The 40935-nt window shown below is 74.2% G+C and carries 35 protein-coding genes; 19 read left to right on the forward strand and 16 right to left on the reverse strand.

Annotated features, from left to right (window positions below):
• Positions 1-106: 106 nt before the first annotated feature.
• Positions 107-358, reverse strand: coding sequence for a bacterial transcriptional activator domain-containing protein (locus tag VGP36_21965; protein HEV7657374.1), 252 nt, complete (start codon positions 356-358; stop codon positions 107-109).
• On the opposite strand from VGP36_21965, the gene VGP36_21970 reads away from it, so the two are divergent.
• Positions 341-1174, forward strand: a complete 834-nt coding sequence (locus VGP36_21970) for an FAD-dependent monooxygenase (protein HEV7657375.1) — start codon at positions 341-343, stop codon at positions 1172-1174. The two genes, VGP36_21965 and VGP36_21970, sit on opposite strands and share 18 nt — an antisense overlap.
• A 7-nt stretch (positions 1175-1181) precedes the next feature.
• On the opposite strand, the gene VGP36_21975 is transcribed toward VGP36_21970, so the two are convergent.
• Both VGP36_21975 and msrA read right to left on the reverse strand, forming a co-directional pair.
• Positions 1182-1442: a hypothetical protein gene (locus VGP36_21975; GenBank protein HEV7657376.1), complete on the reverse strand. Its 261-nt coding sequence runs from the start codon at positions 1440-1442 to the stop codon at positions 1182-1184.
• On the reverse strand, positions 1442-2119 hold the full coding sequence (gene msrA / locus VGP36_21980) for a peptide-methionine (S)-S-oxide reductase MsrA (GenBank protein HEV7657377.1): 678 nt from the start codon (positions 2117-2119) through the stop codon (positions 1442-1444). The genes VGP36_21975 and msrA overlap by 1 nt, the downstream gene beginning before the upstream one ends.
• 86 nt (positions 2120-2205) lie before the next feature.
• On the opposite strand from msrA, the gene VGP36_21985 reads away from it, so the two are divergent.
• The gene (locus tag VGP36_21985) at positions 2206-3264 is read left to right on the forward strand and encodes a YihY/virulence factor BrkB family protein (protein HEV7657378.1); all 1059 of its coding nucleotides are present in this window, start codon (positions 2206-2208) and stop codon (positions 3262-3264) included.
• A 55-nt stretch (positions 3265-3319) separates the two neighbouring features.
• On the opposite strand, the gene aceA is transcribed toward VGP36_21985, so the two are convergent.
• Both aceA and VGP36_21995 read right to left on the reverse strand, forming a co-directional pair.
• Positions 3320-4615 (reverse strand): isocitrate lyase, encoded by a 1296-nt coding sequence (gene aceA, locus VGP36_21990; GenBank protein HEV7657379.1) that lies wholly within the window; start codon positions 4613-4615, stop codon positions 3320-3322.
• 36 nt (positions 4616-4651) lie between these two features.
• The gene (locus tag VGP36_21995) at positions 4652-4831 is read right to left on the reverse strand and encodes a hypothetical protein (GenBank protein HEV7657380.1); all 180 of its coding nucleotides are present in this window, start codon (positions 4829-4831) and stop codon (positions 4652-4654) included.
• Positions 4832-4951: 120 nt separating this feature from the next.
• Here VGP36_21995 and VGP36_22000 point away from each other — a divergent pair, with 120 nt between their 5' ends.
• On the forward strand, positions 4952-6418 hold the full coding sequence (locus tag VGP36_22000; GenBank protein HEV7657381.1) for a helix-turn-helix domain-containing protein: 1467 nt from the start codon (positions 4952-4954) through the stop codon (positions 6416-6418).
• Between the two features lie 94 nt (positions 6419-6512).
• On the forward strand, positions 6513-8663 hold the full coding sequence (locus VGP36_22005) for a SpoIIE family protein phosphatase (protein ID HEV7657382.1): 2151 nt from the start codon (positions 6513-6515) through the stop codon (positions 8661-8663).
• 68 nt (positions 8664-8731) lie between these two features.
• On the opposite strand, the gene VGP36_22010 is transcribed toward VGP36_22005, so the two are convergent.
• Positions 8732-9955, reverse strand: a complete 1224-nt coding sequence (locus VGP36_22010) for a hypothetical protein (GenBank protein HEV7657383.1) — start codon at positions 9953-9955, stop codon at positions 8732-8734.
• 91 nt (positions 9956-10046) lie between these two features.
• On the reverse strand, positions 10047-11801 hold the full coding sequence (locus VGP36_22015; protein HEV7657384.1) for a gamma-glutamyltransferase: 1755 nt from the start codon (positions 11799-11801) through the stop codon (positions 10047-10049).
• 40 nt (positions 11802-11841) lie between these two features.
• Here VGP36_22015 and VGP36_22020 point away from each other — a divergent pair, with 40 nt between their 5' ends.
• From VGP36_22020 to VGP36_22035, 4 genes are all read left to right on the forward strand, one after another.
• Complete coding sequence (locus tag VGP36_22020) at positions 11842-12684, forward strand: ribokinase (protein ID HEV7657385.1); 843 nt, start codon at positions 11842-11844, stop codon at positions 12682-12684.
• Positions 12681-13628 carry a nucleoside hydrolase gene (locus VGP36_22025; GenBank protein ID HEV7657386.1) on the forward strand — a complete coding sequence of 316 codons (948 nt, stop codon included), beginning with the start codon at positions 12681-12683 and terminating at the stop codon, positions 13626-13628. Before VGP36_22020 ends, VGP36_22025 begins: the two co-directional genes overlap by 4 nt.
• A gap of 117 nt (positions 13629-13745) precedes the next feature.
• Positions 13746-14984 carry an MFS transporter gene (locus VGP36_22030; protein HEV7657387.1) on the forward strand — a complete coding sequence of 413 codons (1239 nt, stop codon included), beginning with the start codon at positions 13746-13748 and terminating at the stop codon, positions 14982-14984.
• A 709-nt stretch (positions 14985-15693) separates the two neighbouring features.
• A complete protein-coding gene (locus tag VGP36_22035) occupies positions 15694-18153 on the forward strand; it encodes a bifunctional diguanylate cyclase/phosphodiesterase (GenBank protein ID HEV7657388.1) in 2460 nt (819 codons plus the stop codon).
• 12 nt (positions 18154-18165) lie between these two features.
• Here the strand turns inward: VGP36_22035 and VGP36_22040 are convergent, their stop codons facing one another.
• From VGP36_22040 to VGP36_22065, 6 genes are all read right to left on the reverse strand, one after another.
• Positions 18166-19368: a sigma-70 family RNA polymerase sigma factor gene (locus VGP36_22040; GenBank protein ID HEV7657389.1), complete on the reverse strand. Its 1203-nt coding sequence runs from the start codon at positions 19366-19368 to the stop codon at positions 18166-18168.
• Between the two features lies 1 nt (position 19369).
• Positions 19370-19720, reverse strand: a complete 351-nt coding sequence (locus VGP36_22045; protein HEV7657390.1) for a YciI family protein — start codon at positions 19718-19720, stop codon at positions 19370-19372.
• A 95-nt stretch (positions 19721-19815) separates the two neighbouring features.
• Entirely contained in the window at positions 19816-21414 is a 1599-nt protein-coding gene (locus VGP36_22050) for an acyl-CoA dehydrogenase family protein (protein HEV7657391.1), read from the reverse strand.
• 236 nt (positions 21415-21650) lie between these two features.
• Positions 21651-22751: a hypothetical protein gene (locus VGP36_22055; GenBank protein ID HEV7657392.1), complete on the reverse strand. Its 1101-nt coding sequence runs from the start codon at positions 22749-22751 to the stop codon at positions 21651-21653.
• A gap of 4 nt (positions 22752-22755) precedes the next feature.
• Entirely contained in the window at positions 22756-23880 is a 1125-nt protein-coding gene (gene solA / locus VGP36_22060) for an N-methyl-L-tryptophan oxidase (GenBank protein ID HEV7657393.1), read from the reverse strand.
• The gene (locus VGP36_22065; GenBank protein ID HEV7657394.1) at positions 23877-24617 is read right to left on the reverse strand and encodes a phosphatase PAP2 family protein; all 741 of its coding nucleotides are present in this window, start codon (positions 24615-24617) and stop codon (positions 23877-23879) included. The genes solA and VGP36_22065 overlap by 4 nt, the downstream gene beginning before the upstream one ends.
• Before the next feature lie 40 nt (positions 24618-24657).
• Between VGP36_22065 and VGP36_22070 the strand changes: the two genes are divergently transcribed.
• Positions 24658-26295: an alpha-amylase family protein gene (locus VGP36_22070; GenBank protein HEV7657395.1), complete on the forward strand. Its 1638-nt coding sequence runs from the start codon at positions 24658-24660 to the stop codon at positions 26293-26295.
• Positions 26292-27062, forward strand: coding sequence for a thioesterase family protein (locus VGP36_22075; GenBank protein ID HEV7657396.1), 771 nt, complete (start codon positions 26292-26294; stop codon positions 27060-27062). Before VGP36_22070 ends, VGP36_22075 begins: the two co-directional genes overlap by 4 nt.
• Here the strand turns inward: VGP36_22075 and VGP36_22080 are convergent.
• On the reverse strand, positions 27059-28021 hold the full coding sequence (locus VGP36_22080) for an RDD family protein (protein HEV7657397.1): 963 nt from the start codon (positions 28019-28021) through the stop codon (positions 27059-27061). The genes VGP36_22075 and VGP36_22080 overlap by 4 nt on opposite strands.
• A gap of 96 nt (positions 28022-28117) precedes the next feature.
• On the opposite strand from VGP36_22080, the gene VGP36_22085 reads away from it, so the two are divergent.
• The 4 genes from VGP36_22085 to VGP36_22100 are packed head-to-tail and all read left to right on the forward strand — an operon-like array spanning position 28118 to position 33271.
• Complete coding sequence (locus VGP36_22085; protein ID HEV7657398.1) at positions 28118-29563, forward strand: AlkA N-terminal domain-containing protein; 1446 nt, start codon at positions 28118-28120, stop codon at positions 29561-29563.
• Positions 29563-30057, forward strand: coding sequence for a methylated-DNA--[protein]-cysteine S-methyltransferase (locus tag VGP36_22090; protein ID HEV7657399.1), 495 nt, complete (start codon positions 29563-29565; stop codon positions 30055-30057). Before VGP36_22085 ends, VGP36_22090 begins: the two co-directional genes overlap by 1 nt.
• Positions 30058-30117: 60 nt before the next feature.
• Positions 30118-31698 carry a GGDEF domain-containing protein gene (locus VGP36_22095; protein ID HEV7657400.1) on the forward strand — a complete coding sequence of 527 codons (1581 nt, stop codon included), beginning with the start codon at positions 30118-30120 and terminating at the stop codon, positions 31696-31698.
• 25 nt (positions 31699-31723) lie between these two features.
• Positions 31724-33271 carry a GGDEF domain-containing protein gene (locus VGP36_22100; protein HEV7657401.1) on the forward strand — a complete coding sequence of 516 codons (1548 nt, stop codon included), beginning with the start codon at positions 31724-31726 and terminating at the stop codon, positions 33269-33271.
• 84 nt (positions 33272-33355) lie between these two features.
• Here the strand turns inward: VGP36_22100 and VGP36_22105 are convergent, their stop codons facing one another.
• On the reverse strand, positions 33356-34651 hold the full coding sequence (locus VGP36_22105; GenBank protein HEV7657402.1) for an MFS transporter: 1296 nt from the start codon (positions 34649-34651) through the stop codon (positions 33356-33358).
• 53 nt (positions 34652-34704) lie between these two features.
• On the opposite strand from VGP36_22105, the gene VGP36_22110 reads away from it, so the two are divergent.
• From VGP36_22110 to VGP36_22130, 5 genes are all read left to right on the forward strand, one after another.
• Positions 34705-35130 carry a helix-turn-helix domain-containing protein gene (locus tag VGP36_22110; GenBank protein HEV7657403.1) on the forward strand — a complete coding sequence of 142 codons (426 nt, stop codon included), beginning with the start codon at positions 34705-34707 and terminating at the stop codon, positions 35128-35130.
• A 71-nt stretch (positions 35131-35201) separates the two neighbouring features.
• Positions 35202-36755 (forward strand): glucoamylase family protein, encoded by a 1554-nt coding sequence (locus VGP36_22115; protein ID HEV7657404.1) that lies wholly within the window; start codon positions 35202-35204, stop codon positions 36753-36755.
• 114 nt (positions 36756-36869) lie between these two features.
• Positions 36870-38069 carry an MFS transporter gene (locus tag VGP36_22120; protein HEV7657405.1) on the forward strand — a complete coding sequence of 400 codons (1200 nt, stop codon included), beginning with the start codon at positions 36870-36872 and terminating at the stop codon, positions 38067-38069.
• 4 nt (positions 38070-38073) lie between these two features.
• Complete coding sequence (locus VGP36_22125; GenBank protein HEV7657406.1) at positions 38074-39150, forward strand: epoxide hydrolase; 1077 nt, start codon at positions 38074-38076, stop codon at positions 39148-39150.
• Between the two features lie 49 nt (positions 39151-39199).
• Positions 39200-40285, forward strand: coding sequence for an epoxide hydrolase (locus tag VGP36_22130; GenBank protein ID HEV7657407.1), 1086 nt, complete (start codon positions 39200-39202; stop codon positions 40283-40285).
• Here the strand turns inward: VGP36_22130 and VGP36_22135 are convergent.
• A partial coding sequence (locus VGP36_22135) for an NAD(P)/FAD-dependent oxidoreductase (GenBank protein ID HEV7657408.1) occupies positions 40259-40935 on the reverse strand: 677 nt, incomplete at its 5' end. The genes VGP36_22130 and VGP36_22135 overlap by 27 nt on opposite strands.

The raw sequence follows: 40935 nt of genomic DNA on the forward strand, positions 1-40935 counted from the left end.
AGCGGCACCGGCCACCAGCCGGTGCCGCTTCTGTTTCTCTCGTACCGGGGCCGGCCGCAGTCAGTCGGCCGTGGACCCCGGGGTGCTCACACGGCGGGGGTAGCGGTCAGTGGAGGAGGTGGGTGTGGAGGTCTTGGCTGAGGGGGCCGGGGAGGACGCCGAGCTCGTCGCGGAGGATCGCGCGCAGCCGTTCGTACGTGCAGAGGGCCGCGGCGACGTCGCCCTGGTCGGCCTGGGCCCGCATGAGCAGCCGGTAGCCGGTCTCGCCGACCGGGACCAGCTCGATCAGCCGGCGGGCGGCCCGCTCGAGCGGCAGCGGATCCTGGACCATCGGGGACGGGTGCTCACCGACGTCCACCTGCCCGCCTTCTGGGACTCCTGCGGCCCGTGCGCCGGCCTTCCCCGGGCGGCGCTGCACCAGGCGCTCGGCGCCGGCGTCCCGGTCGGGTACGGGCTCGCGCCGACCGCGATCGAGTGCGGTCCGGAGACCGTCGAGGTCCGGCTGTCCGACGGCAGCCGGCGCGAGGCCGACCTGGTCGTCGGCGCCGACGGCATCCGCTCGGGCGTCCGCGGGCTGCTCGGCGACACCCGCCCGCCGCGCCGGCTCGGCCGGCAGAGCTGGCGGTTCCTCGTCGAGCTGCCCGGGGTGGACGCCTGGACCGCGCTGCTCGGAGCGGGCACCTCGTTCCTGCTCGTGCCAGTCGGCGCCGGCCGGGTCTACTGCTACGCCGACACCGGCTCCCCCGGCGAGCTCCGAGAACTGTTCCGCGGGTTCGCCGATCCCGTGCCGGCCGCGCTCGACCTCCTCGGCGACCCGCGGGAGGCGTACATGAGCCCGCTTGAGGAGGTGGTCCCGCCGGTGCCGGTGGCCGATCGGGTGGTGCTGGTCGGCGACGCCGCCCACGCCACCTCACCGAGCCTGGCCCAGGGAGCGGCGATGGCGGCCGAGGACGCGCTCGTGCTGGCCGAGGAGCTGCGGGCACACCCGGCCGTGCCGGCCGCGGTGGCCGCGTTCACCGCCCGGCGCGCGCCGCGGACGGCCTGGGTACGCCGCCGCGCCCACCATCGCGACCGCACCCGCGGCCTCCCGGCGGCGGTGCGGAACACGACCCTGCGGCTGGCCGGGGAACGCCTCTACCGCGCCGACTACCGGCTCCTGCTCGCCGACCCGTGACCGGCCGTCAGCCGAGGCGGCCCACGTAGAGCGGGTCGGTGGGGATGCCGGGCGGGAACGTGCGGGTGACCGGGTCGAGGTGCGGGTCGGTGAGGTGGCCGTCGAAGGCGGCGACGCGGACGCCCCGGGCCGCCAGCCAGCGCGCGCCGTCGCGGTCCGGGCCGTGCAGCGAGTGCTGCTTCCAGACGTAGAGCGGCGGCGTCGAGGCATCGACGAGGGCGTCGATCCCGCCCCGATCCCCGTCCTCGTACGGCCGGAGGCGCAGCATCAGGCGCCCGTGGGCTCCTGGTGCCCGGAGCCGAACAGGCCGACCGGGCAGGAGACGCCGGTGCCGTTGTCCGGGCAGTACCCGTACGGGTTCTTCACCAGGTACTGCTGGTGATAGCCCTCGGCGTAGTAGAACGGCCCGGCCGGCTCGAGGTCCGTGGTGATCGCGCCGTAGCCGGCGTCGGACAGCCGCTTCTGGAACGCGTCCCGGGACGCCTCGGCCGCGGCCTGCTGCTCCGGGGTGGCGTAGTAGACCGCCGAGCGGTACTGGGTGCCGACGTCGTTGCCCTGCCGCATCCCCTGGGTCGGGTCGTGCGACTCCCAGAAGACCTGCAGCAGCCGGTCGTAGCTGACCTTCGACGGGTCGAAGACCACGAGCACGGCCTCGGTGTGCCCGGTCATCCCCGAGCACACCTCCTCGTACGTCGGGTAGGGCGTGCTCCCGCCGGTGTAGCCGACCGCGGTCGACCAGACGCCGGGCACCTGCCAGTACGCCTTCTCCTCGCCCCAGAAGCACCCGAGGGCGAAGATGGCGGTCGCCAGCCCCTCGGGGAAGGGCGGCACGATGCGGTTGCCGGTGACCACATGGGTCTCCGGCACCTCGAAGGGGTACTCAGAGCGGCCCGCGAGCGCCTGCTCGGGCGTGGGCAGCTGGGTCTTGGTCCGGGAAAACAGCACGTACCAATCGTACGCCGTACGCGCATGGGATGCCCCTTACCGGGCAGGACGGCAGGGACCGTCAGCCCCACCCCCCGGAGACCTCGATGCCCCTCTTCTCCCGCCACAAGGACGACACGCAGGAGCGCGACCCGAAGGACTACTCCGGCGGTCCCGGACACAAGGACTACTCGGACGCGCCGGACGCGCGGCGGCTCGCCCCGGACGACCCGCGCAAGCCCGGTTCACCGACGGACCTCGGCAAGCGGAGCTGGTTCGGGGTGGCCAGGCGGGCCTTCTCCGAGTTCAAGGACGACAACGTCACCGACTGGTCGGCCGCGCTGACGTACTACGCGGTGCTGTCGATCTTTCCCGGCGTGATCGTCTTCGTCTCGCTGCTGAGCCTGTTCGGACAGGGCGACGACACCGTGAACAAGCTGCTCGACGTGGTGAAGAACATCGGCATCCCGTCGAGCGCGCTCGACAGCATCAGGGGCCCGATCACCGATGTGGTGAAGCTGCAGAGCGGCAAGGCCGGGTTCGCGCTGATCGCCGGTGTGCTCGGCGCGCTCTGGTCGGCCTCCGGCTACATCGGCGCCTTCATCCGCGCCTCGAACGCGATCTACGAGGTCGAGGAGGGCCGCAAGTTCTACATCCTGCGGCCGCTGCAGATCCTCATCACGATCGTCGCCACGCTGCTGCTCACGCTCATCACGCTGGCGCTGGTCGCCAGCGGCAGCGTGGCACAGGCGGTCGGGGACGCGATCGGGCTGAGCAGCACGGTGGTGACGATCTGGAACATCGCCAAGTGGCCGGTCATCGTGATCCTGATCAGCCTGATGATCGCCGGTCTCTACAACGTCGCCCCGAACGTGAAGCAGCCGAAGTTCAGGTGGTTCACGCTGGGCGGCTTCCTGGCCCTGGTGCTCTGGGTGATCGCGTCGGTCGGCTTCGGCTTCTACGTCTCGCACTTCGGCTCTTACAACAAGACGTACGGGTCACTGGGTGCGGTCATCTCGTTCCTGGTCTGGATGTGGATCACGAACAACGTGCTGCTGTTCGGGGCCGAGGTGAACGCCGAGCTGGAGCGCGGCCGCGAGCTGCAGGCCGGCCAGCCGGCCCAGGAGGACATCCAGCTGCCGCACCGGAGGCCGCCCAAGAACTGAGCCAATCCCCAAAGTCCCAGTCCAGGACGGCGCTCCGGTGCGCGCCCCCGCTGGCTCAGTGCGCCGGGGCGAACTGAGCGGTCTCGGTCGAGCCGGCCAGGGCGGTGGTGGACGACTCCGGGTCCACCACCGTGGAGACCAGGTCGAACCAGCCGGTGCCGACCTCGCGCTGGTGCCGGGTGGCGGTGTAGCCCGCGCCCTCGGCCGCGAGCTCCCGCTCCTGCAGCTCCACGTACGCCGGCATCCCGTCCGCCGCGTAGCCCGAGGCCAGGTCGAACATCGAGTGGTTCAGCGCGTGGAAGCCGGCCAGCGTGATGAACTGGAACGCGTACCCCATCGCGCCGAGCTCGCGCTGGAACCGGGCGATGTCGGAGTCGTCGAGGTGCCGCTTCCAGTTGAACGACGGCGAGCAGTTGTACGCCAGCAGCTGGTCCGGGTACTGCGCGTGGATCGCCTCGGCGAACTCCTTGGCCTGGCCGAGGTCGGGCGTGCCGGTCTCGCACCAGAGCAGGTCCGCGTACGGCGCGAAGGCCAGCCCGCGCATGATCGCCGCGTCCTGCCCCTCCCGGACCCGGTAGTAGCCCTCCGCGGTCCGCTCGCCGGTCAGGAACGGCTGGTCCCGCTCGTCCACGTCGCTGGTGACCAGCGTCGCGGCCAGCGCGTCGGTCCGGGCCACCACGACGCTCGGCACGCCGGCCACGTCGGCGGCCAGCCGGGCCGCGGTCAGCGTCCGGATGTGCTGCTTGACCGGGATGAGCACCTTGCCGCCGAGGTGGCCGCACTTCTTCTCGCTGGCGAGCTGGTCCTCCCAGTGCACGCCGGCCGCACCGGCCGCGATCATCGCGCTCATCAGCTCGTACGCGTTGAGCGGGCCGCCGAAGCCGGCCTCGGCGTCGGCCACGATCGGGGCCAGCCAGTAGCGCTCGTCCTTGCCCTCGCTGTGCTCGATCCGGTCGGCCCGCAGCAGCGCGTTGTTGATCCGGCGGACCACCTTCGGCACCGAGTCGACCGGGTAGAGCGACTGGTCCGGGTACGTCTGCCCGGCGCTGTTCGCGTCGGCCGCGACCTGCCAGCCGGAGAGATAGATCGCCTCCAGGCCGGCCTTCACGCTCTGCACGGCCTGGCCGCCGGTCAGCGCGCCGAGCGCCGGCACGTAGTCGCGCTCGTGCAGCAGCGTCCAGAGCCGCTCGGCGCCGAGCCGGGCCAGCGTGTGCTCCTCCTGGATCGTGCCGCGCAGCCGCAGGACGTCGGCCCCGCCGTACGGCCGGACGACCCCGCTCCAGCGCGGCTCGGTCCGCCAGGCCTGCTCAAGATCATCGGCGGTTTCTTGGTCGTCCCGCCGGTTGGCCAGCGCAGCAATTTCCTTGATCGACACTTTTCCTCCTCCTCAGACCGTCGCCAGAACCCGCAGGACCGGGCTCCCGCAGCCGTCGCAGGCCGGGCTCTCGAACGCCTGCCACTCGCACCCGTCGCCGTGGCAGCCGTGCGTGTCGCAGGCCCGGCAGGCGTACTGGTAGGAGTTGCAGGGGGTTCCGTCGAACAGCTCGCCGGGGCACTGACGTCCCATGACCGTCTCCTCAGTAGCGTGTCGGTCGATGCACCGAGTGTTGCCAGTCGGCAACCCCAGTCCTAGGGTCAGCACGTTGAAAGAAGTAATGAAATTTCCGATTTGGAAAGAAGGCCGCCGATGTCGGTCACACCGGAGGATCCGGCCGCGGTCAACCCCCGCGTCGTGGGCCAGCGGGTCAAGCACGAGCGCCAGGAGCGCGGGCTGACCCTGGCCCGGCTGGCCGAGGCGGCCGGCAGCTCCGCCCCGCACCTGTCCCAGGTCGAGAACGGGCACCGGGAGCCGACGTTGCGGCTGCTCGGTGGGCTGGCCACCGCCCTCGGCGTCCCGGTCGAGCACCTGCTGCGGCCCGAGTCGCCGAACCCGCGGGCCGCGCTGGAGCTGGCCCTGGAGCGGGCCCAGGCCGACCCGCTCTACGCCGCGCTGAACCTGCCGCCGCTGAAGGCCAACGCCCGGCTGCCCACCGCCGCGCTGGAACACCTCGTCGGCCTCTACGAGGAGCTGCGCCGCAGGTCCGAGCGGGTCGTCGCCACCCCGGAGGAGGCCCGCGCGGCCAACCGGGAGCTGCGCGAGGACATGCGGGCCCGGGACAACTACTTCGAGCACATCGAGACGGTGGCGACCGGGACGCTGGACGCCGTCGGTTACTCCGGCACCGGGGCGCTGACCCAGCGCGTGCTGCTCGACGTGGCCGCGCACTGCGACTTCAGCCTGCGCTACGTCAAGGACCTGCCGCCCTCGACCCGGTCGGTCGCCGACCTCCGCAACCGCCGCATCTACCTCGGCCAGGGCAGCTGGACCGGCGGCCACGACACCCGCAGCGTGCTGCTGCAGGCGCTGGGCCACTTCCTGCTCGGGCACGGCGAGCCGACCGGCTTCGCCGAGCACCTGCGCCAGCGGACCGAGGCCAACTACTTCGCCGCCGCCGTGCTCATGCCGGAGCGGGCGCTGGTGCCACTGCTGCAGCAGGCCAAGGCGGACCGGGCGCTGTCGGTGGAGGACGCCCGGGACGTGTTCGGGGTGTCGGACGAGATGGCCGCGCACCGCTTCACCAACCTGGCCACCCGGCACCTGGACCTGCCGGTGCACTTCGTCCGCAGCGACGAGTCGGGCCGGATCTACAAGGCGTACGAGAACGACGGGGTGGTGTTCCCGGCCGACCTGGACGGGGCGATCGAGGGGCAGACCGCCTGCCGGTTCTGGGCCGCGCGGCGGGTGTTCTCGGTCGAGCACTACCCGGGCTACCAGCAGTACACGGACACGCCGCAGGGGACGTACTTCTGCTGGAGCCAGCAGGTGGTGCAGCCGGGCGGGTCGTTCGCGGTCACGGTCGGGGTTCCGTACCTGCAGTCGCGCTGGTTCCGCGGCCGGGACACCCCGGCCCGGACCGAGTCGCGCTGCCCGGATCCCTCCTGTTGCGCGGATCCGCCGGCGCCACTGGCCCGGCGCTGGTCCCGGATGGCCTGGCCGTCGGCCCGGGCCCAGTCGCACGTGCTCGCGGCCGTACCGCCGGGTGCGTTCGGCGGCGTCGACCTGACCGAGGTGTACGCGTTCCTGGATCGTCACTCGGACGGCGACGTTCCGTGACTCGGGGGAGTGGGCGTCGCTCCCGCCGAGGCACTAATCTCGATGGACGCCGGAGAAAGCCGGCGCCGAGGTCGCGGACACGAAAGGGGTGCCCGTGGGGGACACCGCTGTGACGGGGACGGCCGGGCCCGCCCTGGTCGAGCTGCTGCCGCGGGTACTGCACGACTCTCCCGCCGGGATGCTGCTGGTCGACCTGACCCGCGGCGAGGTCACGTACGCGAACCGTCAGGCGATGCTCATGTCGCCGGACCTGCCGCTGCCCGTGCCGATCAACGACTGGGCGCGGGCCGCGGGGTTGCACGACCCCGACGGCGTGCCGCTGGCGGAGACCGGCAACCCGCTGTCCCGCATCGCCGCGGGCGAGCCGGTCGCGGGCGAGTCGGTCACCGCTGCCCGCGACTCCGGCATCGTCCGGGCCCGGGAGCCGCTCTGGGTGACCGGGTTCCCGCTGCCCGGGGCCCCAGGGCTGTCCGACCGCGCGCTGGTCGTGTTCTTCCGGCTGGCCGACGCCGACGCCGACGCCGGCGGCCGACAGGTCGAGGACGTGCTGTCCGGCCTGCGGGACCGGGCCGTGCTGGCCACCGACGTCTCGTTCGCGATCAGCGACCCGGCGCTGCCGGACAACCCGCTGGTCTGGGTCAACCCGGCATTCACCCGGATCACCGGCTACACGTTCGAGGAGTCGACCGGGCGCAACTGCCGGTTCCTGCAGGGCGCAGCGACCGACAAGGCCGTCGTCGCGGCCATGCGGGACGCGCTGGAGGGCCAGCAGTCGGTCACGGTCACCGTGCTCAACTACCGCAAGGACGGCACCACGTTCTGGAACGAGGTGTCGATGTCCCCGGTGTTCGACGGCACCGGGACGCTGACCAACTTCGTCGGCGTGCAGGCCGACGTGACCGCACGGGTGCAGGCCGAGGCCGAGCGGGAGGCCGCGTACCGGGCGGCGGAGCGGGCCCAGTCCCGGCTGGCCGTGCTGGCCGGGGTGAGCGCGACGCTGTCGACCACGCTGGACGTCGACGAGGCGCTGCGCCGGCTGGCCGACGACCTGGTGCCGGCGGTGGCCGACTGGTGCGCGATCGACCTGCTCGGGCCACAGGGTGATGTCCGCCGGGTCGCGGCCGCCCACCGGGACCCCGGCCGGGTCGCCGCCGTCCGGGCGATGCAGGCGACCGCCGGACGCGGCGACACCGCCATCCCGCGGGTGCTGGCCACTGGGCAGCCGCAGCTGTTCAACGACATCGACGCCGACCAGCTCAGCCGGCTGGCCGGCTCCCCGGAGCGGCTGGTCCACACGCTCGCGGCCGGCGTCACGTCCGCGGTGACGGTGCCGCTGCGGGCGCGCAGCCGGGTGCTCGGCGCGCTCACGCTGACGATCGCCGACGGCACCCGGGCGTACGACGAGGACGACGTGCAACTGGCCGCCGACATCGGCCGCCGGGCCGGGCTGGCCGTCGACAACGCCCAGCTCTTCAGCCGGGAGCACGAGGTCGCGGTCGCGCTGCAGCGCGCCATGTTGCCGCGGCTGCCCGAGGTGCCCGGGCTGGAGATCTCGGCCCACTACTTCGCCGGCTCGGAGCGCGCCGACGTCGGCGGCGACTGGTACGACGTGCTGCCGCTCCCGGACGGCTCGGTCGGGGTCGCGGTCGGCGACGTGATGGGGCACGACCTCATCGCCGCCGCCGCGATGGGCCAGCTGCGGTCGGTGCTGCGGTCCTACGCCTGGGAGGGGCACCGGCCCTCGGAGGTGCTGGAGCGGCTCGACCGGCTGGTCCAGGGCCTGGGCATGGCCCAGCTCGCGACCTGCGTCTACGGCCGGCTGCTGCCGGTCGAGGACGGCGCCCTGCTGCGGTACGCCAACGCCGGCCACCTGCCCCCGGTCGTGCAGCGCCCCAACGGCGAGGTCGAGGTGCTCAACGACGGCAAGTCGGTGCTGATCGGGGCGCCCGGCGGGGCCGGCGAGACCGGCCGCCCGGACGGCAGCGCGCTGATCCCGCGCGGGTCGACGCTCATCCTCTACACCGACGGGCTGGTCGAGGACCGGGAGACCGACATCGACGCCGGGGTGGACCGGCTCTGCGCGCTGGTCGCCGGGCACGATCCGGCGCTCGGCGTCGCCAGGCTCTGCGACCGGCTGCTGGACGAGCTGCTGACCGGACCGCGGACGGACGACGCCGCGGTCGTCGCGGTCCGCATCTCCGACGACTGGGGCCGTCCCACCCGCGAATGGCACGGCGTCCACTGAGCCGCGCCCGACCCACGCCTTCACGGCGTCGGCCGAGGCCGCGCTGAGCCGCATCGGCCGAGCCCAGGTCAGGTGAGCGCGGCGGCCAGGCCGGCGGTGCCGTAGAAGCCGGTCAGGCCGCCCGGCAGCAGGGTGAGCCGGGGCCGGCCCGGCGTCCAGGCCGCGACCCGGCCCGAGCCGCTGCCGTCGGTCGGCGTCACCAGCATCAGCTGCCCGCCCGGGGCCCAGACCGGCAGCGCCGTGCTGGCCGCGCCGGTGGTGAGGCCCGGGACGGTCCGCCAGCGGTCCGCCCGGACCAGGTCGATCACCACGACGTACCCGTCCCGCTGGGCGGAGGCGCTGGGGTCCTCGGGGAGCATCCCGGCGTACCCGATCGCGAGCTGGTGGCCGTCGGCGGAGAACGCGGCCACCGCGGGATTGCCCGGGTTCTCCGGCAGGAACCGGGACGCGCCGCTCGCCAGCTGCGTGAGGGTCAGCGCGCAGTCCGAGCCGCAGCCGGCCGGCTCGAACACGACCTGCCGGTCGTCCGCGCCGAGCACCGCGTACGTCCGGCCGATGACCCGGTAGACCGCGCCGGTCTGCGCGTTCTCCAGCCGGGCCACGCCGCCGAGGTCGCCCTGGTAGGCCCGGACCAGCAGCCCGTACGGGGTGTCGCGGACGAGCTCGAGCTGGCGCGGCACGATGCGGCGCCAGCGGACGGCTCCGGCCGTACTGAAGTTCGTCAGCGTGCACGGTCCGGTCCCACCGGCGCCGTCGCAGTCCTCGGCGAGCACGGTGCCGTCGCGCATCGGGACCAGGTCGAGCACCGAGCCGAGCTGGGCCGCGGTCCCGCCCCGCCCGAGCACGACCGCCCGGGCCCGCAGCCGTTCGGCGTTGTGCAGCACGGCCGCGGTGACTCCTCCGGCGTGCACGAGCTCGGCCACGTCGCCGCGGACGGTCGGCACCGGCAGCGGGGTCAGCGACCCGGTGCGGGCGTCCAGCACGGCCGGATGCCGGCCGCCGACCAGCAGCCGCAGCCCGGCCGGACCGGCGCCGGGGTCGCCGTCGAGCCGGTAGCGGGCGTCCGGCGCGGGCGGGCCGGTCCGGATCGGGTTCGGCGCCGGGCGGACCTCGACCGACAACGGCGTCGCGGCCGGCGGCCGGACGGCGCCGCCCCCGCCCGTGTGCACGGCCAGGTACGCGGCCCCGGCGGCGACCAGGCCAGCGGCCAGCAGGGTGGTCCAGCGGCGGCGGCGCGGCGGGCCGTCGCCCTGGTACTCCGGTTCGTACCCGGAGCTGAGCACGTCGGCCACACAGCCAGTGTCCGTGCGTACGCCGCCCGAAGCCAGAGCCCCGTTCGGGGCCGGCCCGGGCCCGGTCCGCCGCGCCCGACGGCCGGGGGCGCTAGCGGCCCGCGGCGTAGCCCTGCATCCCGCGGGGGTTGGCGGCGGCCGACAGGATGCCGGTGGCCGGGTCGCGGCTGACCGCGGACAACCGGCCCAGCGACCAGCCGTCCAGCACGGTGACCCGGTGCCCGCGCCGCTCCAGGTCGGCGATCACGTCCGGCCCGACCCGGTCCTCGATCACGACCTCGCCCGGGACCGCCAGCCGCGGCGCGAACGAGGACGGCATCGAGGTGATGTGCCAGGCCGGCGCGTCGATCGCGGCCTGCAGGTCGAGCCCGCCCGCGTAGTGCGCGAGCAGGAAGCACAGCTGCCACTGGTCCTGCTGGTCCCCGCCGGGCGTACCGCAGGCCAGCACCGGCTCGCCGTCCCGCAGCACCAGCGTCGGCGACAGCGTGGTCCGCGGCCGTCGCGACGGCCGCAGCGTGGACGGCAGCCCGTCGGTCAACCAGGTCATCTGGGCCCGGGTGCCGAGGCAGAAACCGAGCTCCGGGATCGTCGGCGCGCTCTGCAGCCAGCCCCCGGACGGCGTCGCCGAGACCATCGTGCCCCAGCGGTCGACGACGTCGACGTGGCAGGTGTCGCCGCGGGTCGGCTCCCCCAGCGTGGGCTCGCCGACTCCGGCGCCGGAGGGATCGTCGAGGAAGGTCCGGTACGGCGGCATGACCGGCGTCCGCCCCCCGGGCGAGCCCGGCCGCAGCTCCCACACGGCCTCGTCGCCGATCAGCGCCCGCCGCGCCGCGGTGTACGCCGGCGAGAGCAGGTCGGCCAGCGGCACATCCGGGTCGTCGCCGTAGAAGGCCTCCCGGTCGGCGAACGCGAGCTTGGCCCCCTCGACCACCCGGTGGATGAGCTCGGCGCTGCCGGGCGCGGGCAGCTCGCCGTCGCCGAGCAGGGCGAGCTGCTGCAGCAGCACCGGACCCTGGCTCCAGGCCGCCGGCTTGGCCACGGTCAGCCCGCGCCAGTCCAGCGTGACCGCCGGCTCCCAGGTCGCCCGCCAGCCGGCCAGGTCGGCCCCGGTGAGCAGCCCGCCGTGCGGCGTGCCGGAGTCGTCCATCCACTCCCGGGGCGAGAACCGGTCGATCGCCTCGGCCACGAACCCCTCGTACCAGGCCGTGCGGACGGCCTCCAGCTGGGCGTCCCGGTTCGGCCCGGCCGCCTCGGCCTCGTCCAGCAACCGCTGGTACGTGGTGGCCAGCGCGGGCTGGCGCAGCAGCTCCCCCGGCCCGGGCGCGGGCAGCCAGCGCTCGGCCGAGGTCGGCCAGTGCTGCTCGAACATCGGCGCCGAGTACGCGATGGTGCCGGCCACCCGCGGGTGCACCGGGTGCCCGTCGGCCGCGTACCCGATCGCGTAGGACAGGACGTCGCGCAGCGGCAGCCGGCCGTGCTCCCGCAGCAGCTCGATCCAGCCGCCGAACGCCCCCGGGACGGTCGCGGCCAGCGGGCCGGTGCCGGGCACGATCGTCAGCCCGAGCTCGTCCCGAAGTTTCCCCACCGTGGCGGCGGCCGGCAGCGTGCCCTGGGCGCAGAGCACCCGCGCATTCGGGTCCCGGGCCTTGCCGACCAACAGCGGCAGGTCGCCGCCCGGCCCGTTCAGATGCGGCTCCACCACGTGCAGCGCGAAGCCCGCGGCCGCGGCCGCGTCGGCGGCCGTCCCGCCCGCTTCGAGCACTGCCATGCCGGCCGCGGTGGCCAACCAGTGCGTCGTCGCAACCATCCCGTACGTCCCGGACAACACCGGCCGAGTCGTGAACACGGGGTCGATCCTGTCAAACTCTCTGGCAGGGTGTCGCGGCATGCGGGTGGTCGTGGTCGGCAGCGTGAACCTGGACCTGGTCGCCCGGGTCTCCCGACTGCCGGCCGGAGGCGACACGGTTGCGGCTTCCGGCTACACCCGGGTGCCCGGCGGCAAGGGCGCGAACCAGGCCCTCGCGGCCCGCCGGCTGGGCGCTGACGTCACACTTCTCGCCGCGGTCGGGTCCGACGACGCGGCCGCGGAGGCACTCGCCCTGCTGGCCGAGGACGGCGTGGACCTCTCGGCCGTACGGACGGTGGCCGGACCGACCGGAGTGGCGCTCATCACGGTCGACGACGAGGGCGAGAACACCATCGTGGTGGTCCCGGGGGCGAACGCCCGGCTCACGGTCGAGGCGGCCGAGCTGGCCGGCGCGGACGCGGTGCTCTGCCAGCTGGAGGTGCCGATGGACACGATCGTGGCGGCCGCCGAGGCCGCCCCGGCGGGCGCGCTGTTCTGCCTGAACACCGCGCCGCCCGCGCCGGTGCCGGACCCGGTGCTGGAGCGGGCCGACCTGGTGGTGGCCAACCGGGCGGAGTTCGCCGCCGTACCGGGCCTGGACCGGGCCGCGCTGGTCGCGGTGACGGCCGGCGCCGAGGGCGCCGTGCTGCGGGCCGGCGGCCGCGAGATCGCCCGGGCGCCGTCACCGGCGGTGACGGCGGTCGACGGCACCGGCGCGGGCGACGCGTTCGCCGGCGGCCTGGTGGTAGGCCTGCTGTCCGGGCTGGACCGGGCGGCGGCGCTGCGCCGGGCCTGCCTGGTCGGCGCGGCCGCGGCCAGCCGGCCCGGAGCCCAGCCGTCCCTGCCCCGACCTGCCGACCTCGACGCCCTGGAGGCCCGGTGACCGGACCCATCCCGATCCTCATCGACTGCGATCCCGGCATCGACGACGCGGTCGCGCTGCTGCTCGCCTGCGCCAGCCCGGAGCTGCGGCTGCTCGGCGTCAGCACGGTCGCCGGCAACGTCGGCCTGGAGCACACCACCCGCAACGCCGGCCGGATCCTCGCGCTGGCCGGCCGGACCGACGTGCCGGTCGCGGCCGGGGCCGGCCGGCCGCTGGTGCGCACGTCCCCGGGGCGGGCCGAGCACGTGCACGGCGAGGACGGCGTACACCGGGCGGAGCTGCCCGATCCCGCGGCCGAGCCGGATCCGCGGCCGGCGGTCGACCTGCTCGCCGACGCCATCGGCGGCTCGTCCGAGCCGGTCACGCTGGTGGCGATCGGCCCGCTGACCAACGTCGCGCTGCTCTACGCGGTGCATCCCGAGGTCGCGGCGACGCTCGACCGGGTGGTGATCATGGGCGGCTCGGCCACGTACGGAAACACCACCGAGGCGGCCGAGTTCAACGTCTGGTCCGACCCCGAGGCCGCGTACCGGGTGCTCACCGACCCGGGGCTGGCCCGGCCGGTGCCGACCACGATGGTCGGGCTGGACCTGACCCTGACCGTGCCGTTCGAGGAGACCGACCTGGCCGCGCTGGCGGCCGGCGGTGCCCCGGGCCGGGCGGCCGCGGCGATGCTGCGACCGGAGGCCGAGCGGCAGCGGCAGGAGACCGGGGTGGCCGCGCTGCCGGTGCACGACGCGGTCGCCGTGGCCGCCGTGCTGCGGCCGGACCTGATCGACACCCGGCCGGCCACGATCACCGTCGACTGCTCGGACGGACCCCGCCGCGGAGCCACCGTCGTCGCGCCCGGACCGGACGACGCCTGGGCCCGGGTGGCGGTCGGCGCAGCCGCGCGGGCGGTCATTGACACGATCGTGACCCGTGTGGCCGACTACGGTTCGTGAGACTTGCGGGCCGTTCGGGTGAAACCGCTCTGCCCCAACGTGAAGACATCCCCTAGGCTCTTCGCTCAGATGACGATCTGCATCAGACTGGGCGGGGAGCCTCCAGGAGGTCGAGCGGTGACGGTCGAAGAGAGCAAGCGCGGGTTACCGGCTGGGCCGGCGACCTATCGTGCGCTGTTCTCCGAGGGCCAGTTCCGCTCCCTCTGGCTGGCCTCTGCGATCTCGCTGACCGGCGACCAGCTGGCCCGCGTCGCGATCGCCTCGCTGGTCTACGACCGGACCCATTCGGCCCTGGTCACCGCGCTCGTCTACGCGGTCACCTACCTCCCCTGGCTGATCGGCGGTCCGCTGCTCGGCGGCCTGGCCGACCGCTACCCCCGCCGCACGGTCATGCTGATCTGCCAGCTGACCAGCGCCGTGCTGGTGGCGCTCATGGCGGTGCCGGGGATGCCCCTGGTGGCCTTGGCGTCGCTGCTGTTCGTCGTGATCCTGGTCGAGTCGCCGTTCCTGTCGGCCCGGGCGTCGCTGCTCGTCGACATCCTTCCCGACGACCGGTACGTGCTGGCCTCGGCGATCAACCAGCTCACCATCCAGGGCACCCAGGTGCTCGGCTTCGCCGTGGGCGGCGCGCTGGTCCTGCTCGTCGGCGCGCCCGACGCGCTGCTCGTGGACGCGGTGTCGTTCCTGCTCGCCGGCGCGTTCGTCCGCTTCGGGGTCCGTCCCCGGCGTGCGGTCGCCGTCGCCGGGCAGCTCGGCGGCAGCTGGGAGCGGATGAAGGTCGGGGCCAAGGTGGTCTTCGGCGATCCGCGGCTGCGCGGGCTGGTCCTGCTGGGCTGGCTGGCCACCTTCTGGGTGGTCCCGGAGGGCCTCGCCGCGCCGTACGCGGACGGCAACTCCACCTCGATCGGGCTGCTCCTCGCGGCCCAGCCCGCCGGCTCCGTGGTCGGCGGGATCGTGCTGAGCCGGCTGGTCCGGCCCACCACCCGGCTCGAGCTGATGGGTTGGCTGGCGATCCTGAGCTCGGCGCCGCTGCTGTTCTTCCTCGCGACCCCGTCCATCCCGGTCGCGGTCGTCCTTCTCGTGGTCTCAGGCGTCGGGACCACGTACAACCTGCCGGCCAACGCGGCGTTCATGCAGGCTCTGCCGGCGGAGCGACGCGGCCAGGCGTTCGGGCTGGTGTCCGCCGGCCTGGTTGCCGGACAGGGCATCAGCATCGCCGTGGCCGGCGCGGTCGCCGAGGCGACCTCGCCCAGCCTGGTCATCTGCGTCGCCGGCGGGCTCGGCCTCGTCGCGGCACTCGCGCTCAGCGGCGCGGGCCGGCGGTTCCTCTCGACGCCGTCGCCTGCGGTGGGCTGACTCGGACCGCCTCAGCTAGCGGTGTTTTGCTGAGGCTTAAAAACAGTTGCGCCCGACGGCGGTGTACCGCCGAACGGGCGTAAACCTACGCTCAAACACAACCGTACGGGGCGGCGTAGTCCCTGTACGCCTCCCTGCCCTCTCGTGCCCCGACAAAAGGGGGGTGTTCTGCATGCGCTTCGACAGCAACGGATGGGGCTGAGCCGTCCGCGCACCCGCGCACGCCCACATGACCCCGTGAGGAGGCGGCCATGAGCAACGGCTGGGGCTGAACCGCACTGACCCGAACCGCACCGCCGAGGAAGGAGACCGGCATGAGCAACGGCTGGGGCTGAACCACCCGAACGATCCGGATCGGCACAAGGAGGTGGCCTCGTGAGCAACGGCTGGGGCTGAACGGTGACGCACTTATGTACCACACCAGACTATCGAGAGGAACCGCTCGTGAGCAACGGCTGGGGCTGACCCCCCGGGTCCCCGGACCCGACCCGACTCGAGACGTCCCCCCGTCCCGTGTACGCAGAGGAGGCGATCACGCATGCGCGACAGCAACGGTTGGGGCTGATCCGCCCCGAGATGCATGCGGTGGGTGACGGGTCGTACCAATTGGAACGGCCCGTGTCCCCCGACCGGTGCATATACAGACAAGACATGCGGGCTTAAGAGTCAGCGCCGCTACGATTGTCGTACATGCCGTAGGGAGCGATCTGTGCCAGCCACCCCCGCTCGACCGCAACCCGGACTGCCGCTGTCCGTTCGGGTGCTGACGGGCGCGCTGGCCGTGGTTGCGGCCGTCTTCCTGGCGGCGAGCCTGCGGGTGGGCCTGATCGGGACGCAACCGGCCTGGTGGCGGTTCATCGCCTGCGCCGGCCTGTTCGTGCTCGCCGGCGTCGCGTCCTTCTCGATGCGGGTCGGCAGCCACCGGGTGCTGTTCTGGTGGACCGAGGTCGCGGTCGTGCTCAGCCTGGTGATGCTGCCGGTCGGCTGGGTGGTGCCCGCTACCGCGTTCGGCGCCCTGGCCAAGGCCTTCCGGTTCCGGCACCAGCCGGTGAAGGCCCTTTTCAACTTCTCCTTGGACGTCGCCGCGGTCGGCCTGACCGTCCTGCTGCTGGGTCTGTTCCGGGATCGTCCGCTGAACATCGCCAGCGCCGCCGACCTGACCGCGGTCGTGATCGTCACGGTCGCGTACAGCCAGCTCACCGAGGTGTTCACGGCGCTGGTCGTCGGGCTCTCGCAGAGCCGGTCGCCGTTCGCGGTCTACCGCAGCGCGCTCGGCATCAACCTGGTCAGCCAGGCCGGCAACGTCGCGGCCGCGATCGTCGCGGTCATGCTGGTGCGCTTCGACCCGCGGGTGCTGGTCGTGCTGCCGCCGCTGGCCTTCTGCCTCCAGCAGGCGTACGAGGCCAGGCTGCGCGGGCGCGAGGAGCGGGAGTCCTGGCAGGGCCTGCTGGACGCGACCCGGTCGCTGTCGGACCTGGACGAGCGGGTCGTGCTGGTCCGGGCCGCGGCGGAGGCCACCCGGCTGTTCAGCGCCGACCGGGCCGAGATCGAGCTGGCCGACGGCCGGCTGGTGCGCGGCGACACGCAGGGCGTCAGCTACGACGGGCCGGCCGCGGAGGCCGGCGCCGACGAGGCCCCGGTGGCCACCGTCGAGCGGCCGATCGGCGCGCAGACGCCGCCGCTGGGGGTCCTGCGGCTGTGCTTCACCGCCCCGATCTCGCTCAGCGACCGGGAGCAGGCGATGCTCGGCGCGGTCGCGGCCGAGCTGCACTCCGCGCTGGTCAACGCCGGGCGGCACGCGACCGCGCGGCACGAGGCCACCCACGACCCGCTCACCGACCTGCTCAACCGGGCCGGCCTGCTGGTCGAGGGCCGGACCCGGCTGGCCGCCGCGGCGGCGGCCGAGGTCGACGCGGCGGTCCTGCTCATCGACATCAGCGGCTTCCGGGAGATCATCGACACCCTCGGCCACGCCGCCGGTGACGCCGTGCTGCAGCACACCGCCCGCCGGCTCGAGGCCGCGGTGCTGCCGGGCGAGCTGGTGGCCCGGCTGGAGGGCGACGAGTTCGTCGTGCTGCTGCCGAAGCTCACCGACCCGACCCAGGCCTCGCACCGGGCCGACACGCTGCTCGGGGCGGTCGCCAGCCCGGCCACCATCGGCGGGGCCGGGCTGACGCTGACCGGGGTCGCCGGGATCGCGTACGCGCCCGGTGGCAGCGGCAACCTCGAGGAGCTGCTGCGGCAGGCCGGCGTCGCGCTGCACGCGGTGCACAGCGCGGTGGGCCGGATCGACTTCTACGCGCCCGAGCGGGACGTACGCAGCGTGAGCCGGCTCGTGCTGGCCAGCGAGCTGCGCATCGCGCTGCAGGACATGGACCAGATCGAGCTGCTCTACCAGCCGATCATCGACCTCAACACCGGTGAGGCGCTCTCGGCCGAGGCGCTGGTCCGCTGGCACCACCCGGCCCGCGGGCCGCTCGCGCCGGAGGACTTCCTGCCAGTGGTCGAGCACGCCGGGCTGCTGCCGGATCTGACCCGCCGGGTGCTGGACATCGCGCTCGGCAGCGCCGCGGACTGGACCCGGCAGGGCAGCGACGCCCCGGTCGCGATCAACGTCTCGCCGCGGACGCTGCTGGACCGCGACTTCCCGGGCGAGGTCGCGGCCGCGCTGTCCCGGCACCGGGTCGCGGCCGGCCGGCTCACGCTGGAGATCACCGAGACCTCGGTGGTCAGCCACCTGGCCGTGGTCGACCGGGTCCTGGACGAGCTGCGCGACCTCGGGGTCCGGCTCTCGCTGGACGACTTCGGCACCGGCTGGAGCTCACTGTCGCACCTGGCCCGGCTGCCCGTGCACGAGGTGAAGATCGCGGCCACGTTCACCGAGCGGCTGCTCTCCTCGCCGCAGGCGGCGGCGGTGGTGCGGGGGACGCTGGAGATCGCCCGGGCGCTGGACCTGCGGGTCGTGGCCGAAGGCGTGACCGGCGCGATCCAGCGGGGCATGCTGATCTCGCTCGGCTGCCACGCCGGGCAGGGCGACCACTTCTTCCCGCCGCTGCCGGCCGACCGGATCGGCCCGGCGCTGTGGAGCTCGACGGTCCGGGCGGCGGCGTCGTCCGAGGGCGCCGACATCATCCCGCTCTCCCAGCGCCGCCTGAACCGCGAGTACTAGACCCGGATCCCGCTAGGACAGGCGGGCGGCCTGCAGGGCGAGGTAGTGCTGCTCCGGGATGCTGGTGGCGCGCTTGGCCGCCCGGCGGTAGGCGGCGATCGCGGCGGCCCGGTCCCCCGACATCTCCAGCAGGTGGGCCCGGACGGCCTCCAGCCGGTGCCCGCGGGTCATCCGGTCGTCCTCGTCCAGCGTGCCGAGCTCGGCCAGCCCGGCCAGCGGCCCGTGCACCATCGCGACCGCGACGGCCCGGTTGAGCGTCAGGACCGGGCCGGGCGAGACCCGCCGCAGCACGTCGTACAGGGCCAGGATCTGGGGCCAGTCGGTGTCGGCCGCCGTCCCGGCCTCGTCGTGCACGGCCGCGATCGCCGCCTGCAGCTGGTACGGCCCGATCGGGCCGCGGCCCAGCGTCCGGCTGATCACCGCGACCCCCTCCGCGATCAGCCCGGCGTCCCAGCGGGAGCGGTCCTGCTCGGCCAGCGGCACCAGCAGCCCGTCGGCGTCGGTCCGGGCCGGCCGCCGGGCCTCGGTCAGCAGCATGAGCGCCAGCAGCCCGGACACCTCGCCATCGGCCGGGACCAGCGTGTGCACGAGCCGGGTCAGCCGGACGGCCTCGGCGGTGAGGTCGGCCCGGTGGGCCTGGTCGCCGGCGGTGATGGCGTACCCCTCGTTGAAGACGAGGTAGAGCGCGTGCAGCACGACCCGCAGCCGGTCCGGGACCTCGGCCGGCGGCGGCAGCGCGAACCGGGAGCCCTGGATGGACTTCTTGGCCCGGCTGATCCGCTGGGCCATGGTCGGCTCCGGCACCAGGAACGCCGCCGCGATCTCGGCCGTGGACAGCCCGCCGACCGCCCGCAGCGTCAGGGCGAGCTGGGCCGGCACCGGCAGCCGCGGGTGGCAGCAGAGGAACAGCAGGGTCAGCGTGTCGTCGGCGTCCTCGGTCGGGCCGGGCTCGACCTCCAGCGCGGCGACCGTCTCCTCCCGCCGCTGCCGGGCGCCCGCGCTGCGCCACTCGTCGACCAGCCGCCGGGACGCGACCGTCACCAGCCAGGACCGCGGGCTCTGCGGCAGGCCGTCCACCGGCCACTGGGTCGCGGCCGCGAGCAGCGCCTCCTGTACGGCGTCCTCGCAGGCGTCGAACCGGTCGTACCTGCGGACCAGGATGCCGAGGACCTGCGGCGCCAGCTCACGCAGCAGGTCCTCGGTGCCCGGCGTCATCTCACGCCACGTCCGGCACGACGCCGACCGGCCGGACCTCGACCACCCTGCTGTACGCGACGATCCGCCCGGCGATCTCCAGGATCCGGGCCTCGTCGGCCACGTCCAGGACCCAGAAACCGATCAGCGACTCCTTCGCCTCGGCGTACGGCCCGTCGGTCGTGACCGCGACGCCGTCGGTGAGCCGGACGATCTTGGCCTTGTCGCCGTCCTGCAGGCCCTCGTTGAACACCATCTCGCCGGCCTCGACGAGCTCCTTGTCCAGGTCCCGCATGAAGGCGATCATCTCGGTGATCCACTCCGGCGACTGCGTCTCCATCATCTCGCCGGCGCTGCCGAACATCATGATCATGTATTTCACGGGGTCGTCTCCCTGCTCGTTCCGGCCTGCGGTCATGAGTGGGTCGGAGCCGCACCGGCCCGCTCGACAGGAGCCGGGGAAGTTTCTCAGCGAACCGGCGCCGCCCGGTCGACCACCGCGCCGGGATCCGGGACGCCGAGGCCGAAGACCGGGCCGGGACCGTCGCCGAGCCGGGTGCCGCAGAAGGCGTCCGCGACCGGGGCGGGGGCGTACCGGACCAGCAGGGAGGCCTGCAGGGCCAGCGCGATCCGGGTCGCCACCAGCCGGGCGGCGGCCTCGTCCGGGCGGCCGGCCAGGTCGGCCCGCAGCTGCTTGGCCGCCGCGTCCAGCCGGGCGTCGCCGCCCGCGGCCGCGTCGACCTCGGCCAGCACGGCCTCGACCGCGGCCGGCTCCCGGGCCAGCGCCCGCAGCACGTCCAGCGCGATGACGTTGCCGGCGCCCTCCCAGATCGAGTTCAGCGGGGACTCCCGGAACAGGCGCGGCAGGCCGGACTCCTCGACGTACCCGTTGCCGCCGAGGCACTCCAGCGCCTCAGCGGCCACCATCGGCGCCCGCTTGCAGACCCAGAACTTGGCCACCGCGGTCGCGAGCCGGCTGAAGTCGTCCTCGCCCGCGTCCACCGCCGCGGCCAGCCGCAGGCCCAGCACGGTCGCCGCCTCCGACTCCAGCGCCAGGTCGGCCAGCACGGACGCCATCAGCGGTTTGTCCCGCAGTACCCCGCCGAACGCCGACCGGTACGTCGTGTGGTGCACGGCCTGCGCCACCGCCGCCCGCATCAGGGCAGCGCTGCCGAGCACGCAGTCCAGCCGGGTCACCCGGACCATCTCCAGGATCGTGCGCAGCCCCTGCCCGGGCGCGCCCACCGCCCAGCCCACCGTGTCCTCGAACTCGACCTCCGAGGACGCGTTGGACCGGTTGCCGAGCTTGTCCTTCAGCCGCTGCAGCCGGAACACGTTCCGCTCGCCGTCCGGCAGCACCCGCGGCACCAGGAAGCAGGTCAGCCCGGCCCCCCCGACCTGGGCCAGCACCAGGAACAGGTCCGACATCGGGGCCGAGCAGAACCACTTGTGGCCGGTCAGCCGCCAGCTCCCGTCCGCACGCGGAACAGCCAGCGTCCGGTTGGCCCGCACGTCCGAGCCGCCCTGCTTCTCCGTCATCCCCATCCCGGCCAGCAGCCCGGGCTTGCCCGCCCGCAGCCCCGGCTCGTACGCCCGGGCGGTCAGGCCGGGCTCGTACGTCGCGGCCAGGACGGGCTCGTGCCGCAGCGCCGGCAGCACCGCGTACGACATGGAGACCGGGCAGCCGTGCCCGGCCTCGACCTGGGACCAGACGTAGAAGCCGGCCGCCCGGGTGGTGTGCGGGGTCGATGCGGCCTCGGCCCAGGGCGCCCCGGCCAGCCCGTGCCCGACGGCCTCGGTGAGCAGGCGGTGGTACGAGGGGTGGAAGTCGACCTCGTCGACGCGGTGGCCGTACCGGTCGTGGGTGCGCAGGACCGGCGGGGACGCGTTGGCCTCGGTGCCCCAGCGCTGGGCCTCGGGCGTGCCGGCCAGCCGGCCCAGCTCCCGCAGGCCCGCGGTCTCCGCGCCGAGCCGGCGGACGGTCTCGGTCAGGGCCAGGTCGCCGCCGTAGACGTCGTGGTCGACCAGCGGCGGCGGCTGGTTGGTCACCTCGTGGGTGCTCGCCATGCTCCAGTCATACCGGAGACCCGCCCACCGAGGGCGCCCGGTCAGCGCCGGCCGCTCAGCCGCCCGCCGGTCAGCGCCCGCCGGTCAGGCCGACGGGTCCGGCGGTCAGGGCCGGCGGTCAGGGCCGGCGGTCACGGCCGGCGGTCACGGCCGGCGGTCACGGCCGGCGGTCACGGCCGGCGGTCACGGCCGGCGGTCACGGCCGGCGGTCACGGCCGGCGGTCACGGCAGGGCGGTCACGGCAGGGCGGTGACCGTGGCGAAGGCCTCGTCGCCGGGCGGGTCGGCCGGCAGCACCCGGACGACCTGGCCCGGGTCGTCCGGTGACCACGTCCCGACCAGCCCGCGGTCGTTGGACCAGACCCCGAGCACCAGCGTCGGCCCGAACCAGCTCACGTCGGCCGACCGCTCGGCCACCGACGCGACGCCGGGGACCGGGGTGACCGCCCGGCTGCGCAGGTCCAGCACCTCGGCGAAGCCGGGCACCACCCGCAGCCGGCCGTCGCGGTACTGCCCGGGCACGCCCAGCGCCAGCCAGTGCCCGTCGGGCGAGAACGCCCCGGTCAGCGGGTTGCCGCTGTCCTTGGGGGTCGCGTAGTCGACCGACCGGCCGTCCACGTACCGGGTCACGGTGACCGGGCATTCGCGGACGCAGCTGACGGAGACGGTCGCGATCGAGTCCGGTCCGCTGGCGACCACGATCGCGCCGACCGCGAGCCGGCGGCGGCTCGCGCCCGTACGCGGGTCGAGCACCCGCAGCTCCGCCACCTGCCGGTCACCGACCTGGCTGACCACGAGCCCGGCGGTGGTGTCCCGCAGCGGGGTCAGCGTCCCGCCGGCGGTCCAGGACAGCCGCGCGGCTCCGGCGGCCGAGCGGAGCGTGACCTTGGTGCTGCCCGGACCGCGGGCGGCCACGTACAGGTCGGTGCCGCGGACGACCGGGACGACCTCGACCTCCGACCCGAGCGGGACCGCGCCGCCGGTCGGGGTGAGCAGCATCGTCCGCTCCCGGCTGGTCCGGGGCGTGGTCACCGTGGCGACCGTGCCGGCCGGCACCGCCTGCAGCGCGGCCCGCTCGCCCGCGTCCAGCCGCAGCCCGGGCACCGGGGCCGAGTGCCCGATCGAAGTGTCGATGATCTGCGGGAAGCGCCCGCTCACCAGCACCCGCAGGCCGTCCGGGCCGCGGGCCTGCTCGCCGTCCAGCCGGGGCAGCCCGGGCGGGGTGCTCGGCGCCGCGGCCGGCGGCGTCGGCCGCTGCACCGGGTCCCGGTGGGTGACGACGTAGCCGAAGAGCACGACGGCGGCGACCCCCAGCGCCAGGACCGACCACCGCTGCATGACATCAGTGTGACCGGAACCGTCGCGGGTCGAACAGGGCGATCGGATGCCGAGTACGCCCGTCCCGGACCAGGTCGGCCAGGATCTCTCCCACCACCGGGACGAACTTGAACCCGTGCCCGGAGAACCCGCAGGCGACGGCGACGTTCGGGAACTCCGGGTGCCGCCCGACCACGAAATGGTGGTCCGGCGTGGTCGTGTAGAGGCAGACCGTCGCGGCGACCGACGGCCCGGTCAGGCCGGGGAAGACCTGCGCGGCCCGCGTCCGCAGCTCCTCGATCTCCGCCGGCCGTACGGTCCGGTCGACGGTGTCCGGGTCGGTCGGCCCGCCGGCCCGGAAGAACGAGATCTTCACCCCGCCGGCCGGGCCGTCGATGGCGGGGAAGCCGTAGACCTGGTCCTCGTCGTCGCCGCAGATGAAGACCGGGTTCCGCTCGTACGGCCCGATCGGGCCGGTCGGGGCGACCCAGTGCATGACCTGCCGCTCCACCACCATCGGCACGTCCAGTCCGGCCAGCGCGGGCGCCCAGGCGCCGGGGGTGAGCACCAGCGCGTCGGCCTCGTACCGGCCGGCGGGGGTGGTGACGACCGCGGGCGGGCCGGCCGACCAGGACAGCACCGGCTCGCCGAAGCGCAGCTCGGCCCCGGCCCGGGCGGCCAGCTCCAGCTGGGCCGCGACGGTGGCCTCGGGACGGGCGTAGCCGGCGCGTTCCTCGTACAGGCCGAGCTCGCCCGGGGCCAGCCGGAAGGCCGGGAAGCGGAGCGCGACGTCGAAGCCGTCGAGCACCTCGTGCGGCAGGTCCCACTGCTCGGCCGCGAGCCGGGAGCCGCCGAAGGTGGGACCGTCCGGGCTTCCGACGTACAGGCCACCGGTGGGGACGAACACATCGGAGCCGCTGTCCGCCATGAGCCGGAACCATTGGTCCCACGCCCTTATCAGCAGTGGTACGTAGGCGGGATCCTCCAGGTATGACTGCCGATAGATCCGGGACCCGCCGTGGCTGGAGCCGAGCGCGTGCGCGGGGCCGAACTGCTCCAGGCCCAGGACACGGGAGCCGCGCCGGGCCAGCTCCAGCGCGGTCGCGCTGCCCATGCCGCCGAGGCCGGCGACGATGACGTCCCAGCTCATCCGCTCGACGGCTCCGGCACGTCCTCGCCCAGCTCCGGCTCGGCCTCGGCCGGCGGGGACGGCGGCAGGCCGACGTCGCGGCGCCAGGCCTCGAAGGCGGCCGCGGTGACCGCCACCCAGGTCAGCCCGAGGATCTCCCCGGCCACCACGTCGGAGAGGAAGTGCACGCCGAGGCCGATCCGGGCGAAGCCGACCGCGAGCGGGACCACGATCGCGACCACCACCGCGACCACCCGCCAGGACCGCCGCAGCAGCGGCATGACCAGCAACAGCAGCACCAGGCTGCCGACGGTCGAGGTCAGCGCGTGCCCGGACGGGAACGACCGGCCCGGCGCGGTCGCGACCGCGTCCACCAGGTCCGGCCGCGTCCGGTCGACGACGATCTTGAGCAGCAGGCCGAGCAGGGCCGCGCCCCAGATCGTGACCAGGGTCCAGGCCGCCAGCCGGAACCGCCGCTGCCACAGCAGCAGCCCGGCGATTACGGTCGTCACCACCCGGAACACGATCGGGTCGAAGACGTCGCTGATCCCCTTGAGCGTGGTGACCAGCCAGCCGTGCCGCAGCGCCACCGCGTGCAGATGCCCGGCCACCGAGGTGTCCAGGCTGATCAGCGGGCTCCAGTGCGCCCGGACCAGCAGGGCCAGCAGCAGGAACGGCACGCCCAGCCCGAGGGCGGCCGCCAGACCGAGCGTCAACCGGACGGCCAGCCGCCGATCCGCCCTTCTCAACACCGTCACGGGTTTTCCGTACCCATCCAGGGCGGGTAGAGACCCGACCATGCCGGAACGGTGGTATCAGCAGGCGGTCGTCTACTGCCTCGACGTCGAGACATTCCAGGACTCCAACGGCGACGGGGTGGGTGACCTGCGCGGGATGACCAGCCGGCTGGACTACCTGGCCCGCCTCGGGGTCACCACGCTGTGGCTCAACCCGATCCACCCCACGCCGGGTCGGGACGACGGCTACGACGTGTCCGACTACTACGGCGTGGACCCGCGGCTGGGCTCGCTCGGCGACTTCGTCGAGCTCGTGCACCAGTGCGAGAACCGGGGCATCCGGCTGATCATCGACCTGGTCGTCAACCACACCTCGGACCAGCACCCCTGGTTCCAGTCCGCCCGCACGAGCGCGGACTCCCAGTACCGGGACTGGTACGTGTGGTCTCAGACCGAGCCGCCCAACGCGGGCGACGGGGTCGTCTTCCCCGGCTACCAGCGCGGCATCTGGTCCTACGACAAGGTCGCCAAGCTCTGGTATCACCACCGCTTCTACGACTTCCAGCCCGACCTCAACTGGAACAACCCCGAGGTCCGGGAGGAGATCGGCCGGGTCGTCTCGTTCTGGCTGCAGCTCGGGGTCAGCGGCTTCCGGATGGACGGCGCGCCGTTCGTCATCGAGGAGGTCCACCCGGACACCGCGGACCGGACCATGCACTACGAGTGGCTCAACGACCTGCGCGACCACATCGCCTGGCGACGCGGCGACGCGGTCGTGCTGGCCGAGGCGAACGTGCCCCGCGAGCAGATCCTCGAGTTCTTCGGCCCGCGCGGCGACCGGCTGCCGATGATGTTCAACTTCGCCGAGAACCAGCAGATCTTCCTGGCGCTGGCCCGGGAGACCGCGGTGCCGGTGCAGACGGCGATCCAGTCCTCGCCGGCGATCCCGCCCTCGACCAGCTGGGCCACGTTCCTGCGCAACCACGACGAGATCGACCTGTCCGGGCTGCGGGAGAGCGAGCGCGCGGACGTGTTCGCGAAGTTCGGCCCCGAGAAGGAGATGCAGCTCTACGGCCGCGGCATCCGGCGCCGGCTGGCCACCATGCTGGGCGGCGACCAGCGCCGGATCCGGCTCGCGTACGTGCTGCAGTTCTCGCTGCCCGGCACCCCCGTGGTCCGGTACGGCGAGGAGATCGGGATGGGCGAGGACCTGTCCCTGCAGCAGCGGGACGCGATCCGGACGCCGATGCAGTGGGCCGACTCGCCGCAGGCCGGCTTCAGCACGAACGCGGAGACGGTCCGGCCGGTCATCAGCAAGGGCGACTTCGGCTACCCCGAGGTCAACGTGCGGGACCAGACCGCCGACCCCGCCTCGCTGCTGTCCTGGTTCCAGCGGCTGCTGCCGGTACTGCGGGACTGCCCGGAGTTCGGCATCGGCACCTGCACCGTGCTCGACACCAAGGACGACCGGGTCCTCGGGCTGCGGTACGAGTGCCCGACCGGCGCCGTCCTCGCCGTGCTCAACCTCTCCACCGCCAAGGTGACGGTCGACCTGAAACCGCAGCCGGGGATCGAGGACGGCTTCCCGGTCGACGTGTTCGCCGACCGGGCGTACCCGGACCCGGGCGACCTGAGCGAGCTCCAGCTGGACGGGTCCGGATACCGATGGCTCCGCCTGGCCCGTACGGTCGGGGCGTGAGCTCGGAGGCCTTCTATGTCCCGATAGGTCCGGGAACCTTCCGGCCGACGCCGCACACGGTCGGGCCCTGGGCCGCGACCGACCAGCACGGCGGGCCGCCGTCCGCCTTGCTGGTCCGGGCGCTGGAGCAGGTCTTGCCGCCCGAGGGTGGGTGGCTGGCGCGGATCTCCGTCGACCTGCTCGGCGCGGTGCCGGTGCAGGAGCTGACCGTGACCGCGTCGGTGGTCCGGCCGGGGCGGTCGGTCCAGCTCGCGGTGGCGACGCTCGCCGCCGGCGGCCGGGACGTGGCCCGGGCCACGGGCTGGTGGCACCGGTTCGGCGACACCATCGCGGTGGCCGCGTACGGGTCGGCGCCGGAGCTGCCGGACCAGCCCGACCCGGTCGACCAGCGCTGGCCCGGCGGCTACCTGCAGGCGATGGAGTGGCGCCGGGTGAAGGGCGACTTCGCCGAGCCCGGGCCGGCGGTGATCTGGTCCCGGATGCGACTGCCGCTGGTCGAGGGTGCGGAGCCGTCCCCGACCCAGCGGCTGCTGGTCAGCGCCGACTCCGGCAACGGGGCGGCCTCGGCGCTGGACCTGGACTCCTGGCTCTACGTCAACACCGAGCTGACCGTGCACGTCCTGCGCCCGCCGGCCGGCGAGTGGATCTGCCTGGACGCGGCCACCACCATCGGCCCGACCGGCGGCGGGTACGCGATCACGACGCTGTCCGATGTGGACGGTGAGGTCGGCCGCGGGGCGCAGGCGCTGATCGTGCGGCCGCGCTAGTCCTTGGCGCGGATCACCAGCGTGGAGAGGATCTTGTCGTCCAGGCACTGGTTCTTCTCGTCCCAGAGCGGCCAGAGGTAGTCCAGGATGATGTAGAACGGCACGATCCCGAGCACGCCGCGCAGCACCAGCCGGCCGATGCCGGTCCCGCCGCCGGGCGGCTGCCCGGTCGACTCCCGGACGAGCTTGATCCCGACGATCTGCTTGCCCCAGGACCAGCCCTTCGAGCCCTGCCGCCAGCCCTGGTTCCAGATCTGCACGACGAACCCGGCGATCAGAACGATGATGCCGAAGGCGAGCAGCCCGCCGTTGATGTTCTCGACGCTGGTGGTCCCGTCCAGGTTCGTCGTGGTGTCGGCGGTGCCGACGGCGACGCCGAGCAGGATGCCGCCGGGCACGTACAGCAACAGCGAGAACAGCCAGTCCAGCAGGAACGCGCCGACCCGGGCGCCCCAGGACGCGTAGGTCACGGCCGGGGCGCCGTAGCCGGGCGGGGCGCTTCCCCACTGGGGCGAGGCGTACTGGCCGCCGTACTGCTGGGCGTAGCCGGGCTGCTGACCGTAGGCCGGCTGCCCGTAGGCCGGCTGCCCGTATCCCGGCTGCTGCTGCTGCCCGTACGGCGGGGCAGCGGCGTAGCCGGGCTGCTGCCCGTACCCGCCCTGCTGGGTCTGATCTCCGTAGGCCGGCTGCTGACCCGAGGTCGGCCCGCCGTACGCCGGCTGCTGACCCGAGGTCGGCCCGCCGTAGGCCGGCTGCTGGCCGGACGTCGGCCCGCCGTACGGCGGCTGGCCGGAGGCGGGCTGCTGACCCGACGGCGTCGGCTCCCCGTACGGCGGCTGGGCCGCCTGCTGGCCGGACGGGGTGCTCTGGTCCGACCAGGGCGGCGGCGGCGCGGGCGGCAAGGAACCCTGCCCGTACTGATCGCGGTAACCGTCCCCGTACCCGCTGCCCTCGCTCATGGCCGGACCGTACCGTTCCCTGGTCGCAGCGAGGGGCAAGACGGTCAGGTCCGATGACCGCCAGGAATTGTCGTACCCGGGTGGCACGGTAGGACCGTGCTGGCCGACGAGGAGACCCGCTACCGGGCCGTGCAGAGCCGCGATCCGCGGTTCGACGGCTGGTTCGTCACCGCCGTCACCTCGACCGGGATCTACTGCCGTCCGTCCTGCCCGGCGATGACCCCGCGCCGGGAGAACGTGCGGTTCTACCCCGGCGCCGCCGCGGCCCAGCAAGCCGGCTTCCGTTCCTGCAAGCGATGCCGGCCGGACGCGACGCCGGGCTCGCCGGAGTGGAACCTGCGGGCCGACCTGGTCGGCCGGGCGATGCGGCTGATCGGCGACGGCGTGGTCGACCGCGAGGGTGTGGCCGGGCTGGCCGGCCGGCTCGGCTACAGCGAGCGTCACCTGCACCGGCAACTGGTCGCCGAGGTCGGCGCCGGCCCGGTCGCGGTGGCCCGGGCCCAGCGCGCGCAGACCGCCCGGGTGCTGCTGGAGACGACCGCGCTGCCGATCACCGCGGTCGCGTTCGCGGCCGGGTTCGCCAGCGTCCGCCAGTTCAACGACACGGTCCGGGCCGTCTTCGCGGTCACCCCGACCGAGCTGCGCCGCTCCCGCCGGGGCCCGGACGAGCGGGTCGCGGGCGCGATCGTGCTGCGCCTGCCCTACCGGGCGCCGATCGACGTGGACGCGCTGCTGCGCTTCCTCGGCGCCCGCGCGGTGCCCGGCGTGGAGGACTGGTCCGGCGGCGTCTACACCCGCTCGCTGAGCCTGCCCCGCGGGCCCGCGATCGCCGCGCTGTCCGCCGGCGCCGGATACGTGCGCTGCGAGCTGCGGCTGACCGACCTGCGCGACCTGGCCGCGGCCGTGCAGCGCTGCCGCCGGCTGCTCGACCTCGACGCCGACCCGGCCGCGGTGCAGGCCGCGCTCGGCCGCGACCCGCTGCTCGGCCCGCTGGTGGACAAGGCGCCCGGGCTGCGGGTGCCGGGGCACGTCGACGGGGCCGAGATGGCGATCCGCGCGGTGCTCGGCCAGCAGGTCTCGGTCCAGGCCGGGACCAAGCTCGCCGCCCGCCTCACCGAGCGGTACGGCGCGGCCGTCCCGGTGCCGCACGGCCCGATCACCCGGCTGTTCCCGACCCCGGCGGCGCTGCGGGAGGCGGAGATCGGGATGCCGCTGTCCCGGCTCCGGGCGCTGCGGGCGCTGGCCACCGCCCTCGACGACCGCCGCCTGGAGCTGCACCCGGGCGTCGACCGCGAGCGCACCGAGGCCGCGCTGCTGGCGCTGCCCGGGATCGGCCCCTGGACCGCGTCCTACCTGGCGCTGCGGACGCTGCGCGACCCGGACGTGTTCCTGCCGACCGACGTCGGCGTCCGGCACGCGCTGACCCGCCTCGGCGTGCCGAGCGACCCGGCCGCCGCGGCCGCCCGGGCCGAGGCCTGGCGCCCCTGGCGGTCGTACGCGTTGCTCCAGCTCTGGCACTCCCTCGACCGGAAGGACGTCTGATGTTCTGGACCGTGGTCGACTCCCCGATCGACTCGCTGTTGCTGGTCGGGGACGAGACCGGCCTGCGCCAGCTCTGGATGGAGCCGCACGAGCCGCCCGCCGACGCCGAGCGGGACGACGCCGCGCTGGCCCCGGTCGCCGCTCAGCTGGTGGACTACTTCGCCGGTCGCCGGACCCGGTTCGAGCTGGCCCTGTCGCCGCAGGGCACGCCGTTCCAGCAGAAGGTCTGGATGGCGCTGCGGGAGATCCCGTACGGCCGGACCACGACGTACGGGGAGATCGCCACCGATCTGGGGCAGCCGACCGCGTCCCGGGCGGTCGGGCTGGCCAACGGCCGCAACCCGCTCGCGGTCATCGTGCCCTGCCACCGGGTGATCGGCGCGAACGGGTCGTTGACCGGCTTCGGGGGCGGTCTCCCGCGCAAACGCTGGCTGCTCGACCACGAGCGGACGGTGCTGGGCGAGAAGGGGCCGCAACCGTCCGGGCTCTGGTGAGAAGGCCGTTCTGTCCGATCGGTCGCTAAGACCTCACGGATTGACCCTAAACTCGCGCACATGCCCGAGGACCGGCTCGCGGAGCGGCTGGCACAGGCCCGCCGCCTGGCCAGCGAGGCACGGCTGGACCGGCTCGACCAGGCGCTGGCCGGCCTGCGCGCCGACGCCGTCACCGACGGCGGCGTGCCGGCCGACCTGGAGATCGAGTTCGCGGTCATCCGCTCGGCCGCGCTGCTGAACCTGGAGCGGCCGGCCGAGGCCTGGGACGTGCTGCAGGGCGTGCTGGGCCGGCTCGACGAGGCCACGCCGACCATGCAGGCCCGGTTGCACGCGATGTCCGGCGGCGCGGCGTACTGGTTCGGCGACCACGACACGGCCATCGACGAGACCGTGCTCGCGCTCGCGGTGCTGGCCGACGTACCGCCCTCGACCGAGCGGGCGATGGCGACCGCGTCCTGCGGGCTGAACCTGGCCTACTGCCGGCTGTTCCCGCTCGCCGCCGAGGTGCTCGGACAGGCCCTCGACGTCGCCGCCGCGGTCTCGATGCCGTCCGGCCGGCTGCACGCCCAAGCCCAGTACGTGCAGCTCACCTGGGGTATGAGCCTGGACCACCTCGGCCTGGCCGAGGACCGCGACCGGTGCTGGGAGGCGGTCGTCCGGCACCACGCGCTGGCCGTCGCCGACGGCGGGCTGCCGGACATGATGCTGGCCCTCTCGCACGCCGAACGGGCCCTGCTGGCCGGCCGGCTCGGCGACGCCGCCACCGCCCGGGACGGGCTGCGCCGGGCCGAGGCCGTCCCGGTCGGGGCCCGCTCGCCCTCGCTGGTCCGGCTGCTCGCGCACGCCGAGGGTGCGGCGCTGTTCGCCGAGGGCCGGCTCGACGACGCCCGGCGGACCCTGCTGCGGCTGTGGGACTCGGTCCGGGAGCGGACCGTGCCGGTGCGGACCGACGACGTCCCGCTGCTGCTGGCCCGGGTGGACGAGGCCGCCGGCCGGCCCGCCGACGCGCTGCGCTGGTACCGGGTGGTCTACGGCCGCTACGGCCGGACCCAGCAGGAGAGCTGGCAGGCCCGGGAGACCGCGGCCCGGCTCAAGGTCGAGCAGGAGGCGCTGCTGCGCCGCAGCCGGGAGCTGGAGGCCGACACGCTGACCGACCCGCTGACCGGGCTGCCGAACCGGCGCGCGCTGGACGCCGAGCTGGCCACGCTGATCCCGGCCGTGCAGGCGGCCGGCGAGCCGTTCGCGCTGGCCGTGCTGGACGTGGACCGGTTCAAGTGGATCAACGACGAGCACGGCCACCCGATCGGTGACGAGGTGCTCCGGATCATCGGCCGGGTGCTGCGGGAGCGCTGCGAGGAGTGCGACCGCTTCGCCCGGTACGGCGGGGACGAGTTCGTGCTCTGCGTCCCGGCGCCGCTGGACCAGGCCCGGGCCGCGATCGCGGCCGTCGTCGCCGTGGTGGCCGGCCAGGACTGGTCCGAGATCTCGCCCCGCCTGCGGGTGACGATCGGCTGGGGCATCGCCGCGCTCGGCCCGGACGACACCGCGACCAGCCTCTTCGAGGCGGCCGACCGGGAACTGCTGGCGGCCAAGCGGGGCCGGCGGCATCTGGAGCCGGTCCCGGCCGCGGCGGACCTATAGTCCAGTGAGCAGGAAGGAGTCCGGTTTGCTCCAGGCACGCCGCGATCTCCGCCCGGAGCGGGTCACCTCAGCCAGGGGACTTGCCGGCGAGGGTCGCATCGACGACCTGCGCGCCGCCGTGGCCGAGCTGCGCGACGATCCTGAGCTGACCGCGGACGAGGGGCTCGAGCTCGGGATGGCGCTGGCCGTCGCGCTGACCAATGCCGAGGATTTCGCCGCCGCGCGCGCGGAGCTGGACCGGGTCCGGCCGCTGCTGCCCGAGGTGTCCGCGCTGGCCGCGGCCCAGTTCCACACCTGCGTCGGCATCTCCGCGGACGGCGAGGGCGATGAGGCGATCGGCAGCATCGTGCTCGCGCTGGCCTCGGTGGAGTCGGTCAGCGAGGCCAGCCGCGACCTGGCCCTGGTGCTGCGCAACTGCGGCATGCGGCTGGCGATGGAGCAGCTGTTCCCGCTCGCGGTCGAGACGACCCAGCGGGCGGTCGCGGTCGCCGCCGCGGCCGGGCTGTCGCCGGGTGCCTGGCAGCAGGCGGTCGGCTACGCGATGCTCTGCTGGGCGATGCGGCTGGAGCACCTCGGCCAGGAGGAGGAGGCCCGGGCCCGCTGGCTGGACGCCGAGAAGCAGCTGTCCGGGGCGCTGGCCGACCCGGAGATGGGGCTGTTGCCCGGCGCGCTGGTCCGGGCCAACCGGGCGCTGGTGCTGGCCCGCCTCGGCGACGCCCGCGGCGCCCGCCGGTCGCTGGAGCAGTCCCGGGACACTCCGGCCCGGCCGGTCACCTCGCTGCTGCGCCGGCGCCGGCTGCACGCGGAGTGCGTCGTACTGGTCGCCGAGGGCCGGCTGGAGGAGGCCCGGCACCTGCTCACCGCGTACTGGCAGGAGGCCTCGGGGCAGCGCACCCCGCCCTTCGCCGAGGACGGCGCGTTCCTGCTGGCCGCGGTGGCCGAGGAGGACGGGCGGCCGGCCGACGCGCTGCGCTGGTACCGCGAGGTGCACGAGCGCTACGGCCGGGCCCAGTACGAGGTGTGGGTCAGCCGGGCGGCCGCGGCCCGGCTGCGGGTCGACCAGGAGGCGCTGCTGCGCCGGGCCCAGCAGCTGGAGTACGACGCGCTGTCCGACCCGCTGACCGAGGTGCCGAACCGGCGGGCGTTCGACGCGAACCTGCCCCGGCTGGTCGGGGACGCGCAGGCGGCGGGGTCGCCGCTGACGCTGGCGATCCTGGACGTGGACCGCTTCAAGCGGGTCAACGACAGCCACGGCCACCTGGTCGGCGACGAGGTGCTGCGGACCGTGGCCCGGCTGCTGAAGGAGCACATCCGTACGGCCGACCGGTGCGCGCGCTACGGCGGGGACGAGTTCGTGCTCTGCCTGCCGGCCGGGACGCGGGAGGCGGCCGCGGCGGTGGCCCGGATCGTGCGGGCGGTGGCGACCTACGACTGGGCCGAGGTGGCGGACGGGCTGAGCGTCACCGTGACCGCGGGGCTGGCCGAGCTCGGGGCGGCCGACACGGCCAGCACGTTGTTCTGGACCGCGGACCAGAGCCTGCTCGCCGCCAAACGCTCCCGCCCACCCGGCTGAGCCGGGCCGCCCCCGACAGCGCTCCGCCGAGCCGGACGACCGGCCGGGGTCGGGCCGGGTGACCGGCCGGGCCGGGCCGGCGGGTCAGGCGGGGATGAAGGCCGGGACGGGGCCGCGGCGGATGCCCTGGGTGATCAGCGCGGCGACCAGGCAGAGCGCCGCCCCGGACACGAACGCGACCAGGTAGTCGCCGAACTCGGTCCGGACCGCCCCGGCCGCGGACGCGGCGACCGCCGCCCCGAGCTGGTGCGCGGCGAAGACCCAGCCGAAGACCACCGTGCCCTTCTCCCGGCCGAACAGCTCGTGGCAGAGCGCGACCGTCGGCGGCACCGTGGCGACCCAGTCCAGGCCGTACACGACGACGAAGCCGACCAGGCCGAGCCCGCCGCCGGCCAGCGCCGGGGCCAGCACGAGCAGGGAGACCCCGCGCAGCCCGTAGTACCAGAGCAGCAGCCGGCGCGGGTCCATCCGGTCGGTGAGCCAGCCGGAGCCGAGCGTGCCGGCGATGTCGAAGACGCCGACGAGCGCGAGCAGCCCGGCCGCGGTGGTCTCGGACAGCCCGTGGTCGTGCGCGGCCGGGATGAGGTGGGTGCCGATCAGGCCGTTGGTGGTGGCTCCGCAGATCGCGAACGACCCGGCCAGCAGCCAGAACGCCGGCACCCGGGCCGCCTCCCGCAGCACCCGCAGCGCCGTGCCGACCGGGTTCGGCGGCGCGACCGGCGGCGCGATCGGGGTGTCCTCGGGCGCCCCGTACGGCCGGAGGCCCACGTCGGCGGGCGAGTTGCGCAGGAACGCCAGCACCAGCGGCATGACCAGCAGCGCGCCGCCGGTGACGACGACCGAGGACCAGCGCCAGCCCGGTCCCTCGGCCAGCCAGGCCAGCAGCGGCAGGAAGACGAGCTGCCCGGTGGCGGCGGCCGCGGTGAGCGCACCGACGACCAGCCCGCGCCGGGCCACGAACCAGCGGGTCGCGACCGCGGCCGCGAGCACGTTGGCCATCGCGCCGGTGCCGAGCCCGACCACGACGCCCCAGAGCAGCACCAGCTGCCAGGACGCGGTCATCCAGACGGTCAGCCCGGAGCCGGCCGCGACCAGCCCGAGCCCGGCCAGCACGACCCGGCGGATCCCGAACCGGTTCATCGCCGCGGCCGCGAACGGCCCGGCCAGCCCGAACAGCACCAGGTTGACCGAGACCGCGGCGGAGATGACCGTCCGGCTCCAGCCGAACTCGTCCTGCAGCGGCACGATCAGCACGCCCGGCGTGGACCGGAACCCGGACGCCCCGAGCAGGGTGAGGAAGGTGACCGCGGCGACGATCCAGGCCAGGTGCGGGCCGCGCCGGCGCGGGACGACGATCGGGGCCGCCAGTTCTGAGCTCACAAGCCGAGAGCGTATGTTGAGTCAGTTCGAAAATGCAACGGAGGAGGTCCGCTGTGCGCGACAGGGACGGCTGCCCGGCAGCGGCCGCGCTGGACGTGGTCGGTGAGCGCTGGTCGCTGCTGATCCTGCGGGAACTGTTCTACGGCGTGCACCGCTTCGACCGGATCGTCGAGCGCACCGGCGCCCCCCGCAACATCCTCACCACCCGGCTGCGGCGCCTGGAGGCGGGCGGGGTGATCGAGCGCCGGCAGTACCAGGAGTCCCCGGCCCGCTTCGACTACCACCTGACCGGGTCCGGCCGGACGCTGCTGCCGGTCGTGCTGGCGCTGATGGACTGGGGCAACGACCACCTCGTCCGGGAGCCGAAGCAGATGCGGCACTCCTGCGGGTCGGCCCTGAAGCCGGTCACGGTCTGCGCCGACTGCGGCGCGGAGCCGCACGCCGAGGATGTCACCGCGCCCTGGGTGCGTTCGGACTAGCCCGGGTGGGTACACCTGGCTCATAACGACCGCCGTGTCCGGGTCGAACCGGGCCGAGGAGTGTGTCATTCATGAGCGTGCACCGTCGGACGCGCATCCTGCTCCTGCTCACCCTGCTCGTGGTCCCGTTGCTCGTCGTCCCGCTCGCCGGGGCGGCCGGTGCGGCCCCGGCCCGGCCGAGCGACCGGCAGACCCTGCTCGGCTACACCCGCGATACCTGGAAGTCGATGGTCGCGCTGACCGACCCGGCCACCGGGCTGCCCTCGGACAACATGACCGGCTCGGTCACCGCACCCGTCCGGGCCGGGTTCACCAGCCCGACGAACATCGGCGGCTACCTCTGGTCGACGGTCGTCGCCCGGGACACCGGCATCATCAGCCGCCAGGAGGCGCTGGCCCGGCTGAGCCGGACGCTGCGCACGCTGTCCACCATGGACCGGAACGGCCCCAGCGGCATGTTCTACAACTGGTACTCGCCCTCCACCGGCGCCAAGCTGCTGATCTTCCCGCCGGACGGCAGCGTCCTGCACCCGTTCCTGTCCACTGTGGACAACGGCTGGCTGGCCACCGCGCTGATGGTGGTCGCGCGGGCGGAGCCGCGGCTGGCCCGGCAGGCCGACGCGGTGCTGAAGCCGATGGACTTCGGGTTCTTCTACAACCCGGCCTCGGCCCACGACGGCATCGACGCGGGCTACAACCGCGGCGGGTTCTGGGACGAGGACCCGGGCGGCTGCACGGTGGTCGACAACTACCGGCACGTCGGCCCGGACGTCTGGTACACCTGCAACTCCTACGACACCGCGATCACCGAGGCCCGCATCGCCCTGTACGTCGGCATCGCCCGCGGCCAGATCCCGGCCAAGGCGTACTTCGCGACCAACCGCACCTTCCCCGCGAGCTGCGACTTCTCCTTCCAGGAGCAGCAGCCGGTCGGCACCATGAAGACCTACGACGGGATCCCGGTGTTCGAGGGCGCGTACAAGTACCGCGGCTTCCAGGTCGTGCCGAGCTGGGGCGGCGACATGTTCGAGGCGCTGATGCCGGACCTGTTCGTGCCGGAGGCGGCGTGGGGTCCGCGCAGCTGGGCGGTCAACCACCCGCTCACCGTCCGGGCTCAGATCGAGCACGGGCTGGACGAGGCCGGCTACGGCTACTGGGGCTTCTCGCCGGCCAGCAACCCGGCCGGCGGCTACTCCACCTGGGGCGTCGAGGCCGTCGGCATGAACCCCGAGGGCTACTACTCCGACGAGGAGTCGACCAACCTCGACCTCGGCTTCGGCGACTGCCGGCCGGCCACCAACCCGGACCCGGCGTACGGGGACGGGGTCGTGACGCCGCACGCGGTCTTCCTGTCCCTGCCGTACGCGAAGAGCGCGGCGCTGGCCAACCTGGCCAAGCTGCGGGCGAACTTCGACGTGTACGGCGACGGCGGCTTCTACGACGCGGTGGCCGTTCGCTCCGGACGGGTGGCGCGGACGTACCTGTCGCTGGACCAGTCGATGGTGATGGCCCAGCTCGGCAACGTGCTGACCGGGGACCTGCACCGCGACTTCGCGGGCTACGGGCAGAACGAGCGGCGGCTGCGGCCGACGATCTCCCAGGAGGTCTTCTCCGCGCACGCGTGACCGGATGACCGGGCCGGGGCCCCGGAGGCCCCGGCCCGGCCGGAACAGCCCGACCCTGTCGGAGGCCCCGGCCCGGCCGGAACAGCCCGGTGGCGGGCGGGGTTGCCGCCGGACATGGAGCCGACCGCGACCCGCCCGCGCACGCTGGCACCGGGGGTGGCGTTCGTGCTGGTCGGCGTCGTGCTCGGCGCGGTGCTGTTCGCCGCGAGCGCGCCGTCCCCGCTCTACCCGGTCTACGCCCAGCGCTTCGACTTCTCCCCGACCACCCTCACCGCGATCTTCGCCGTGTACGCCTTCGCGCTGATCGTGACGCTGCTGCTGACCGGCTCGCTGTCCGACCGGGTCGGCCGCCGGCCGGTGCTGCTCGTCTCGCTGCTGGTGCTCGCGGCCGCGATGGCGGTGTTCGTGGTCGCCGACGGTGTGGGCTGGCTGTTCGTGGCCCGGATCCTGCAGGGGCTCGGCACCGGCGTAGCCACCGGCACGCTGTCCGCGGTGCTGCTGGACCTGCAGCCGCGGCCGGGCACCGGCTCGACGGTCAGCGCGGTCGGCCCGTCCTTCGGGCTGGCGGTCGGCGCGCTGGCCACCGGCGCGCTCGTGCAGTACGGGCCGGCGCCGCGGCAGCTGGTGTTCTGGCTGCTGCTGGCGGTGTTCCTGCTGTCCGCGGCGGCGCTGGCGGTGGTGCCGGAGACCGTGGCGCCCCGGCCGGGTTGGCGGCAGGACCTGCGGCCGCGGGTCGGGGTGCCGGCCGCGGCCCGCGCGACGTTCGTGGCGGTGGCCCCGATGGTGGTCGCCGGCTGGGCGTTCACCGGCTTCTACCTCTCCCTCGGCTCGTCGCTGACCGCGGACCTGACCGGCGACAGCGACCGGCTGGTGGCCGCGTTGCCGCTGGCGGCGCTGTTCGGGGCGGCCGGGATCGCCTCGCTGCTCACCCCGCGCTGGACGGCCGAGCGGGCCGTCCTGATCGGCGCGCCGCTGTTCGTGGTCGGCGTCGGGCTGACGATCGCCGGGATCGCGGCCGACTCGTTCTGGCTCTACCTGGTCGGCAGCGTGGTCGGCGGGTTGGGCTTCGGGCCCTCGTTCGCCGGGTCGCTGCGGGCGCTGGCGCCGCTGGTCGAGCCGGCCGAGCGGGGCCGGCTGCTCACCGCTGTGTACGTGACGGCGTACCTGGGCTTCAGCGCGCCGGCCCTGGTCGCCGGGCTCCTCACTACGCACCTCGGCCTGCGCCCGACCGCGGACGCGTACGCCGCGGTCGTCATCGTGCTCGCCCTCGGCGCCACCGCCGCGTACGCGGTGACCCGGCGTCGGGCAGAGTGACCGCGTGCCGCCCTTCAGGATCGACGTGCCCGAGCCCGTGCTGGACGACCTGCGGGACCGGCTGACCCGCACCCGGTGGCCGGTCCCCGTGCGCGGGGTCGGCTGGGACCGCGGCACGGATCCCGGCTACCTGCACCACCTCGTCGAGTACTGGCGGGACGGGTACGACTGGCGGGCTCAGGAGACGGCGCTCAACGAGCTGTCCCACCACAAGGCCGACGGGCTGCACTTCGTGCACCAGCGGGCGGCGGACCCGGACGCGCCGGTGCTGCTGCTCCTGCACGGCTGGCCGGACTCGTTCCTGCGCTTCCGCCGGGTGCTGCCGCTGCTGACCGACTTCCACGTGGTGGTGCCGTCACTGCCCGGCTACGGTTTCTCCGACCCGCCGACCGAACCCGGGCACGTCAGCCGGACCGCGATGGCGCAACGGATGGCCGGCCTGATGGCGTCGCTCGGCCACGACCGGTATTTCCTGTCCGGCGGGGACATCGGCAGCGGCACCGCCGAGGCGCTGGCCGCCGCGCACCCGGACCGGGTGGCCGGGCTGCACCTCACCGACCTGCCGCTCTGGCACCTGACCGGGCTCGATCCGGCCGCGTCGAGCGAGGCCGAGCGGGACTACCTGGCCGCCGCGGCGGACTGGCAGCGCCGCGAGGGCGCCTACCTGCAGCTCCAGGCGACCAAGCCGATGACCGCCGCGTACGGGCTGACCGACTCCCCGGCCGGGCTGGCGGCCTGGATCGTGGAGAAGCTGCGGGCCTGGAGCGACGACTTCAGCGCCACGTTCCCGCCGGACGAGGTCCTCACCCACGTCACCCTCTACTGGGTCACCGGCACGATCGGCTCCTCGTTCGGTCCGTACGCGGAGCGGGAGACGGCGGCGCCGCACGGCCGGGTGACGGTGCCGGCCGCGGTGTCGCAGTTCCCGGCCGACACGCTCCGGGCGCCCCGGGAGTACGCGGAGCGGTTCCTGGACGTCCGGCAGTGGCGCGAGCACGAGCGCGGTGGCCACTTCGCCGCGCTGGAGGTCCCCGGCCTGTTCGCCGAGGATCTCCACGCGTTTCTGGCGGACCTCCGGTAGCGCAAGCTGGAGGATCTGGCGGCCCCCGGAACCGGGCATAGTCGACGTCATGGAGCCGTTCACGATCGACGTGCCGGAGACCGTGCTGGACGACCTGCGGGAGCGCCTGACGCGGACCCGATGGCCGGTCGCGGTGGCCGGGGTCGGCTGGGACCGCGGCACCGACTCCGACTACCTGCACCAGCTCGTCGAGCACTGGCGGGACGGCTACGACTGGCGGGCGCAGGAGGCCGAGCTCAACAAGCTGCCCCAGTACAAGCACGACGGCCTGCACTTCGTGTATCAGCCGGCGGTGGACCAGGACGCGCCGGTGCTGCTGCTGCTGCACGGCTGGCCGGACTCGTTCCTGCGCTTCCGCCGCGTGCTTCCGCTGCTCACCGACTTCCACGTCGTGGTGCCGTCGCTGCCCGGCTTCGGCTTCTCCGACGCCCCGACCGAGCCGGGCCGGTCGACCCCGACGGCGATGGCCGGGCGGCTCGCGGACCTGATGGCCGAGCTCGGGCACGACCGCTACCTGGTCTCCGGCGGCGACGTCGGCAGCGGCACCGCCGAGATCATGGCCCGGACGCACCCGGACCGGGTCGCCGGGCTGCACCTGACCGACCTGCCGATCTGGCATCTGCTCGGCGCCGACCCGGCCTCGCTGAGCGGGGCCGAGCAGGGCTACATGGCCGCGGGCATGGAGTGGATGCAGCGCGAGGGCGCGTACGTGCAGCTGCAGTCGACCAAGCCGATGACCGCCGCGTACGGGCTGACCGACTCGCCGGCCGGGCTGGCGGCCTGGATCGTGGAGAAGCTGCGGGCCTGGACCGAGGACTTCGACGCCACGTTCCCGCCGGACGAGGTCCTCACCCACGTCACGCTCTACTGGGTCACCGGCACGATCGGCTCCTCCTTCGGCTCGTACGCGGAGCAGGACGGCCCGCCGGACTCCACCAAGCTGGCGGTGCCGACCGCGGTGTCGAACTTCCCGGGCGACCTGTTCGAGGGGCCGCGCGAGTACGCCGACCGGTTCTGGAACGTCCAGCAGTGGCGCACGCACGACCGCGGCGGCCACTTCGCCGCGCTGGAGGTCCCCGACCTGTTCGCCGAGGACCTCCGCGCGTTCTCAGCGAGTGTGGTGGACGGGAGCTAGCGCGTAGACCGGGGTGGCGAGCTCCTCGTACCGGGCCTTGAGCTGGAGGGCCAGGTAGAGCGAGTAGTGCCGGGACTGGTGCAGGTTGCCGCCGTGGAACCAGAGCGCCGGCAGCTGGGTCGGCCTCCACATGTTGCGTTCCTCCCCCTCCCACGGGCCGGGGTCCTTGGCCGTGTCGGAGCCGAGGCCCCAGACCTTGCCGACCCGGTCGGCCGCCTCCGGTGAGATGAGGTCGGCGACCCAGCCGTTCATCGAGCCGTAGCCGGTGGCGTAGACGACGAGGTCGGCGTCCAGCGTCGTCCCGTCGGCGAGCACGACGCCGTGCTCGGTCAGGTGGTCGACCTGGCCCTTGACCAGCCGGACGTCGCCGTTGGCGACGAGGTCGGCGGAACCGACGTCGATGTAGTAGCCGGAGCCGCGGCGCAGGTACTTCATGAACAGCCCGGACCCGTCCGGGCCCCAGTCGTGCTCGAAGCCGGACTTCTCCAGCCGCTCGTAGAAGTCGGCGTCACGCTCGCGCATCTGGTCGTACAGCGGGATCTGGAACTCGTGCATGATCCGGTACGGCAGCGAGGCGAAGATCAGGTCGGCCTTCTCCGTGGTCACGCCGCCCGCGACCGCCTCCTCGGAGTAGAGCGCGCCGAGGCCGA

Source organism: Mycobacteriales bacterium (assembly GCA_035995165.1).
In the GTDB taxonomy this organism is placed as follows: Bacteria; Actinomycetota; Actinomycetes; order Mycobacteriales; family CADCTP01; genus CADCTP01.

Bases quoted from the DNA above. Each gene is read 5' to 3' on its own strand.
- VGP36_22055 (HEV7657392.1), bottom strand. From the start codon at position 22,751: ATGCAGCGGTGGTCGGTCCTGGCGCTGGGGGTCGCCGCCGTCGTGCTC.
- solA (HEV7657393.1), bottom strand. From the start codon at position 23,880: ATGAGCTGGGACGTCATCGTCGCCGGCCTCGGCGGCATGGGCAGCGCG.
- VGP36_21995 (HEV7657380.1), bottom strand. From the start codon at position 4,831: ATGGGACGTCAGTGCCCCGGCGAGCTGTTCGACGGAACCCCCTGCAAC.
- VGP36_22070 (HEV7657395.1), top strand. From the start codon at position 24,658: ATGCCGGAACGGTGGTATCAGCAGGCGGTCGTCTACTGCCTCGACGTC.
- VGP36_22050 (HEV7657391.1), bottom strand. From the start codon at position 21,414: ATGGCGAGCACCCACGAGGTGACCAACCAGCCGCCGCCGCTGGTCGAC.
- VGP36_22045 (HEV7657390.1), bottom strand. From the start codon at position 19,720: ATGATCATGATGTTCGGCAGCGCCGGCGAGATGATGGAGACGCAGTCG.
- VGP36_22090 (HEV7657399.1), top strand. From the start codon at position 29,563: ATGTTCTGGACCGTGGTCGACTCCCCGATCGACTCGCTGTTGCTGGTC.
- VGP36_22120 (HEV7657405.1), top strand. From the start codon at position 36,870: ATGGAGCCGACCGCGACCCGCCCGCGCACGCTGGCACCGGGGGTGGCG.
- VGP36_22000 (HEV7657381.1), top strand. From the start codon at position 4,952: ATGTCGGTCACACCGGAGGATCCGGCCGCGGTCAACCCCCGCGTCGTG.
- VGP36_22080 (HEV7657397.1), bottom strand. From the start codon at position 28,021: ATGAGCGAGGGCAGCGGGTACGGGGACGGTTACCGCGATCAGTACGGG.
- VGP36_21985 (HEV7657378.1), top strand. From the start codon at position 2,206: ATGCCCCTCTTCTCCCGCCACAAGGACGACACGCAGGAGCGCGACCCG.
- VGP36_22040 (HEV7657389.1), bottom strand. From the start codon at position 19,368: ATGACGCCGGGCACCGAGGACCTGCTGCGTGAGCTGGCGCCGCAGGTC.
- VGP36_22095 (HEV7657400.1), top strand. From the start codon at position 30,118: ATGCCCGAGGACCGGCTCGCGGAGCGGCTGGCACAGGCCCGCCGCCTG.
- VGP36_22020 (HEV7657385.1), top strand. From the start codon at position 11,842: ATGCGGGTGGTCGTGGTCGGCAGCGTGAACCTGGACCTGGTCGCCCGG.
- VGP36_21975 (HEV7657376.1), bottom strand. From the start codon at position 1,442: ATGCTGCGCCTCCGGCCGTACGAGGACGGGGATCGGGGCGGGATCGAC.
- VGP36_22115 (HEV7657404.1), top strand. From the start codon at position 35,202: ATGAGCGTGCACCGTCGGACGCGCATCCTGCTCCTGCTCACCCTGCTC.
- VGP36_22130 (HEV7657407.1), top strand. From the start codon at position 39,200: ATGGAGCCGTTCACGATCGACGTGCCGGAGACCGTGCTGGACGACCTG.